The sequence below is a fragment of the Pedobacter sp. MC2016-24 genome (assembly GCF_015223055.1).
In the GTDB taxonomy this organism is placed as follows: Bacteria; Bacteroidota; Bacteroidia; order Sphingobacteriales; family Sphingobacteriaceae; genus Pedobacter.
The window spans coordinates 1-54,882 of record NZ_JADFBX010000024.1 but is presented as its reverse complement, the minus strand read 5'-3'; the positions used below and the strand labels follow the sequence as shown (position 1 = coordinate 54,882).

The 54,882-nt window shown below is 41.2% G+C and carries 46 protein-coding genes; 36 read left to right on the top strand and 10 right to left on the bottom strand.

Annotated elements, in window-relative coordinates:
* The 9 genes from IM797_RS27530 to IM797_RS27490 form a co-directional block, all read left to right on the top strand.
* The coding region (locus tag IM797_RS27530) for a YhcG family protein (RefSeq protein ID WP_194130440.1) at nucleotides 1-996 on the top strand (996 nt) is incomplete at its 5' end.
* Nucleotides 997-1,024: 28 nt separating this feature from the next.
* Nucleotides 1,025-1,579: a hypothetical protein gene (locus IM797_RS27525; RefSeq protein ID WP_194130439.1), complete on the top strand. Its 555-nt coding sequence runs from the start codon at nucleotides 1,025-1,027 to the stop codon at nucleotides 1,577-1,579.
* Nucleotides 1,569-2,207, top strand: a complete 639-nt coding sequence (locus tag IM797_RS27520; RefSeq protein WP_228099170.1) for an RNA polymerase sigma factor — start codon at nucleotides 1,569-1,571, stop codon at nucleotides 2,205-2,207. The genes IM797_RS27525 and IM797_RS27520 overlap by 11 nt, the downstream gene beginning before the upstream one ends.
* Nucleotides 2,208-2,342: 135 nt before the next feature.
* Nucleotides 2,343-3,470, top strand: a complete 1,128-nt coding sequence (locus tag IM797_RS27515) for a FecR family protein (RefSeq protein ID WP_228099169.1) — start codon at nucleotides 2,343-2,345, stop codon at nucleotides 3,468-3,470.
* A gap of 277 nt (nucleotides 3,471-3,747) precedes the next feature.
* Complete coding sequence (locus tag IM797_RS27510) at nucleotides 3,748-7,314, top strand: SusC/RagA family TonB-linked outer membrane protein (RefSeq protein ID WP_194130438.1); 3,567 nt, start codon at nucleotides 3,748-3,750, stop codon at nucleotides 7,312-7,314.
* Between the two features lie 11 nt (nucleotides 7,315-7,325).
* A complete protein-coding gene (locus tag IM797_RS27505) occupies nucleotides 7,326-8,762 on the top strand; it encodes a RagB/SusD family nutrient uptake outer membrane protein (RefSeq protein ID WP_194130437.1) in 1,437 nt (478 codons plus the stop codon).
* Between the two features lie 39 nt (nucleotides 8,763-8,801).
* Nucleotides 8,802-9,932 carry a TlpA disulfide reductase family protein gene (locus IM797_RS27500; RefSeq protein ID WP_194130436.1) on the top strand — a complete coding sequence of 377 codons (1,131 nt, stop codon included), beginning with the start codon at nucleotides 8,802-8,804 and terminating at the stop codon, nucleotides 9,930-9,932.
* 212 nt (nucleotides 9,933-10,144) lie between these two features.
* Entirely contained in the window at nucleotides 10,145-12,826 is a 2,682-nt protein-coding gene (locus tag IM797_RS27495; protein ID WP_194130435.1) for a sensor histidine kinase, read from the top strand.
* A gap of 17 nt (nucleotides 12,827-12,843) precedes the next feature.
* Nucleotides 12,844-13,602: a LytTR family DNA-binding domain-containing protein gene (locus tag IM797_RS27490; protein WP_194130434.1), complete on the top strand. Its 759-nt coding sequence runs from the start codon at nucleotides 12,844-12,846 to the stop codon at nucleotides 13,600-13,602.
* 111 nt (nucleotides 13,603-13,713) lie between these two features.
* Here the strand turns inward: IM797_RS27490 and IM797_RS27485 are convergent, their stop codons facing one another.
* Nucleotides 13,714-14,256, bottom strand: a complete 543-nt coding sequence (locus tag IM797_RS27485; RefSeq protein WP_194130433.1) for a hypothetical protein — start codon at nucleotides 14,254-14,256, stop codon at nucleotides 13,714-13,716.
* Nucleotides 14,257-14,394: 138 nt separating this feature from the next.
* On the opposite strand from IM797_RS27485, the gene IM797_RS27480 reads away from it, so the two are divergent.
* The 6 genes from IM797_RS27480 to IM797_RS27455 all read left to right on the top strand — a co-directional run bounded on the left by IM797_RS27480 (nucleotide 14,395) and on the right by IM797_RS27455 (nucleotide 21,278).
* Nucleotides 14,395-15,597: a winged helix-turn-helix domain-containing protein gene (locus tag IM797_RS27480; RefSeq protein WP_194130432.1), complete on the top strand. Its 1,203-nt coding sequence runs from the start codon at nucleotides 14,395-14,397 to the stop codon at nucleotides 15,595-15,597.
* A gap of 124 nt (nucleotides 15,598-15,721) precedes the next feature.
* Nucleotides 15,722-16,078 (top strand): VOC family protein, encoded by a 357-nt coding sequence (locus tag IM797_RS27475; protein ID WP_194130431.1) that lies wholly within the window; start codon nucleotides 15,722-15,724, stop codon nucleotides 16,076-16,078.
* A gap of 51 nt (nucleotides 16,079-16,129) precedes the next feature.
* Nucleotides 16,130-17,167, top strand: coding sequence for an aldo/keto reductase (locus IM797_RS27470; RefSeq protein WP_194130430.1), 1,038 nt, complete (start codon nucleotides 16,130-16,132; stop codon nucleotides 17,165-17,167).
* A 354-nt stretch (nucleotides 17,168-17,521) separates the two neighbouring features.
* Complete coding sequence (locus tag IM797_RS27465; RefSeq protein ID WP_194130429.1) at nucleotides 17,522-18,091, top strand: adenylate kinase; 570 nt, start codon at nucleotides 17,522-17,524, stop codon at nucleotides 18,089-18,091.
* A 113-nt stretch (nucleotides 18,092-18,204) separates the two neighbouring features.
* Nucleotides 18,205-19,212 carry a GTPase ObgE gene (obgE, locus tag IM797_RS27460; RefSeq protein ID WP_194130428.1) on the top strand — a complete coding sequence of 336 codons (1,008 nt, stop codon included), beginning with the start codon at nucleotides 18,205-18,207 and terminating at the stop codon, nucleotides 19,210-19,212.
* A 161-nt stretch (nucleotides 19,213-19,373) separates the two neighbouring features.
* The gene (locus IM797_RS27455; RefSeq protein WP_194130427.1) at nucleotides 19,374-21,278 is read left to right on the top strand and encodes an IGHMBP2 family helicase; all 1,905 of its coding nucleotides are present in this window, start codon (nucleotides 19,374-19,376) and stop codon (nucleotides 21,276-21,278) included.
* Here IM797_RS27455 and IM797_RS27450 read toward each other — a convergent pair.
* Complete coding sequence (locus tag IM797_RS27450; RefSeq protein ID WP_194130426.1) at nucleotides 21,265-21,480, bottom strand: hypothetical protein; 216 nt, start codon at nucleotides 21,478-21,480, stop codon at nucleotides 21,265-21,267. The genes IM797_RS27455 and IM797_RS27450 overlap by 14 nt on opposite strands.
* A 21-nt stretch (nucleotides 21,481-21,501) precedes the next feature.
* Nucleotides 21,502-21,630, bottom strand: coding sequence for a hypothetical protein (locus tag IM797_RS28570; RefSeq protein ID WP_255526999.1), 129 nt, complete (start codon nucleotides 21,628-21,630; stop codon nucleotides 21,502-21,504).
* Nucleotides 21,631-21,754: 124 nt separating this feature from the next.
* Here IM797_RS28570 and IM797_RS27445 point away from each other — a divergent pair, with 124 nt between their 5' ends.
* Nucleotides 21,755-23,338 carry a M1 family metallopeptidase gene (locus IM797_RS27445; protein WP_228099168.1) on the top strand — a complete coding sequence of 528 codons (1,584 nt, stop codon included), beginning with the start codon at nucleotides 21,755-21,757 and terminating at the stop codon, nucleotides 23,336-23,338.
* An 8-nt stretch (nucleotides 23,339-23,346) separates the two neighbouring features.
* On the opposite strand, the gene IM797_RS27440 is transcribed toward IM797_RS27445, so the two are convergent.
* From IM797_RS27440 to IM797_RS27410, 7 genes are all read right to left on the bottom strand, one after another.
* Nucleotides 23,347-23,784: a colanic acid biosynthesis acetyltransferase WcaF gene (locus tag IM797_RS27440; protein ID WP_228099167.1), complete on the bottom strand. Its 438-nt coding sequence runs from the start codon at nucleotides 23,782-23,784 to the stop codon at nucleotides 23,347-23,349.
* An 85-nt stretch (nucleotides 23,785-23,869) separates the two neighbouring features.
* Nucleotides 23,870-25,282 (bottom strand): exosortase Y, encoded by a 1,413-nt coding sequence (gene xrtY / locus IM797_RS27435; protein WP_194130424.1) that lies wholly within the window; start codon nucleotides 25,280-25,282, stop codon nucleotides 23,870-23,872.
* Nucleotides 25,279-26,427: an XrtY-associated glycosyltransferase XYAG1 gene (locus IM797_RS27430; protein WP_194130423.1), complete on the bottom strand. Its 1,149-nt coding sequence runs from the start codon at nucleotides 26,425-26,427 to the stop codon at nucleotides 25,279-25,281. The genes xrtY and IM797_RS27430 overlap by 4 nt, the downstream gene beginning before the upstream one ends.
* Entirely contained in the window at nucleotides 26,396-27,820 is a 1,425-nt protein-coding gene (locus IM797_RS27425) for an exosortase Y-associated Wzy-like protein (protein ID WP_194130422.1), read from the bottom strand. Before IM797_RS27425 ends, IM797_RS27430 begins: the two co-directional genes overlap by 32 nt.
* The gene (locus IM797_RS27420; protein WP_228099166.1) at nucleotides 27,813-28,949 is read right to left on the bottom strand and encodes a glycosyltransferase family 4 protein; all 1,137 of its coding nucleotides are present in this window, start codon (nucleotides 28,947-28,949) and stop codon (nucleotides 27,813-27,815) included. The genes IM797_RS27425 and IM797_RS27420 overlap by 8 nt, the downstream gene beginning before the upstream one ends.
* Nucleotides 28,946-30,064: a glycosyltransferase family 4 protein gene (locus IM797_RS27415; RefSeq protein ID WP_194130421.1), complete on the bottom strand. Its 1,119-nt coding sequence runs from the start codon at nucleotides 30,062-30,064 to the stop codon at nucleotides 28,946-28,948. Before IM797_RS27415 ends, IM797_RS27420 begins: the two co-directional genes overlap by 4 nt.
* Entirely contained in the window at nucleotides 30,061-32,394 is a 2,334-nt protein-coding gene (locus IM797_RS27410; RefSeq protein WP_194130420.1) for a polysaccharide biosynthesis tyrosine autokinase, read from the bottom strand. Before IM797_RS27410 ends, IM797_RS27415 begins: the two co-directional genes overlap by 4 nt.
* Before the next feature lie 117 nt (nucleotides 32,395-32,511).
* Here IM797_RS27410 and IM797_RS27405 point away from each other — a divergent pair, with 117 nt between their 5' ends.
* The 20 genes from IM797_RS27405 (at nucleotide 32,512) to IM797_RS27310 (ending at nucleotide 54,838) form a co-directional block, all read left to right on the top strand.
* Entirely contained in the window at nucleotides 32,512-33,255 is a 744-nt protein-coding gene (locus tag IM797_RS27405) for a glycosyltransferase family 2 protein (protein ID WP_194130419.1), read from the top strand.
* Nucleotides 33,252-34,280: a glycosyltransferase family 4 protein gene (locus IM797_RS27400; RefSeq protein ID WP_194130418.1), complete on the top strand. Its 1,029-nt coding sequence runs from the start codon at nucleotides 33,252-33,254 to the stop codon at nucleotides 34,278-34,280. Before IM797_RS27405 ends, IM797_RS27400 begins: the two co-directional genes overlap by 4 nt.
* A gap of 127 nt (nucleotides 34,281-34,407) precedes the next feature.
* The gene (gap, locus tag IM797_RS27395) at nucleotides 34,408-35,403 is read left to right on the top strand and encodes a type I glyceraldehyde-3-phosphate dehydrogenase (protein ID WP_194130441.1); all 996 of its coding nucleotides are present in this window, start codon (nucleotides 34,408-34,410) and stop codon (nucleotides 35,401-35,403) included.
* Nucleotides 35,396-35,827 (top strand): GNAT family N-acetyltransferase, encoded by a 432-nt coding sequence (locus tag IM797_RS27390; RefSeq protein WP_194130417.1) that lies wholly within the window; start codon nucleotides 35,396-35,398, stop codon nucleotides 35,825-35,827. Before gap ends, IM797_RS27390 begins: the two co-directional genes overlap by 8 nt.
* A 38-nt stretch (nucleotides 35,828-35,865) precedes the next feature.
* The gene (pgk, locus tag IM797_RS27385; protein WP_194130416.1) at nucleotides 35,866-37,059 is read left to right on the top strand and encodes a phosphoglycerate kinase; all 1,194 of its coding nucleotides are present in this window, start codon (nucleotides 35,866-35,868) and stop codon (nucleotides 37,057-37,059) included.
* A 201-nt stretch (nucleotides 37,060-37,260) separates the two neighbouring features.
* Complete coding sequence (gene mraZ / locus IM797_RS27380; RefSeq protein ID WP_194130415.1) at nucleotides 37,261-37,734, top strand: division/cell wall cluster transcriptional repressor MraZ; 474 nt, start codon at nucleotides 37,261-37,263, stop codon at nucleotides 37,732-37,734.
* Nucleotides 37,724-38,629 (top strand): 16S rRNA (cytosine(1402)-N(4))-methyltransferase RsmH, encoded by a 906-nt coding sequence (gene rsmH, locus IM797_RS27375; protein WP_194130414.1) that lies wholly within the window; start codon nucleotides 37,724-37,726, stop codon nucleotides 38,627-38,629. The genes mraZ and rsmH overlap by 11 nt, the downstream gene beginning before the upstream one ends.
* The gene (locus tag IM797_RS27370) at nucleotides 38,626-39,075 is read left to right on the top strand and encodes an FtsL-like putative cell division protein (RefSeq protein WP_194130413.1); all 450 of its coding nucleotides are present in this window, start codon (nucleotides 38,626-38,628) and stop codon (nucleotides 39,073-39,075) included. Before rsmH ends, IM797_RS27370 begins: the two co-directional genes overlap by 4 nt.
* Nucleotides 39,065-41,158 carry a penicillin-binding protein gene (locus IM797_RS27365; protein WP_194130412.1) on the top strand — a complete coding sequence of 698 codons (2,094 nt, stop codon included), beginning with the start codon at nucleotides 39,065-39,067 and terminating at the stop codon, nucleotides 41,156-41,158. Before IM797_RS27370 ends, IM797_RS27365 begins: the two co-directional genes overlap by 11 nt.
* Before the next feature lies 1 nt (nucleotide 41,159).
* Nucleotides 41,160-42,617, top strand: a complete 1,458-nt coding sequence (locus IM797_RS27360) for a UDP-N-acetylmuramoyl-L-alanyl-D-glutamate--2,6-diaminopimelate ligase (protein WP_194130411.1) — start codon at nucleotides 41,160-41,162, stop codon at nucleotides 42,615-42,617.
* Nucleotides 42,617-43,870 carry a phospho-N-acetylmuramoyl-pentapeptide-transferase gene (gene mraY / locus IM797_RS27355; RefSeq protein ID WP_194130410.1) on the top strand — a complete coding sequence of 418 codons (1,254 nt, stop codon included), beginning with the start codon at nucleotides 42,617-42,619 and terminating at the stop codon, nucleotides 43,868-43,870. Before IM797_RS27360 ends, mraY begins: the two co-directional genes overlap by 1 nt.
* The gene (murD, locus tag IM797_RS27350; RefSeq protein WP_194130409.1) at nucleotides 43,870-45,213 is read left to right on the top strand and encodes a UDP-N-acetylmuramoyl-L-alanine--D-glutamate ligase; all 1,344 of its coding nucleotides are present in this window, start codon (nucleotides 43,870-43,872) and stop codon (nucleotides 45,211-45,213) included. The genes mraY and murD overlap by 1 nt, the downstream gene beginning before the upstream one ends.
* Nucleotides 45,214-45,216: 3 nt before the next feature.
* Nucleotides 45,217-46,383, top strand: coding sequence for an FtsW/RodA/SpoVE family cell cycle protein (locus IM797_RS27345; protein ID WP_194130408.1), 1,167 nt, complete (start codon nucleotides 45,217-45,219; stop codon nucleotides 46,381-46,383).
* Nucleotides 46,384-46,406: 23 nt separating this feature from the next.
* Complete coding sequence (gene murG / locus IM797_RS27340; RefSeq protein ID WP_194130407.1) at nucleotides 46,407-47,522, top strand: undecaprenyldiphospho-muramoylpentapeptide beta-N-acetylglucosaminyltransferase; 1,116 nt, start codon at nucleotides 46,407-46,409, stop codon at nucleotides 47,520-47,522.
* Nucleotides 47,522-48,877: a UDP-N-acetylmuramate--L-alanine ligase gene (gene murC / locus IM797_RS27335; protein ID WP_194130406.1), complete on the top strand. Its 1,356-nt coding sequence runs from the start codon at nucleotides 47,522-47,524 to the stop codon at nucleotides 48,875-48,877. The genes murG and murC overlap by 1 nt, the downstream gene beginning before the upstream one ends.
* Nucleotides 48,870-49,781 (top strand): cell division protein FtsQ/DivIB, encoded by a 912-nt coding sequence (locus tag IM797_RS27330; protein ID WP_194130405.1) that lies wholly within the window; start codon nucleotides 48,870-48,872, stop codon nucleotides 49,779-49,781. The genes murC and IM797_RS27330 overlap by 8 nt, the downstream gene beginning before the upstream one ends.
* 73 nt (nucleotides 49,782-49,854) lie before the next feature.
* Nucleotides 49,855-51,216, top strand: a complete 1,362-nt coding sequence (ftsA, locus tag IM797_RS27325; protein ID WP_194130404.1) for a cell division protein FtsA — start codon at nucleotides 49,855-49,857, stop codon at nucleotides 51,214-51,216.
* Nucleotides 51,217-51,345: 129 nt separating this feature from the next.
* Complete coding sequence (gene ftsZ, locus IM797_RS27320; RefSeq protein WP_194130403.1) at nucleotides 51,346-52,980, top strand: cell division protein FtsZ; 1,635 nt, start codon at nucleotides 51,346-51,348, stop codon at nucleotides 52,978-52,980.
* 169 nt (nucleotides 52,981-53,149) lie between these two features.
* Complete coding sequence (locus IM797_RS27315) at nucleotides 53,150-54,391, top strand: aminotransferase class I/II-fold pyridoxal phosphate-dependent enzyme (RefSeq protein ID WP_194130402.1); 1,242 nt, start codon at nucleotides 53,150-53,152, stop codon at nucleotides 54,389-54,391.
* Nucleotides 54,392-54,661: 270 nt separating this feature from the next.
* Nucleotides 54,662-54,838 (top strand): histone H1, encoded by a 177-nt coding sequence (locus tag IM797_RS27310; RefSeq protein WP_194130401.1) that lies wholly within the window; start codon nucleotides 54,662-54,664, stop codon nucleotides 54,836-54,838.
* Nucleotides 54,839-54,882: the final 44 nt, after the last annotated feature.

Genomic DNA, 54,882 nt, shown 5'->3' with positions numbered 1-54,882 from the left:
CTTTCTGTAAATGCAGGAATGATTAATCTTTACTGGGATATCGGTAGAATTATTAGCGATCTACAAAATAAACAAGGTTGGGGAGCAACAGTTACGTCGCGTTTAGCTAATGATATTAGAAATGAATTGCCAGAGATTAAAGGTTTTTCTGAGAGAAACCTGAAGTTTATGGTTCAATTTTATAAAGCATACAGTTTAGAAGATCTAATTGGGAAACAGCCTGTTTCCCAATTAGACGAAAACATCACTGAAATATCTGAATTTAGGAAACAGGCTGTTTCCCAAATACCATGGGGACATAATATTTTGTTGTTGCAAAAACTTAAAGATAAGAATGTACGGCTTTGGTATGTGGAACAAACCTTATTAAATGGTTGGAGTAGAGATGTTCTTTCATTAATGATAAAGAGCGATCTTCATCTTCGACAAGGGGAGTCAATTAATAATTTTTCGAAAACATTGTCCGATCCTCAATCAGATTTAATGAGAGAAACATTGAAAGATCCATACATTTTTGACTTCATAACAATTGCTCAACCTTTTACTGAAAGAGAATTAGAAACAGAGCTCGTAAAGCACGTGGAGAAGTTTCTTTTAGAACTAGGTGCTGGGTTTGCATTTGTCGGACGACAATATAAGTTAGTAGTTAGTGATCAGGACTTTTACTTAGATTTACTATTCTATCATCTTAAAATGAGATGTTTTATTGTTATAGAATTGAAACGAGGTGACTTTAAGCCCGAATACGCTGGGAAAATGAATTTTTACTGTTCAGCAGTAGATGATTTAATCAAACATGCAGAAGATAAACCAACTATCGGCCTAATTCTATGTCAGACAAAGGATAAGGTGATGGCTGAATATGCTTTGAGGGACATGAACAAGCCTATTGGTATTTCAGAATTTGAATTGACACGCTCATTGCCGAAAAATCTTCGATCTAGCTTACCTACAATTGAAGAAATAGAAAATGAATTAAAGAAAAAAGAAGTTTGATTATATTATTTTAACTGATCAAGAATTTATGAAAATAACGCCTCAAGAACTAGAAGATTCGTCGGTAACTTTTAACTATTCATTTAGTTCCTGCTTAGGGCCTATGGAACATAGCCGTTATATAACTGAAGTTTTCCAGAAAATTACTTTAGAAGATGGATATGGTAAAGAGCTGCAGGTTATTGGCGGAATAAATTTTTTAATTATCCATATTGATCATGCGGCGGAATCCCCTTATGGGGTATTTGAGGTTCTTGATGCACATTCTGAATATGTTGCGAGACATGTATTTAATGTTATAGATGCTGAGAATTGTGATTTTACAGATGAGGTAATGGAAAAATATCAAGATTTTTTTAGTAGGAATTTATGTCTGATTAAGGAGATTACAATCAATCCTAACTTCCGGGGTTACGGCTTGGGACCAAAGGCTATCAAAGATCTTACTTTTCATTTTTCTTCTAGTTGTGGTTTGTTTTTGATTCAGCCGTTTCCCTTACAATTTGAAGCCGATTTTTGCTTTTTTAGAAACATTGAGCGCCTTGAACACATGTTAAAGGGAAATTTTTTATATGCCAAATAATTTTTACATTGCCCGCAAAACTGGTAAATTCATACCAGGGAGAACGGCAATGGAGGACTATAGTAAATACAGTGATCAGGAACTTGCCACCGCTATGCGTGAGGGCGATGATGCTGCGTTTAAAGAAATCTACGACCGCTACTACAACCTGCTTTATCTTTTTGTTTACAACAAGCTCCGCAATACTGAGGAAGCCAAAGACGTAGTACATGATGTGTTTGCATGGATGATTGATCACCGGAAAAGCTTTACGCTGAAAACTTCGCTTTCAAGTTATTTGTATAAATCAGTACTGAATAAAGTATTCAATATTTTTAGTCATCAGGCCATCGTTAAAAAATACATTGAGCAGGGTGATCATTTTATAGAGGTGGACAGCACCGAAACAGACTATCTGATCCGTGAGAAAGACATTGCCGATTTGATTCGTCAGGAAATTGAAGCCATGCCGCCGAAGATGCGGGAGGTCTATGAACTCAAATTCAACAAATATTTAAGTGCCAAGGTAATTGCTGCCAAACTGGATATTACCGAAAACACGGTCAACACACACCTCAAGCGTGCCATGAAACAGCTCAAGAACAATTTGGGAACCGTTGTTTTTGTGCTTTATGTCCTGAACAAGTAATTTGCGTTGAAAATTATTAATCTGATAATCAGGCCATTGGTGGTTTATTTTGTTTTTAGCAAATATTTTCTTCACCTAGAGTCACCAATGGGGCTGTTTGATTTGCCATACTGTAAATAAGCATCAACAAACCTTATGGAAAGAAAGGACATCAAGGATATTTTGGAACAGTTAACTGCTGGAAAGCCTGACGAGCAGGAGAGGCGTATGGCTAAACTCTGGCTTTTTCAGCTGAATAACAGGAACAAAGCTACGCTGCCCGAGTCTGAATTGGACAATTCAAAGGTAGAAGTATGGATGCGACTGGAAGAGCGGTTGGCTTCAGGGACTGTCGGTGTGAAATTATGGCCTCGTATCCTTGTGGTGGCTGCAGCAGTTGCTTCAATTGTGGTGGGTGTTTACTTCTTCAATTATGATAAACAAACGGTGCCGGAGAATATAGATTTAGTGGCACATGATGTTGCACCTGGAAAAGTAGGGGCAACTTTAACGCTGGCTAACGGAAAAAAAATAGAACTGACAAACACACCTGATGGAGAGCTCGCTAAGGAAGCGGGGGTAGTCATCACCAAATCTGCAAATGGTCAGTTGATCTATGAAATAAAAAACGCCAATACCGCAACAAATAAATTGAATACTTTAGCTACAGCCAGGGGAGAAACTTATCAGCTCCGTTTGCCTGATGGCTCCATGGTTTGGTTAAACGCGGCCTCGAGCTTAACTTATACGGCTAACCTTAAGCAAGGTGGGAAACGCAGGGTAAAACTTGAAGGCGAAGGGTATTTCGAAATAGCGAAAGACAAAATGCATCCTTTTGTTGTAGAAAGTAAAGGCCAGGAAGTAGAGGTACTGGGTACTCATTTTAATGTCAATGCCTATACAGATGAAAAGGTGGTGGCAACTACGTTGCTAGAGGGAGCAGTCAAGATAACTTCCAATCAAAACCAGCAGCTGCTTAAACCGGGAGAACAAGCCATCAACAACGGAACGGCAATTAAAGTCGCCAGGGTGGATGTCGAAAATCTAATCGATTGGAAAGCGGGGGATTTCTACTTTGAACATGCGGATTTCCGTTCGGTAATGAGAAAGATTGGCAGGTGGTATGATGTCGAGATCATTTATGATCGTTCTGTACCTGAAAGCATCACCTCAAATGGATTGATATCCCGTAATAACAAGCTCTCGGCAGTGCTTAAATCCATTGAAAAATCAGGACAGGTTCATTTTAAAATAGATGGAAAGAAACTATATGTTACCAAATAAAAATAACCAATCACTAAACAAAAGAAACATGGATCAACTTTTACGACAGCGAAATTAACAAGAGAAGCAAACCAGAAGTGCGGACACTCCTGGTTTGTGTTTGGCACAATTTATAAGAATACAAAGTGTTAACCGCAGCAAGTCTAAAGTTTTCGACGACGCAAGACAAACTGCTTACAACCAAACTAAACAAATGTACGATATTAACTCACGATATGGTAAGCCTGGACGGCTATGCCATAAAATTATGCTGATAATGCGCTTAACCACCGTTATATTGATAGCATCCCTTATGCAGGTTAGCGCTGCTACTTTCGGTCAGCGCATTACCCTGAACAAAAAAAATGTCACTTTATTCTCGGTGTTAAAAGACATCAGGGAACAAAGCGGATTTGATTTCTATTATGATGAAAAAACAATTCCTCAAAATCAGAAAATTAATGTGATCCTGTCAAATTCCACGATTGAAAAAGCATTGGAGATTTCCTTGAATGGACTTAATCTGGTTTACGAAATAGAGGGTAAAATTGTGACGATTAAGAAGAAAGAAAGTCATTCCTTGCTGGATAAGCTGGTTTCTGCTTTTGTGGCCGTCGATATCCGCGGTACCGTATTTGATGAAAAAGGGCAGCCATTAGCTGGGGCAACCATACGGGTAAAGCATACGCAAAAGGTGGTCACTACAAACACCAATGGCGAATTTCAATTGAACGACATCAATGAACAGGCCATACTGCAGGTTTCTTTTTTAGGCTATAAAACCCAGGAAATTCCTGTTGGGCAGTCCCGCAACCTGACCATAAAAATGGAAATTGGTACAGCAGATCTGGAAGAAGTAATGGTAGTCAATACAGGGTATCAGATCTTGTCCAAAGAAAGAAGTGCAGGCTCATTTGCCAAACCCGATATGGCGATCATCGAGAACCGCACAGGAAGTATGAATATCCTGCAACGCTTGGATGGTTTAATTGCTGGTTTAACGGTAAACAATGCACCTAATGCCACCCAGAATCCATTCCTTGTCCGCGGACTTTCAACGATTGGCATTAGTGACCCAAATACCCCGGGCGGCTATATGGGAACGAATAGAAACCCATTGTTTGTAGTAGATGGGATTCCTATTGACAATGTCTCCAGCATCAATCCTCAGGATGTAGCGGACATTACGGTGCTTAAAGATGCTACAGCAGCTTCAATATGGGGGGCAAGGGCGTCGAATGGCGTCATTGTAATCACTACAAAAAAAGGCGGAAAAGATGAGAAATTACGGATCGGTTACGATGCTTTCATTAACTTTCAGGGCAGACCCGATCTGGATTATTTAAAAACACTCAACAGCAGGCAATTCATCCAGGCTGCTAGCGAAACTTTTGATCCGGTCACGAATCCATGGGAAACTGTTTCCGATTTTTATTCAACAGGTAGTTCAGGTGTATCACCGCACGAAATGATCCAATACAATCTGTCGAGGGGCCTCATAACAGCTGCACAGGCTAAAACAAGCCTGGATAGTCTCTCAGGAATTGACAACCGGCAACAAATCAAAGACCTTTGGTACAGGAATGCTTCACTCATGAACCATACCTTATCTTTTTCTGCAGGAACAAGTAAGTATTCGCTATATGGATCTGGGGCTTACACCAATACGGTAAATAACCGTCCCGGTGATCAAAACAACACTTATAAAATTAACCTGAGACAGGATTTCACAATAGGTAAATTTATCCAGCTAAACCTCATCACCGACCTGACCAATAGCCTGTCCAGCGCCAAACGTAACATCCAAGTCAACAATAATTTTTATCCCTATCAGCTTTTCAGGGATAACTCGGGCAATAACATTTCCATTCCATACATGGGAGAGCTCAGCGAAGAAGTGCGTATGGATTTTCAAAACCGTAGCCGCGTGAACCTGGACTATAACCCATTGGATGAATTCAATTACGGCTATACCAAAGACAACAATTTCCTGAGCCGCAATGTGCTGGGCCTGAATATCCGTTTGCTGGATGGCTTAAAGTTCGAAGGTACCTATGGCTATGTTAAAGGAAACGGCAAGACCGAAGTTTATGACGATACCAAAAGCTATCTGGTCAGGAGTGAACTGGCACAGTTTACCGTGGCCCCTACCGCAGGTTCAACACCTGTTTATTACCTGCCGAATAATGGGGGGAGATATAGCCTGGACCATATGAACCAGCAAAACTGGACGATGAGAAACCAGTTAAGTTACAACAAAAGCTGGAGCAACGATCTGCACCAGCTGACTGCCTTACTTGGACAGGAAGCACAGGAACAGCTCGTCAATAATACCACAAGTACAGTGAGGGGATATAATGAACTGCTGCAAACTTCCGGTGCCGTTGATTATTTAACACTTGGATTAAACGGTGTGATGAATCCTGTGATGCCCAACAATTTTGGGCGGAGCATTTTAGCGAACGACCTGTTCTCCCAGTCGGAACAGCGCAGTCGCTTTACTTCTTACTATGCCAATATCGCTTATACCTATAACCATAAGTATGCCCTTAATGGAAGCTTTCGTATCGACAGGAGCAACCTCTTTGGTCTGGATAAATCAGCTCAAAACAGGCCGGTATGGAGCATAGGTGGAAAATGGATAGCCGGTTCAGAAGAATTTATGGCCAATGTATCCTGGTTAAACAATTTAGCGATCAGGGCTACTTACGGTCTTACCGGTAATTCTCCTGTTCCGGGAACAGCCTCATCCTATGATATCCTGTCGGCTGTTCAAAGTGGTAATTTCCCTGGCGGGATCGCATTAAATATTGCTACGCCATCCAATTCAAAACTGACCTGGGAGAGCACCAGGGCCATCAATATAGGTGTTGACTTTGGCCTGTTTAACAATCGCATAAGCGGTACCATAGATCTTTATCGAAAAAGAACAAGCGATCTGCTGGGCATTTTGCCAACCAATACATTTAGTGGTTATGCAAATATCACCGGAAACCTTGGCGATCTGGAAAATAAAGGAATCGAGCTTAGTTTAAATACCCGCAATGTCCAGAAAGGCAATTTTAAATGGAATACCATTTTTAATGTCGCCTATAACAAAAATAAGATTACTAAACTGAACCTGAGTTCGCCGGTAACCAGGTCTTTTTACCGGGTAAGGCAGGATTATGCTGAAGGTTATCCTGCATTTGCTTTGTTTGCCTATAAGTTTGCCGGGCTGGACCAGCTGGGAGATCCGCAGATTGAGCTGGCAGATGGATCCATAACCAAAACGCCAAATGCGGCTAAGGTAGAAGATGTCCGTTTCATGGGAACTTATCAACCGGTTTGGAGTGGTGGTCTGGCCAATGTATTTAACTATAAAAATTTTATGCTAAGCGCCAACGCCATATTTAACCTTGGCCATGTGATGAGAAAAGATGTAAACAGGGTCTATTCAAACCGGATTACCCATGCTAACATCCAGCATGACGGTTTCACGAGCGGAAATCTTCAGGCCGATTTTGCCAGTCGCTGGAAACAGCCTGGCGATGAACTGCTGACCAACATCCCATCTTATGTTGCCAATACTTCGTTAAGCGATACACGGAGGGATGTTGAGTATTATACTTACGCAGATATCAATGTATTGAGTGCATCCTATGTTAAACTCAGGGACATTACCCTGGCTTACAGTTTGCCAGCGGCACTGAGTAGAAAACTGAAGGCAGACCAGGTTGCATTTCGGGTACAGCTATCTAACCTGATGTTGTGGAAAGCCAATAAAGCAGATATCGATCCTGAATACCATCACGCAATTTATGGCAGCAGGAGCATGCCGTTCAATCAGGGCAGTGTGTCATTCGGGATAAACGTTAAATTTTAATTCAAACGGACATGAAAACGAACTATAAATCTACCGGATCAATTTTGCTGGCAATGCTCTGCATGGTATTGTTCTCTTGTAAAAAATCTTTTCTGGAGGTAACGCCAAAAGGAAAACTCATTGCGCAAAAGGTAGCAGATTATGATTTGCTGCTCAATAACCTGCTCATCATAAGTGCCAGCGCACAGGTGCCCATGGGCGATGAAGTGGCGGCTATAGAACCTTATTTCAGCGGGGCCAATATGAAAACACAACGGCTTTTTCGCTGGGATGAGGTGATTTATGAACCGGATGAGGATGCCGCGGAAACACTTGTGCCGCTTCAGCACATTTACCTGTTCAATAAGATCATCAACGAAGTGCCAGCTGCCACAGATGGTACAGCGCAACAAAAACTGTCTATACAAGCAGAGGCACTGGCAGGAAGGGCCTGGACCTATTTTTTACTGATCAATTATTTCGCCAAACCTTACGATGCCAATACTGCGGGCAGCGATCCCGGCTTCCCCATTCTGACAAAGGCGGATGTAACAGGCACCAGTTTTACCAGGGCAAGTGTAAAAGAGGTATACGATTTTATTGTTTCAGATCTCCTGAAAGCCATACCGAACCTGCCTGCAAAAACAACATACCGGGTAAGGATGTCAAAAGCCGGTGCAGAAGGGCTTCTTGGTAAAGTATACCTGTTTATGGGCAAATCCAATGAAGCCTTGCCATTATTGAATACAGCCATAACAGATATCAGCAGTGCCGCAATTCCTCTTGGCCTCTACGATTACAACGTAACTTTTGCAGCCGGCGGAGAATTCCTGCCAATCGGTCTTTTCGGTCCGGCCTATCCTTACGGCCCAAATATTAAAGAAAGTGTGTTCGGGAAGCAATCTTACAATACCTGGACGTTTAATACCAGTGAAATCGTCATCAGCAAGAAAACGGCCGATTTGTTTGACCCATCAGACCTTCGGTTGAAGTTTTACTCGCCGGCAGCTTATTTCGGACCTGCTTATCCGGCTGGCCTGCTTAGAAAAATGGGCCCCAGCAACCTTCAGTTTGGTGTAACAGTGCCGGACCTTTACCTGTTAAGGGCAGAGTGCAGGGCCAGAATGAATGATCTGGCCGGTGCAAAGGCCGATGTAGAAACATTGCGTGCAAAAAGGATACCTCCTGCCAGCTATGCTGTTCCTTCAGCAGTTGCCAGTCAGCAATTGCCGCTCCTTAAATTCATTATTGAAGAACGCATCCGGGAATTCGCGGTAGCCGGCTATCGATGGTTTGACATGAGAAGACTTTCCGTTGATCCGCTTTTTAGCGGGATTACCTTTACCCATACCTTATATGCAGCAAGCGGTAGTGTGGTTAACACATTTACATTGAAGCCACAAAGGTTTGTACTCCGTTTTCCGCAAAAAGTAATGGACGAAAACCCTGGTATGCAGAACAATCCATAAAAAAGGAATCACTCAATTTTTATAAATAAAACTAGCTATATGTTGAAGACACTGATTACAGCAGTAATTGGCCTGGCGGCCCTATCTGCAAATGCACAGAATGAATTTGTATTAAGTGGAAAACTCAAGGGTAACCATGAAGGTAAAAAAGTAATACTCAGTTATCCCAACCCTGAAAGTAAGTATGCCATTAAAGATTCAACGTTCGTTAAAAATGGCCAATTTTCATTTAAGGGTAAAGTTGCCGATGTGGTCAGAGCGGAACTGGTCATGAGTGCCCCGGGGAAAGAAATAGACCGGTCGGACTGGAGAAGATTTGAAGAAATGGACCTGCAGAGTTTTTTCCTGGAAAATAAAAAAATGAACCTTACCGGAGCGAACATCAAACACGCGTGGATAACGGGAGGTACAGTACAGCGCGATTATGAGCTATTAAAGACGCAGCTGAAACCTTTTGAAGACAAAGGAAGGCCCCTGACAAAAAAATATATTCAGTACGTGGATGAGAAAAACAAGACCGCAATGGATGCGCTGCAACCTCAGCTTCAGGCTATAGGCCGGGAGCAGATGAAAATGAAAGATGACTTTTTTCTTAAACATCCGGATTCTTATGTCAGCCTTTATATACTCAGTGATCAGGGGGGCATAGAAAGCCCGGCCTTCGAAACCCGGTTCAATACCCTGAGTTCCCGGATCAAAAATTCAGATATGGGCAAGCGGCTTAGGGCTGGTTTTAATGCACTAAAGAGTGTTGAAGTTGGTAAAGCTGCAAAGGACTTTGTTCAGAACGATACCGAAGGCAGGCCAGTCACTTTATCTGCTTTCAAAGGCAGGTACATCTTGCTGGATTTTTGGGCCAGCTGGTGCGGGCCCTGCCGTTCTGAGAATCCCAATGTGCTAAAAGCCTATCAGAAATTTAAGGGTGAAAACTTTGAGATCATTGCAATTTCCCTGGATGACAAAAAGGACCCCTGGTTAAAGGCCATCCAGACTGATGGCTTGCCATGGATTCAGCTGAGCGATTTAAAAGGCATCAAAAATCAGGTAGCAATGATGTATGGGGTAACCGGCATTCCACAGAACTTTTTAATTGACCCTAACGGAATGATCGTGGCCAGAGATCTCCGGGGTGACGCGCTGGAAAAGATGCTGCAAAAATTTATTAAGTAAATCTTTTCCATATTGGAAAATTTTCTTGAAGAAAGTATTTATGAAAGCCTTTAGATAAATCTCTAAAGGCTTTTTTGTTTCATAGCTGCTATTTTGCAGAATCAACAAAATGAATCGATATTATTGCAGAATAATAACCCAAACACGTCATATGCTCAATGCACCAGAACCAAGCCAGGTATTCTGCCTTTTTTTGTTTCAAATCTAAAATTATGAAACAGAAAAAACTTTTAAGCCTTGGCGTAATTATGCTGCTCACGCTTGCTCAGCTCTTCGCTCAAAAACAGCGTCCTCCCTTAACCTTTAAATCTGGAGATTGGCTGGAGACTGATATTCGGATTTGCAACTTTTACCGTAATTCTGACTACAACTTGAGGGTCAGATATGAGGTGTCCGATAAAATGTCGAACGGGAATGTGGTTTTTAAAGGAACAATTGAGCGACTGCGCCTAAAATATGCTGATGCCCAAAACAATTGGCTGAGCTATGATTCATACTATCCCAGGTATCTGGAAAACCGTAAAAAAATCCTGCCCAAACAAACCTATGAGATGACCGCTAATGGTCTTGGAAAAATCTCAAACTTAAAGGTGTTATCTACAGCTCCGAAATTCAATTTCTCTTTGATTAGCGTCAATACAACTGCTTCTACTCCAAAAACTAATTTCCCGTCCGAAAGTATTTTTCCAATTGTACAGGTCAGGGAAATTTCTGAGGCCATCATCAGCGCGCTCATTGCTGGCGAGGCAATGCCTAAAACGCTGCAGTTGTCAGCATCCAGGGACATAGCCAATGTAGTTTTCAAATCGGCATCCTTTACGTTGCCTACAAATGCTGTGATTAAAGGGCACATTACCAATCTGTCTGCTGTTGATACCATTTACGCAGTTGACGCCAAAATTTTCAGGTTCAGTAGAGATGGCTCATTTAACAGCAATGTTTTGGCAGGCTTGACGCTAAGGCAAAGATGGATTATGGGGCAGTTTGATGCGTATAAAACTTTTACCGTTTTTTTAGAACCATTCGATACGCTGATCGTTAAAGCAGACCGGTTAGATTTTGATAAAACCCTTTCCTTTTCAGGAAATGCAGCGGCTAAAGCCGGATTAAGCAAAGAGCTAACACCAATTTTTAACAGTCAATGGGTGAATGAAAGCATGTACCGCAATAAATCGTTAGCAGAATTTCTATCTTTTCAAAAAAAGGGACAAAAAGACTTTGATCACGTAATCAATAAATACGCTAACCGTGTTTCATCAGGTATCATAGACGAAAACAGAACTAATTTTAAGTTTACACAAGCCGGAACAAAACTTGAATTCTTTTCTTACAATTGTACGGGACCAAAGCCGAAAATGTCTTTGGGCGACTTTCCTGAAGATTATTTTGTAAGTATTGATACCTTACCTGTATCCATGAGTAATGCAGAAGGAGGGCTTCATTACATTTGGTACATGAAGTGGCTACTTTCCTATAAGCAGACGAAATTAGGTGTGAGGAATGCCGGCCAATACGGATTCTTAGCTAACTATGCTACCGCGATGGCCTCGTTTAATGGATATCCCTTATATTTTTCTATTTATAATTCTTTAAAGGATGAACTCTATAAAAGTGAGACCGAGAGTACAGAAAGGCTGAAAACTTATTATGAGGATTTCATAAATAATTGTGGGGATACCACTTTAACAAATCAGGTAAAAGAACAATGGGCAAAAGCCAGAAAATGGTTACCTGGAAATCCGGGACCGGTAAAGCAACTCTTTACAAACGATGGAAATACGCTTGAGCTTGCCAAGTTTAAAGGTAAGCCACTGGTCATCATCCTGAACTATAATAATCCCGATGTATTGAAAGGTTATATCGATCTGATCAAAAAGCAAAATGGTAATAAGGTTCATTTTCTTATAGCACAAAGGGTATCTGAGGAAAATACCATTGGCCAGACCTTAAAAGCGCTGCCCAATGTTACCTATGTTGAAATTGACATGGAAAAGCCGCTAAAGGATTTTAATCTGTATTATCAGCAGACTAAGGTATATACATTTGATTCAGACTATCGGGTTATATCCAGTTACTTGTTAGATGCGGCTCCAGATGACCAGTCGATAATAGCGGACCTGATCCAGCAAGCAATTGATTCTGGTGTAATGACCAGGGAGCAAAAGGCAGAATTGATTAAAACGATAGGATGGAGCACAGGCTCCATTCTGTTTGCAAGCCTTATTTTCTTTTGGATTTACAAAGCAAGGCTGGCAAACCTCAAAAGAAAAGAATCTCTAAAACGTCAAATTAAAGAGCTGGAAGTGAAAGCCATCCGTTCTCAGATGAATCCTCATTTTATATTTAACGCGCTAAACTCTATTCAATCGTTAATAAATAACCAGCAATATAAAGAAGCAAATTTCTATCTGGAAAAGTTTGCTTTGCTGATGAGAAGGGTATTGAATAACTCTGAAAAGACATTTATAAGCCTCGCTGACGAGCTACAGGCCGTAACTTTATATGTTGAATTGGAGCAACTTCGTTTTGATTTCGTGTTTGATATCCACCTGGCTAATGGCATCAATGCTAACCTGGTAGAAATACCAGGAATGATAACTCAGCCGCTTATTGAAAATGCCATCTTACATGGCATTGCCCAAAAAGGAACCGCAGGCAAGTTGAAGATAGACATCAGCAACAGTGGTAGCTACTTAAAAATAGTAATCAGCGATAATGGCTCTGGCTGGAATGGAGAAGTTAAAGACGGACATGATGGATTTGGATTGAAATTAGTACGCGAGCGGCTAAACTTGTTAAATACGCCTGCCACTAAAGGTAATCTGGAGATAAATGCTAATTTAGCCGGTCAGCCATCTGGCGTTACAGCAGTATTAACAATACCAATAGACTAGGACCCTCAAACCTGCACATGAAAATTAGAACACTAATTGTTGACGACGAGACCAAAAGCAGGAGCAATCTAAAGCAACTTCTTGCTGAATATTGTCCCGCAGTTGTAGTTATTGCAGAGGCAGATTCTCCCGGTACCGCGCTGCCCTTAATTGCACAACACAAACCCGATCTGTTGTTTCTTGATATAGAAATGGGTGAGCTTTCCGGATTTGATTTGTTAAAGCTCCTGAACGGTCAGCAAAACTTCGAACTTATATTTGTAACTGCATATGACAAGTATGGCATACAGGCGGTTAAAGCCTGCGCTTTAGATTACCTGCTTAAACCTATAAATATTCTGGAACTGAGCAGTGCTGTTGACAAGGTCATTAAACAGATCGGCCCGAAAAGAGCAGACGAAAGATTAATGGAGTTACTGGCCAATATAGACCGAAGGGATGATGAACAGAAAATAGCTATCCCTTTAGCGGACAAGATTGAATTTATCACCATCGCGAAAATCATCAGATTGGAGGCAGAAGGGAATTATACACACTTTTACCTGACCGACAATAAGCATCATTTGGTATGTAAAACTTTAAAGGACTATCAGGAATTACTTGATGGACATGATTTCATACGTACCCACCAATCGCATCTGATAAATTTTAAAAAGATCGCTGCCTATGTAAAAACAGACGGCGGTTACATCGCCATGGAAGATGGAAGTCAGGTACCCATCTCCAGGCAAAAAAGAGAAGAGGTTTTACTCAGAATCATGAAAGGGAAATGTTAAATCGCTACATTTGTAAATAAACCAATCGTTCTGTTTTTAGGATATGGTAGTAAACAGCCCAATGCCGATATAACTCACTCGATACCTACGATACCTAGCCGGTTTCAGTTACTAGCTCCTCCTCCTTTTGCTCAAGCGCAGTGCCCGCGCTATTCTTGGCCGGTTGTAGCGTTGCAGGAAAATGGGATAAACGTGTAATATGATATTTAACAGGAGTAGGCATAAGGACTTGAGCAAGCCAAATTTGAAGGCTACGAAAATATTAAACCCCAGGACTATAACCAGGATAATGAGGTGATCCAATTCCGATTTTTTTGTCCGATAAAGTAAATTAGCCAAAGCTTCGGTGTTTTTCTCTACGGGATTGGATTTTCTGATTATTTTTTCCCAGCCAATCCAAACCAATAATTTTCTAAAAAAATTAATACCAAGATATTCATATATTTTTCCGCCCTGTTCCCATTCCTTTTCCTGATAGTAAGCAGACGTAAACTGGCTTTTTAATGCTTCGGTAAAAAAAACAACAAAGAACATGAGCATGAAGTTTAGCACCCAGGCAAACGCAAAACTGTCCATTTTGATATAATGGACCAGGGCTATCATGGAGCCGACTGCAAGGATTGCAGTTGAAATTAAGATGAAGATCTTTTTCATACGTGAATAGGATGGGCTAAGCGTTTTTTACAAAGCTCAAATATAAGCTATAGATTTGGAGACTGAAAAGTAAAATAATCCTATTGTTTGTCCTGAAAAAACTAATATTGTGTTATGGGATTTTATGAACTAAATCAAATGGAACCCGTTGTTCTCACAAATTCACAAGTACGAAAAATTGTTCTAAATGCTGCCGGTCTTGCCCGGGATGCACAATTTGGGACGGGGATTGAGGCGGTGTATCGGGTGATTGATCACCTAGGATTTGTTCAACTGGATACCAATTATGTAGTAGAACGCGCACATCACCATGTGATGGCTGCACGCATACCAGGCTATCAAACGCAATGGCTGGCCAGCCTTTGCGAGGACGGTCGTATTTATGAGTATTTCATTTCTGATGCGGGGTATCTTCCTATGCGCGATTTCCGCTTTTCGCTGCCAGTAAAAAAAGCTTTTGAATTGCAGGGGAAGCCACTTAGCAGGCCTGAAGCTAATTTAATGAAAGAGATTATGGACCGGGCAGAACGTGAAGGTCCACTGATGGTTGGGGATTTTGATAATGATCGGGTAGAACCCAGCTCAGGCTGGTGGGATTGGAGACCAGCCAAGGTAGCGCTGGAAAGGCTTTATCTGGAAGGAAAACTGATGATCAATCGTACCAAATCCTTCCAGAAAGTATACGACCTGCCAATCAATTTGGTACCGGTGGAGATAGACTTATCCATGCCTGCTGCGGAAGAATACGCCCGTTTTGTGATACTCAGCACCCTGCGTGCACTGGGCGTTTCCTCCGTTAAAGAAATGGCCTGGCGCGCGCGCCGGGTAAAGGGCAACCTGATTAAAAAGGAACTGGAAGAAATGGTTCAGAACGGCTTGGTGAGCAAGGTCGCTGTTGAAGGACTGAAGGGGCCTTACTATATGCTTCCCGGGCAGGACATCAATATTGAAATAAGTCATACGGTGTTTATCCTCTCGCCCTTTGATATACTCAATGTTTTCCGGCACCGTTTAAAGGATTTTTTTCATTTTGACTACCAGATTGAATGTTTTGTGCCTGCTCCAAAACGACAATACGGTTATTTTTCGCTCCCTGTACTTGCAGGCAAAACCTTTATTGCAAGAATGGATGCCAAAGCTGATCGCAAAAAAAAGGTGTTGATTGTGCACAACATTCATTTTGAAGCCATCAACCTTGATCAGATCGTAATTGGAAAGTTTGTTCAGGCACTCAAAGCATTTGTGTTGTTTAACCAATGTCATGACATTCGCTTCGAGCGGTCTAATCATGAATTCTATCTTAAAACCATCAGCAATAGTTTTTTTGAATTAAGGGCGTAAATTTATGTGATTTGGTTAATCAGTCAGCTGGGCCTGCTATTGTAAAGATAGCATCATATAACTTTAGAAAGTATCCAGATCAATCCCAATTCTTGTACTTTGGATTATAAAACAATTTGTACACATGATTACATTCAAAAGACTGGACCACATTTTAATTACGGTGCCGGAAGGGAGGAGAGCCGAGGCGCAGGACTTTTATGGTGCTGTACTTGGATTAACAGAAATCCCAGGTCAGCATCCTAAAGCTGCGATTTGGTTTCGAATCGGAGATGTAGAATTACACATCACCGAAGAAGCTGGGAACGATCCATCTGACCGGCATCCCGCCTTCGAAATCGTTGACTTGAATGATGCAAAGCAGTTTTTAGCAGAAAAAAATATTGATGTACAATATGCTTCAGAAATTCCAGGGCGTCAGCGCTGCTTTTTTAGGGATCCCTTTGGCAATCGCTTTGAGCTCATTGAATTTAATGCCTGATTATGTTGCAAATCGTTTAAACATCCTATTTATTATTTAAATATTCAATATATGGAATACAGACAATTGGGTGCATCTGGTTTACAGGTGCCTGCGTTAAGTTTTGGTACCGCCACATTTGGTGGAGGAAATGATTTTTTTAAAGCCTGGGGCAGTACTCAGGCTAAAGAAGCAGGCAGACTAGTAGATATTTGTTTAGATGCCGGTGTAAACTTATTTGATACTGCTGATATTTACTCTGACGGCTTAGCTGAAGAGGTTTTAGGAAAGGCCATTGCAGGTAAACGAGATCAGTTACTCCTTTCTACTAAGGCTACCTTTACTTTTGGTAAAGGCCCGAATAATCAGGGCTCTTCCCGCTTTCATTTGTTAAAACAGATAGAGGGAAGCTTGAAACGTTTAAATACCGATTACATCGATATTTATCACATGCATGGTTTTGATGGAAATACACCTGTTGAGGAGACTTTACGTACCTTGGATGATCTGATCCAGAGTGGTAAAGTTCGTTACATTTCGGCCTCAAATTTCTCTGGATGGCATTTGATGAAATCATTGGGTATTTCTGATAAACAAGGTTGGAACCGTTATATCGCACACCAGGTTTATTATTCTCTTGCCAATCGGGAATACGAATGGGAGCTGATGCCATTGGGCATAGACCAAAAAGTGGGCGCGATTGTTTGGTCGCCCCTGGCTGCGGGACGTTTGGGCGGTAAATATGGCCGAAATAAACCTGTCCCTCAAACGGGGCGTGTAGCTGAAGGCGGTAGTCCGGTACCTGAAGCCGTAGTCAAAGAAGACGTATTTTACAATACGCTGGATGCGCTGGATGAAGTGGCGGCAGAAACGGATAAAACTGTAGCCCAGGTTGCGTTAAACTGGTTGTTGCAGCGACCAACAGTATCGAGCATCATCATTGGTGCGCGTGACGAAGTACAGCTGAAACAGAATTTAGGCGCCATAGGTTGGAATCTAACGGTTGAACAGGTGAAAAAACTAGATGCGGCGAGTGAAATCCCTACTATATATCCTTATTGGCACCAAAGACAAAATTTAACTTTGAACCCGCCGCCTGTCATTTATTAAAGTTAATGATTTTCGGAAGCTTTAATGCATTCAATCAGATTAATAAGTCGTATTTCTGAGCCTGGTATTTTGCAAAAAAAACCAGATACTGATTTTTTAATTATATATTTGCAACCTCAAAACTAACCTTCTGTTTTCTTGCTCAGGGATTAATGGCCTGAGAACTGAAGGTTACAATGAATGGATTGAATCGTATAAAAATAAATAATTTCAATGGTTAAAAGTCTATTTGTAGAAGCTGGTCTAATTAAATCTTCCATCAGCTGCATTGTGTTTTTAACTTTGAAATATAACTAAACAACAAAAGCCTTAAGCCTGCTGGCATAAGGCTTTTTAACTTTAAAGACAACCCAAATGCTGAATTTTGTTCTCTTTGGCCCTCCAGGTGCAGGCAAAGGCACCCAATCTGAAAAACTAATTGAAAAATATCAATTGGTTCACATTTCAACAGGAGATCTTTTCAGAGCTCACATCAAGAACCAATCGCCGCTTGGACAGCGTGTTAGTGCTTTAATTGCTGATGGACAATTGGTTCCTGATGAAATTACCATTGCGATGCTGGAAGAAGAAGTAGATAAAAATCCACAGGCTAAAGGATTTATATTTGACGGATTTCCACGTACGGTGCCTCAGGCCCAGGCGCTTGATGAGTTTTTAGTGAGTAAAGGCAGTGCTATAGCTGGTGTAATTGCATTAGATGTAGATCAGGTCGAATTGACAAAAAGAATCGCTCAGCGTCAGCTCGAAACCGGTCGCGTTGATGATCATGCTGATAAACTGCAAAAAAGAATTGAAGAGTACTTTAATAAAACCATTCATGTTTTGCCTTATTACGAGTCGCAAAACAAATTGAGCAAAGTAAATGGCATTGGTAAGATTGACGATATATTTGCCGATCTTTGTGCCGTTGTTGATCAATATTAATCATTAGTTCGTTTGGATTCTTACCGCTGCAATTGTTTTGCTACGGTAAGAATTTAATTATATCAAACAAAGTCCGAAACACATTCGGATTTTTCTATTTAAAAAATAAGTGTATGTCCCAGGGATCAAATTTCGTAGATTATGTTAAAATATGCTGTCGCTCAGGTAAGGGCGGACCAGGCTCGGCACATTTGCATCGGGACATACGTACCTCAATGGGTGGCCCTGATGGGGGCGACGGTGGACGCGGTGGTCATATCATTTTAAGAGGTAATGCCCAGTTTTGGACATTGTTACACCTGAAATACAGGAAACACATCATTGCACCAGACGGTTTGTCTGGCTCAAGTGGCACCTCAACAGGTAAATCTGGTAAGGATGAAATTTTAGAGGTACCGCTGGGGACCATTGCTAAAGACGCTGAAACCGGTGAGGTGCTTTTTGAAATTACCCAGGAGGGTGAAACTAAAATTCTGACTGCGGGTGGACGTGGTGGCTTAGGTAACTGGCATTTTAAAACCCCAACTTTACAAACCCCGCGTTTTGCACAGCCCGGCGAGCCAGGTAAGGAGGAATGGATTGTACTGGAACTGAAGGTACTTGCTGATGTTGGATTGGTAGGTTTCCCCAATGCCGGTAAATCGACATTACTTTCCGTTTTGTCTGCCGCAAAACCAGAAATTGCCGACTATCCCTTTACAACCTTAGTGCCTAACCTGGGTATTGTTTCTTATCGCGATAGCAAATCATTTGTGATGGCTGATATTCCAGGGATTATTGAAGGCGCTTCTAAAGGTAAGGGGCTTGGTTTTAGGTTTTTACGACATATAGAGCGAAACTCTGTATTGCTGTTTATGGTTCCTGCCGATACGAATCGGACCATTGCCGAAGAATACGAAATTTTAAAGTCGGAGCTTAAGGATTACAATTCTGAGCTGATGCAAAAACCACATATATTGGCGGTAACCAAATCAGATATGCTGGATGAAGAACTGACGGAAGAAATGCGGAAAGATCTTCCTAAAAATGTGCCTGCCATATTCATTTCTTCTGTTGCCCAAAAAGGATTGGTTGCCTTAAAGGATATGCTTTGGGAAGCAATCAATGCCCCCCAGGATTAGGTTTAAACTTTTAATCTATATATTTCAACCATTCATCGATAGAATTCCAAATTCCTGCATGAAAATCTGTTGATTTGTATATGTACCGTTTCAAAGCATTTCTGGAACAGGTAAAAGAATGGATAAAGCAGTAATTTTGTCGCTAAAACGTACCTTTGCACATGCAATATTTCGAAGATCAGCTCCGTTTGCTAAAAATTGAGCGGGATGAAGACCTTAAAATTTATCTCAAACAAACGCAGTCTGCTTCTGCTCAGGAGCGCCGCTCAGCTGGCCTGACCTGGTATCCGATAGCGATCAGAGGTTCGGAAATAAGTAGAGGTGATTATCTGTCTGTTGAAATAGAGCGTACCACACATTTAGATTTGCCGCACCAGTTGCGGTTTGGCATGCCAGCAGTGCTGTTTTCCAATCACAATCCAAAGGAAGATCGGGTAGAGGGTGTCATTAGTTACCAGGGTGGCAACCGTTTAAAAATCACTTTGCGTACAGATGAATTGCCCGACTGGTCGAGGGATGGAAAGCTTGGTATAGACTTGTTATTTGATAATCACAGTTATGATGAGATGCAGTCGGCTATTAAAACTGCCGCAACTACGGTAGCAAATGGTATAGATGATCAGTTGATTAAAGTATTGGTCGGTGCTTCAAGTCCGGGCTTTAATTCAAACATTCAACCTTATGTAAATGCGGATTTGAATGATAAACAGTTGCTTTCGGTGCAAAAGATTTTATCGGCCAGGGATTTGGCCATTGTACATGGCCCACCGGGAACTGGAAAAACAACTACTTTAGTGCAGGCGATTAAAGCACTGAAGCTCCAGGATCAGCAGCAGATTCTTGTTGTTGCCCCAAGTAATACGGCCGTAGATTTACTCACCGAAAAACTTGCAGGAGAAGGATTGAATGTGTTGCGGATAGGTAATCCGGCGCGGGTTTCTGAACAACTCATGTCGCTTACCCTGGATGGTAAATTGTCCGGACATCCGGAAATGAAGCAGATTAAAGCCCTGAAAAAACAAGCCAGCGAGTACAAAAATATGGCGCATAAATACAAACGTAATTTCGGCAAAGCAGAAAAAGAGCAACGAAAAGCGCTTTTTGATGAAGCGCATAAAATTATGAAAGAGGTAGGCAAGATCGAGGAGTACATGACCGAGGACTTGCTTGGTAAAGCGGATGTAATCACAGCGACGCTAGTCGGCGCAAACCACCATACCATCCGGAATAGGAAGTTTAGTATTGCTGTAATTGATGAATCGGGGCAGGCCCTGGAGCCAGCTTGCTGGATTCCGGTTTTAAAGGCCGGTAAAATTGTTTTAGCCGGTGATCATTGTCAACTTTCACCAACCATTAAATCCAATGAGGCTGCAAAAGGAGGCCTGAATAAAACCTTATTAGAGAAATGTGTGATACAACATCCTGAGGCTGTGGTGTTACTGGAAGAGCAATATCGCATGCATGAAAGTATTATGGGGTATTCTTCTAAAGTGTTTTATGAGGATAAACTTTTTGCCAATGCCAATGTGGCGGCTCATTTGTTATTTGAAGGGGATTTGCCGATAGAATTTATCGATACAGCTGGATGCGGTTTTGAAGAAAAGCTAGAGGGTACAAGTGCGACTAACCCGGAAGAGGCTGCTTTTTTATATCGGCATTTGAGTCAGTTGACGGAGACTTTAGTCCAACATCATGCAACTGATTTTCCAACGATTGGCATCATTTCTCCGTATAAGCAACAAATACAATTGCTGAAGGACATGATGCCCGATTATTCGGTATTAACAGATTATGTCAATTGCATTTCTGTGAATACGATTGACAGTTTTCAGGGTCAGGAGCGTGATGTCATTTATTTGTGCATGACCAGAAGTAATCCAGAGGGAACGATTGGTTTTTTAAGCGATATCCGCAGGATGAATGTAGCCATGACCAGGGCCAGAAAGAAACTGGTAATTATTGGAGACAGCGCTACCTTATCCCGTTTGCCTTTCTATGCCGATTTGATTGCTTATGCCGAGGTTCACAGCGGATACAAAAGCGCCTGGGAATTTATGGACGCTTAATTGGTGTTTCGTCAGACTGATCGCCGCTACCATGTTCATTAGAATAGGTTCTGGCTTGTTCATCGGCTTCGGTATTTCCAGTATCTTCTTGTTCCAGGTTTTCATCCAGACGGTTATTCCATTCGTCTAATCCGGATTGATAAGATCTTTCACTTTTTTCAGTTGATTCTGGGGTCTTTTGATTGTTTTCTTCGTGATTCATGTCCTTGTGGTTTGATCGTTATTATGATTTCTTTGTTGTTTTTACCTTTTTTGCATCTTTCGCCGAGGTATTATTTTCAGGTTCTGAGCCTTTGGGTTTTTTCTGATCAGCAACTTCTGCTTTTTGAGTTTTATTTTTTGGCGTTTTCATAACATTTGGGATTTGCTTTATTAACAATAGCGACCGACATTGGTTTTGATAAAAGATCCTATTGTAAAAATTATTATCTTTCGCGGCCTGCATATGGAAGCAGGATTTATAGAAAAACTACCTCATGATGAAGAAATGCTTAACCATCGCCCTGCTCTTTTTTAGCTCCTACGTTTTCGCGCAAGACGGTTACTGGCAGCAACATGTACGTTATGCCATAGATGTAACGCTCAATGATCAGGAAAAGTCGTTAAAGGGATTTGAAACAATAGTGTATAAAAACAATTCACCAACCACTCTGGACTTCATTTGGTTTCACATCTGGCCAAATGCTTATAAAAACGAAACAACAGCCTTATTTCAACAATTGAAAAATGATACCAGCAGATCTGCAAAACTGGAGAAGTACAGTTATGGAAGTATCGAGGGTTTGAATTTTAAAGTGAATGGAAAGGTTGCTGCTACAGAAGCTCATCCCAATCCACAATATATTGATGTGATTAAATTGAAACTGCCTGCTGCCTTAAAACCTGGCGACTCTGTATCAATTACCACTGATTTTAAAGTGAAACTGCCTTCGTATTTCTCCAGATCTGGCTTTGCTGACGGCGAATTTATGGTTTGTCAGTGGTATCCGAAACCTGCTGTTTTTGACAAGAATGGATGGCATGAATTTCCGTATCTGGATATGGGGGAGTATTACAGCGATTATGCTGCTTTCGATGTAAACATTACGGTGCCTAACGAATATATTGTAGGTGCAACCGGGGCTTTGCAAAATGCGGATGAACTGGCCGCCTATAAAAGTGTTGGTGCAAAAAATGTAGCCAACCGGACAGGTAAGCCGGTATTGTATGTGCCGAAAAATAAAAAAGGCCTGAAAAAGTTAAATTATAAAATGGACAATGTTCCTGATTTTGCCTGGTTTGCAGATAAGGATTTTGTGATTCAATATGATACACTGAAATTGGCCTCTGGTAAGGTTGTTGATGCCTTTACTTATTACCACAACAAAGAAAATACATTGTGGAATTATAGTGTGGATTACGCTAAAGATGCAGTGAAAAGCTATAGCAAATGGATTGGAGAGTATCAGTATCCTACAGTCCAGGTGGTTGAAGGCCCTAAAAATAATTCGAGTGGCGGTATGGAGTATCCAACCATTACTTTAATTACCAGTCCGGATGCAAAGAAAGAATCATTAGATGCGGTAATTGCGCACGAGGTGGGGCACAATTGGTTTATGAGCATGTTGGGAAGTAACGAACGTCAGCATGCCTGGCAGGATGAGGGCTTAAATACCTTTTTCCAATTCCGTTACGAAGCCGAGAAATACAAGTCGAACTCTATTTTTGGCGATGCAATTCCTGCTGAAGTGAAGGCTTTGCCAACTAAAGAATTTTTGAACTCCATTTATAACGCATTGGGTGGTATTCCAATGAAACCGGCGATTGAAACGCCTTCAGAAAAATTTGCTTCATCTGATGATTACAGTACAGCATCCTATTTAAAGACCGCCCTTTGGTTATATCTGCTGGAGAACGAAGTCGGCAGAGAAAAAATGGATAAAGCATTTCAGCTTTACTTTAAATTGTGGAATGGCAAGCACCCGCAGCCCGAGGATTTAAAAGCCGCTTTTGAGCAATCTTTAGGTGTTAACCTGGATAAATACTTCCAGCTTTTAAATAAAGAGGGCAAATTTGAATAAGCTAATCATTAAGGTTTGATGTTGCGTTTTTTAACGCATATAGCAGGATTACCTTGATAAATAGCATAAGCGCGCAGGTCTTTTTGTGCTACAGCACCGCTGCAAAGTACCGCGTGCGAAAATAAGGTGAGGCCGGGGCAAACAATTGCCCTGGCACATACCCATACACCATCTTTTAGGTTTATTGGGCCGGTTCTCAGGTCAAAGTCCCTGCTGTTGTAATCGTGATTTCCGGTTAACAGCATGGCCTGTTGCGAAATGCAGACATGGTCGCCCAGACTTACAAAATCGAGGTTGTCTATGTAACAATCTGCCAGCCAGCAATGGTTTCCCAACAACAATTTCCATGGATATCGGATAAAAATGCCCGGCTTTATCCGCACATCTTTTCCGATTTTTGCACCAAATAGCCTGAGTAAGCTAACAAGCACAATACTGAAAGGCATCAAGCCTGATCTAAAAAAACATATACTGATCAGGTACCAGCATCCGATTTTGAGGACGGATGCCCCCGCTTTAAAATCGCCTTTATTAAACGTTTTTTTTAAAATTACGGTCTGCATGTGTCGTATAATTGCTGAATGCATAAAGAACAAAGGCCAATAGGAGATAAATTATACCATTAAATAGTTGGTGGTGATCTATACCTAAAGGCAATGGGCTGTAATAAAGTGAGATCAGTATGAATCTGCAGGTATTCAACAGTTGAATCAATAGGAGTCCGCTGATTAGAAATCTTATTTTGATGCGTAAAGATTTAGGGTAAGCAAGGATAAAAGCGGTAAACAGGCTCATGATACCGTAGCCAAGACAGCTATAAACGATTCTAAAACCACCAAATCCTGGTACTTTTAATGTGGTGCTATTCGTCCAAACCCGATATCCGAATGTTTCCAAAATAAATCGGGTTGTATTGATGTTCCAGTTTCTCCATGCTTGAATGTAATTGAGGTGCTGGTCTAGAAAGTTGATGTAAATCCCTCCTGGGCTTGTAATTCCAATGTAGAAGATGTTGAAGCTGTACAACAAGGCAAACAAGATCAGAAATGTCAGAACAAATTTTAAAGCCGAAGACTTAACTGTTTTTTGCTGTTGCCGGAGTAATTCTTCAATTTTAAGGTCTATCACCAGCCTGAACCAGAAGCCCTGTAGAAAGTGATAGAGGATTCCCGTTTTTCCGTCGAGGAAACCAAGCTGAAAGACCAGTCGGTAAATGAAATATAAGCACGGTCGAAAGTATAGGGGGAGCTTGAACCATATGGCCTTAAGTAACGCGTTGTATTCATTTGGGGAAGCCCTGAATAACCGGGGTAACTCAATCCCGGATGCAGGATTTAAACATTGTGCGACATGTTGTCTGGCGAACAAATTGCTGTAGGTATTGTGTTTGCTGATCCAGAAATCCAGGTTGTGGTCTTTCAGGTTTTCCTCGATCAGGTAAGCTTTTTTCCAAATTATTGATTTACCCGGGACTTGAAAACGGTGATCTGACGACTCCTTAAGGTCAGAATAACCGAGATCGCTTCTGAACATTTTTAACAGGTATTTTGGAAAATAGCCGCCGTATCTGATCCATTGGCCTCTAAAAATATGTTTCCTGTTGAAATAGATCCCGTTGATGGTTGTGTAATTGACATCCTTAAATTCATGGAGTTTCACAAGCAGTTCATTGCTTATTGTTTGATCGGCATCCAGGGCAATGATCCAGGGTGTTTTGATGTCAAATAAATGAAGTGCTGCATCCCATTGCATGGGATGGTTGCTGAAAGACTGCTGTTTAACCTGAACCTGGTTGGTTTCGCAAATGGCTAAAGTCTCATCTGTACTGCCTGAATCTAAAACATATATTCTTGCGTTTAAGGTGGCTATGGAGTCCAGCAAAAGTTGTAGGTTCAATGCTTCGTTATAGGTCAAAATAATAAAAGAAAACTCCTGATTGATCATTGCTGCTGTATTTTGGTGTAGAGCTCCTGGTATTGCCTGGTAATTTTATGTGAATCAAAATCTGCACGAATCTGGTTTGGCGCTTTAATTTTGATTTGTTTTCTTTCTTCTTTAGCGCGAAAGGCCAGATTCAGTGTTTTGGCGATAGCCATCGAATTTGGTTTGAATACCCAACCCAGTTTGTTTTTAAGGACATAATCGGCAAGCCCGACTTCGCTGGATACGGCAACAGGCGTCCCAACTGAAAGGCATTCCAATACCACATTGCCGAAGTTTTCATTTTGCGAGGGCAGAACCAGTAAATCGTGATCTGCAAAAACGTGGTATTTCTCTACATCGTCAACGGCATTACCCCAGGTGATCCGCTGGTGAAGGGGGTGGTCGCGGACCAAAGCTTGCAATTGAAGGATGTACCGGATATTTCCACAGCCGACGATGTGAAGCGACCAGTTGATGCTGACCTGTTCCAATGCATGAAAAAGAAGTTCTAACCCTTTTTTTTGTTCTATGCGCGACAGAAACAAAATCCTGAAGGAACGGTTTTGTGCGGTTTGGTATTGTTTACTTACTTCAAAAGAGATCAAATTAGGAATGACTGTCATTTGTTTAGGTTGAAATATTGCGAGAATATCCCGAGCTTCCTTCCTGCTTGTTGCGTGAATATGGCAGTATTTAAGTAAGTAGTGTCCAATTGCATGGTGAATCGTTTTTTTCAACAGCTGATTTCGATTGTTGAAGGTGTATTTGCCGATCATGCCCCTGGGTGAGAGAATTACCGGGATTTTGAACAACCTTGCCATCAGGCAGGAAAAAAGTGCAACCGTGTTCCACCAGGAATGGATGTGAATAATTAGGGTGTCGGTTTTAATTTGTTGATTGTGCTTTCGGATTTGCTGGTATAGGAAATACAATAACGCAGGGGATAAGTGGGTGTGGTCTTTGGTGATTCTTTCAAAGTAAAATACATCTACACCATCGACTTCTTTTCTTTGGGCTGGTAACTCCTGTTCGCCATTTGCTGTGGTCGTTAACATTTGTATCTCCATATGATGAATTAATGCTTCGCATAGCAGGGACACTGACCTGATTGGGCCGCCATATACTGAAGCCGGTTTATAGGATGGACTGATGTGTAGTATTTTCATGAGATTTTACCGGAATTAAGATGTGATTTAACTTTAGAAATATGAAGATCAGGTACATGAGCAGATAGCCGTACAAGATGTTATTGAATAGGAATTCGAAAGTGTTGCCGCGCCATAGTTGTTGAAATATGCCATTGAAAATGACGATGCAACCAAGCTGGTACCCCCCAAATAATCGCTCTGCAGTCTGACAAAGCCACTGTGCAGTTAAGCCATACCACAACATCGCCACAAATACAACAATGGGGCCGCCAATGAGGTAGGCATCAACTATCGGTCTTGTTTTTGCAGATGCAGCAGATGCTTTTTGGATCACACCATACTCATATACCCTTTGCATCGCTACGTACTCGGTGCTCGGCTTATCTGGCCAAAGCGCTTTCGGAATCAGCGCCTGTAGGGCATTGTTTAGAATTTGCGGACTGTAAGGTCGTTGAGATGGTGTTTGTGCCACAAACTGGCTGAACATATCTATTTCACTGAACCTGTTGGTTAGGAACAACCAGTTGTTTTCGACAATGAAATCAGCCTTGTCCGTATCGAAAAAGGTTTCGATAGCTGCCATACTTGCCTCCTTTTCCGTTTTCTTACTGATCCAGGATTGCGCTCTGATAACCGAACTGAAAGTGGGTAGGATGTAGATACAGAGATATAAAATAGGGAGCAATAACAGCACAGTGATCTTTCTGTAGTGAGGAAAGAGGAGGAATAGCAATAAGATCAATTGCACGATAATCGCTTCCTTATAACCGCTCAGACTGGCTTGAACGAGATTAAGCAGGCATACCGAACTGCCAAATAGAAAACAGGGCAGGTTTTTTCTAACAATCCCAGCAACAAAAACCAGACTTCCACTGGATATAGAAATGTATGTTAAATTGTATTTGAACTGGATCAGTGCGGGAAATTCATTTAAAACCAAAGCAAGTCCGTAGCTGATTGTACATAATTTGATTAGAAATGCTGTGCCTGGTTTTGCAAGCTGGAATTTGATGAGGTACTGCTCTTTATTGCCTAAAATGAGTCCGTAAACAAGACCTATATGCGCTAAAAGAGCCAATCGCTGGCATTTAGCTATCAATGCTGTTTTGGAACTGGTGAGGAAAAATGAGTTTTCATTAAAACCGGTATAGCTATAGCCTAGATGGTCTACAAAGTAGAATATGGAGCTGCAACACATAAAGCCTGCAAAAACGAGTTGAATGAGTACCAAAGGACGCATGATTTGCTGGTGTAGCGGAAAATGCTGATCGCGTAAAGGAACTTGCAGACTCAGATGGAAAATTAAAAATGAGCCCAGCCAGGCAATAACATAAGACAGTAGCGGGTTATAGGCTACAAGTTCTGCCAATAGCCAGGGCATGGCTATGGGAACAAGGATCTTTTTATGCATTTGAACCATATGTTAATGCATTAATGATGTTTTTAACCTGAATCTCGAACGACCAGGAACTGATATGTTGCTGGGAAAAGTCGCCGAGTAATTTGAGCTGTTGCCGGCAACTGCATAGGCTGGATAGTTTCTGAGTAAAATTAGCTAAATCCCCGCTTTTAAACACCAGGCCGTTAAAAGGTGAGACCAAATCAGCAGCTGCTCCCGCCTGGTCTGAGATCAATAAGGCTTTTCCGGCGGCCATGGCTTCATTGACCGATAAACCCCAGGTGTCATTGGTAGAGGGAAGACAGAACAAGTCGCAGGATTGGTAAATCCAGGGCATTTTTTGCTGGTTTTGAAAGGGTAGAAAATGAATGTGCTTATTTCTGATGTGTGTTGTTTTTAATGCGCGCTCTAAAGGCCCAGCTCCAACAATCAACAGATGTGCCCCTGGTACTTGTGCCAGTAAAAAGCCCTCAATTAACAATTCAATGCCTTTCTGGGAAATTAATTTACCTGCATATAGGATGAGTACATCGGTTTGGTTAATGCCCAGTTCTTTTCGTATTGCCGTATGGTCTGTTGCTGCTGAAAAGCGTTTATTATCGGCAGCGTGTGGAGCAAAAATGAGTTGGGCCTGTGTTAATCCGAATTTCTGATAATACTTTTTATTGTTGCTGCCCACATACAAAGCCAGATCTACATGTCGGTAAACCCAGGAGAGAAAAAGATAGCGAATGTGTTTTTTTAACCAGGAAGTGTGTTGCTGTAAGGTGGAATCTCCACGAAATAATATGGGGACTTTTCCCTTAAAATGACGCATGATCTGCAAGTGGCTGTAGTGTGCCCAGCCATAGACCAGCAGGTAATCTGGCTGGTAGGCTGTAAGTGTTTCAATTGCTGTTGGGTTGTAAATGCCCATGAAATGAGCAGAGCCTGGTTTGAAAGCTTTATTCTCTAAAAAATGATAAGGGTAGTGATCCAAAAGCGGAATGTCCCATTCGACATAAGTGCCAAATCCAGAATCATACTGTTTTTCGGTGCCTAAGGTGTAAAAAACACAAAGCTCGGTTTCTCTGGCCAGTAGTTCAAAGACCGGGGTATAATATGGAATGGGGTGACTGATGACGATGGCTAATTTTTTCAAAGCAGTAATTGATTGACGTTTTGACAATATTTTTGAAAACTAAAATGCGCCAGGCAGCAAGCTTGTAAGACCTCAGCCTGCGTATTGTTTTTGGGAGTATTGAGGTGTCTGGAGATGGCCAGGGTCAGATCCCGTTGGTTATCGGGATTTATTAAGGTACCGAGCATCCCATTTAACAATGCATCTGAACTTCCATCCGCATGACCTGCAATGATGGGACAACCACAGGCAGCGGCTTCAATAAAGACTAGCCCAAAACCTTCTTTTTTGCTTGGAAGTGCAAAAACATCTGCAAGAAGGTAGTATTGGGTGAGGTCTTCTTCCCGGATAAAACCAAGGAGCTTGATGTTGTTTTGTAAGCGGAGTTTGTAAATGAGTCTCAATAGCCTTTGTTTTTCCGAAATACTCATGTTTCCAGCCATGAGGTATTGTAAATCCTGATGCGCTTTTACCAATTCAGGCATGCATCGTATGATGAGGTCGTAGCCTTTGGTGACGTCTGCTGTTGTCATCCTGCAGACACTCAGAATGATGGGAGTCGTGTTTTTGATCTGGTGTTTTTTCAAAAGCTGAGCAGATTTTTCAAATTCATCTGGAACGTTAAAAAATGGATCGATGCAATTGTTGAGGATGTTGATGTTATGCAGGGAGATCTGATGCCTGCTTTGAAGAACATGTGCGGTGTGTGTGCTGACCGCCCAAATTGAAATGCTTCGGTTGATGAATTTGATTTTCCAGGAACTCAGTTTCCTATCCACTTCAGTGCCATGGGCAAGCAGGATCAGGTTTACTTTTCTGTTGATTAGTTTGATGATGATGGCAAATAAGATCAGGTTGATGTGACTGATGATGACCGTATCTGCATACCATCCATATCGGATACACGCCATACTGAAAGGGATTTGTTGTCCGGAATGGCCCTTGAACAATTTGGCTGGAATGTAACGGGTATCGGGCTCCCGATCGTAAAGGGAAAGCATCTGCAGGTTTCCGGCCCGATCAGGTTTTTGCTGGATTAACGTGAATAAGGCATGAACCAGCGTTTTGCATACGCTTTGGATGCCTCCGGTTTCACTAAATGACGTTAGGGTTAGAAGCAGCAGTTTTCTATTCATTTCTTTTTACTGTTGAAATAAGATTGAAGTTCTTGTTGCGTATGATCATGCGTTTTGGCCATGTCTCGCCTGGTGTAATCGCTGTAAAGCCGCTCATTCTTAAAAGCATTTAAGACGATGGCGATATTAGAGATGTTGAATTCACGCTTGAGCCGTTCGGGTGACAATGCGGCTTCCTGGTGTGAAACTCCGGCCCTGATGATAAATAAGGTCAGATCCGTGATTTGGACCAGCGGTATAGCATCCGTAACCAATCCTATGGGGGCAGTATCCACAATGACGTAGTCATATCTGGTTTTAACATCCCTGAGTAATGATTTCATATGCTCGGTATGCAGTAATTCTGAAGGATTTGGTGGAATGGGACCGGATGGAATGAAGTCAATGTTTTGATAGGCTGTTTTGGCTATGATCTCATTTGTTTTTGCTTGTCCGCATAGATAGTGGCTTAGCCCTTTTACATGATCTGGATTAAAAATCAGGTTTAAACGAGGTTTTCTGAGGTCTGCCGCAATCAACAGCACACTTTTACCAAGTAGGCTAAGGGATCCAGCCAGGTTGGCAGATATGAAGGATTTTCCTTCCCCTGAAGAATCGGAGGTAATGCAGATACTTTTGTTCGGATCAGGGGTGGGCAGGAAATTTAAATTGCTGCGTACCACGCGTATCGATTCTGCAAATATAGAGCCTGGTTGGTCTAACATTGGAATCGTTTTGGGACTTTTTGAAGCGCAGAACTCAACCTTTCCGATAATGCCGATAATTGGTATTTGAGATAACATCCGAACGGTTTCGCAGTGGTAGATGTAGGGATTTAGCCTCCTGGCCAGGTAGATTAAAGCTATTCCGGCACTTGCTCCAGCTAATATAAATAAGGTATATACATTCTTTTTTAAAGGGTACACTGGATTTACTGGGTAATCTGCCGAATCGATAATTATAGCTCCTGGTACGACCGCAGCATTGGAGATTTGTGCTTCCAGTTTTTTCTCGGCCAGATAACTGTATATTTTCTGATTGACATTAAATTGGGTTTGCAGGTTGGTCAGGATTCTTTCTGCACCCGGGCTCTTGTCGAAATTGCTTTTAATGCGGGCAATGATTGCTGCTAAATTTTGAATGGCCATTTTATTTTCTCTTTTCTGCGCTTCAATATTTCGTTTTAGTGTAGAAAATAAAGTGCTGATCTGCCCTTCTATTCTCAGCAGGGTCGGGGCATTTGCGGTGTAGAAATTCAAAGCGTCCTGTTTTTTTAATAAGAGTTCATTGATGCTGCTGATTGATTTATGGATTGCATTGTCCTTAAAATGATTACTGGGGAGTTGCAGCAATTGCCGGGTCTTTTTACAATGCGCTATATCTGTTTGAAAAACGGACAACCTATTGTTTTCAAATTCAAGATTGTATTTTTCCAATTCATACCCGGATAATTGCTCGACCGCATTTTCCGAAACATTCAAAAACTGATGTTCGGTCTTAAAAGCTGCAACTTCCTGTCCGGAGGACTTTAATTTTTGGGCCATCTCCCGCAGGAGTGTATCAATAAAGTTTTTGGTCTGAGAGATGGAGACCAATCGTTTGGATTTGTCAAATTGTAAATAAGCCTTCAAATTGGCATTGAGTAAATCAGTAGCCAATACCGGATTCTGATCAACAAGGTGCAAGCTTAATAGATTTGAATTTGGAAGCTCATCAATTTTTAAAGCATTTTCGAGCCGCCGCACCAGTTCCCCAGTTGTATTGAACTTAAATGCAATGCGCGCTTTTGTTTTACTGCTGTTGATTCTGAACATTATACCGTTAAGCTGGATGACCTGGCCGAAAAAGAACGCGCTTTTATGGTACCTGCCATCCAGATGATAACCCAATAGATACTTTTTCTTGTTTAACATGGAAAATTCGAAATAAGGGCCTTCAGTTAAGGCTTGCTGGTTTTGAAGAATTGTGATGTCTATTGGTTTCCGTGGATAAAGTTCTTTCCATCTGAATCTTTCCTTTTGATAAAACGAAACAGCGTATGCCAGGGATACTACTGCATTCTTTAATACTGCTTTAGATTGAATGATCAACCTTTCCGAGGCCGTTTTACTCGTTCGGTCATATAGGTTTCTGATGTTGATCAGCTCGGATATTTCCGTTCTTTTTTCTTCAAATTTCAATAAGGCATGAACTGCATAACGCTCAGGTGTAAGCAAAAGGAAGAGCTGGGCCATACCTATAGCAGTGATTGTTAATCCAAATATCCAGTACCAGCGACTCAAAAGGATTTTCGAAATTTTTATAAAACTTATATTTTTTTGCACATGAACTTTGAATTTTTGTTCTTCCATACTGAAATCTGTGATTTACCCCATTTTATATTATTATTATACAAATATTTATTAAAAGTATAATTGATGTTTTATTGTTGTAATTAATATGTTTATTTGTAAATATATTAATTTATAATGAAAATCAGTATAGTGACCATAGTTTATAATGGAGCCCGGTACCTGGAGGATTGTATTACTTCTGTTTTGGCACAGGATTATCCTGATGTCGAATATATTTTGATTGATGGGGCTTCTTCAGATGAAACCCTGAACATTGCCAATAGGTACCTCAATAAGTTTGCTTACTTTAAATCAGAGCCGGATCTTGGTATTTACGATGCATTTAATAAGGGCATTTCCAAATGCACCGGTGATGTGATTGGTATGCTCAACGCTGATGACCGCTATGCGGGTATTGGTGTAATCAGTGCAATAGCATCCTGTTTCATAGCAACGAAATGTGATGCCGTTTATGGAAATCTGCGTTTGGTAAATTCTGGCGATCGGCTTGTTCGTTACTGGAAGTCAGAAACCTTTAACCCCGGTCAATTCCGGTTTGGTTGGATGCCGGCTCATCCTACTCTGTATCTGAAAAGGACTTTATTTGAGTTGTATGGGACTTATGCTTTAAAATATGACAGCTGTTCAGATTATGAGTTCATATTGAGATTGTTCTATAAAAACCAGGTTCGGGCAGAATTTATGGATATGGATTTTGTGATGATGCGCAGTGGCGGATGTAGTAATGGTTCCGCTCGGAAGATTTTTATGGGTTTAATTAACGATTATAAGATTCTACGTTTTCATCGTTTGCCGTATCCGCTAATTGTTTTGCTCTGTAAAAGGTTAAGAAAAGTGCCGCAATTCTTTTGCTCATGACCTGGGTGTGTTTTCTGGGATTTACCTGTTCTTTTACCCTGGTTTTATTTCAAATTCCATTTATTATCAGGTTTTCTAATCGGTTTGTTCTGCATGATGATCGGGATATATACCGTAAAGATCATAAAAAAGGCATTTCCAGGCTAGGAGGGTTGGCTTTATTTCCTGGTTTCATGTGTGGCGTGTTGTTCTGTTTCGGTAGGGAAGACTCCGCTATTTTCCTACTGACCGGCGGATATCTGGTTATGTTTGTCTTTGGGTTAATAGATGATCTGTTTGGGGTCGAGGCAATGGTTAAAGCTTCAGGACAAATTGTTTCTGCATTGTTGATCCTTGGGCTAGTAAAATTTGAGGCCGGGAATTTACATGACTTTTTGCAAATCAGTCAGGGGTATGCGTACCTGGCTCATTCAATTGTCATCTTACTGATTCTACTAATCAGCAATTCTTTCAACATGATTGACGGTATTGACGGCTTAGCGGGGCTAATCGGTTTGTTTGTTCACCTGGTGCTGGGAATATTGCTGTGGCTGGGCGGACTTAAAAACTATAGTCTTTTATCCGTGATTATGGCCGGTGCAATTGCTGGGTTTCTATATCACAACATCAATCCGGCAAAGATTTTTATGGGAGACAGTGGCGCTATGCTGATTGGCTTAAGCGTAGCGATACTCAGTGTTATTTATCTGAATCAGGGGGCTAAAAACCCATTATCACTCCACAAGCCGGCAATGCTCAGTGCACTACTTATTGTTCCTGTTTTTGATTTGCTGCGCGTTTTTATCATTCGTTTATGGAGCGGGAAGTCGCCATTCAAAGGAGACCGGAATCATCTGCATCACCAGCTGAAGTATCTGGGTTTGTCTGATAATGAAACGGTATTGCTGCTGCTCGCATTTAACATCATGGTGTTTTTATTCACTGTGCTGCTGAATCAATTTGGGAACCTCTTCCTGATGTTGTGGCAGTGTGCCTTATGTCTCGCGCTTCATGTATTGCTTGGCTTTCTTAAATCTTTTAAATGAAGACACGTCTCTTTCTGGCAATAAACGGATTGTCCTGGCGACACAAAATGCAAATATTATGACCAATAAAGCTAACGCTGATCTGAAGAATATAGGTACTTTTGCAAAACAAAACAAGACGAGTAGAATGAATATAGCAATTAATGGTTTTGGTAGAATTGGTCGTATATTTTTACGTACGGCAATCGAGAAAAACCTCCATGTGGTGGCAATCAATGATTTGGGAGATCCTGCTACACTGGCACATCTTTTTAAGTACGATACTGTTCATCGCGGATTTAAGGGGAGTGTGGATTTTGACAAAGACAGTCTGATCATCAATGGAAAAAAAATAGCTGTTTTTGCCAGGTCCAATCCAGAGGAATTGCCATGGGCACAATTAAATATTGACCTTGTTATTGAGTCGACCGGCAAATTTACAAGCCGGACTGGTGCAGAGCGTCACTTAAAAGCCGGCGCAAAACAGGTGCTGATTTCTGCTCCTTCAGGAGATAAAGATATTCCGATGGTTGTATTGGGTGTTAACGATAGTGATATTGATTTAAAATCGACTATACTCTCTAACGCATCATGTACCACCAATAATGTGGCACCTATGGTTAAAATTTTAGATGACAACTGGGGAATTCTGGATGGTTACATTACCACTGTCCATTCCATGACAGGTGATCAAAACCTGCATGATGCGCCTCATAAAGATTTACGTAGGGCAAGAGCAGCATCTGCTTCGATTATTCCGACAAGTACCGGGGCGGCAAAAGCCATTACTCATATATTTCCACACCTGGAGGGTAAATTAGGTGGAGCAGGTATTCGTGTACCGGTATTGAATGGTTCATTGACTGACTTTACCTGTATTTTGAAGTCGCCGACTACGATTGAAGCGATTAATGCGGCTTTTAAAAAGGCATCGGAAAATGAACTGAGTGCTATACTGGAATATACTGAGGATCCGATTGTTTCTGTAGATATCCTGGATAATCCACATTCCTGCATATTTGATGCGCAATTGACTTCTATTGTAGGCGACCTGGTTAAAGTTGTGGGCTGGTATGATAACGAATCTGGTTATTCTGCAAGGCTTGTTGATTTGGTGCAAAAAATAGCTATGGCGAATGGTTAAATACATATCTGCCGAGGATACTTTGCCCTTAAGGAGTCGGGTTTTGAGATCAGGTAAACCTGAAAAGGAGTGTATATTTCCTACGGATCATATCGAAGGTGCTTTTCATTTGGGTGGTTTAACGGCGGGACAGTTGGTGGTGGTTGCTAGCTTTTTCCCGGATAATCATCCCGATTTCGGTGAAGGAGGCTTTAAATTGCGTGGGATGGCTACAGATCCTGACTTTTCCGGGCGTGGATATGGGGCAGAATTGATAAAATTTGCAGTTAAGGAGCTCAGATCCGCCAAGGGTTCTTATATTTGGTGTAACGCACGCAGTTCAGCGGTGGTATTTTATCAGAAGTTGGGATTTGAATTGATCTCTGCAGAATTTGAAATACCAGGTGTTGGTCCGCATTTTAACATGATTAAGCAATTACAGTAAAATATTAGAACCAAATCTTACAAAACAACAATTAAAAGATGAAGACAGTAGATCAATGCAATTTCAATGATAAAAAGGCTTTAGTACGGGTTGATTTTAACGTACCCCTGGATAGTGATTTTAACATTACCGATGATAAAAGAATGCGTGCAGCTTTACCAACCATTAATAAAATCTTGAATGATGGTGGTGGTGTAATCTTGATGTCGCATTTGGGCAGACCAAAAGGAGGACCTGAAGATAAGTTTTCTTTGAAACATATTTTAGGTGATCTATCGCGGATGCTTGACCTTGAAGTGCAGTTTGCTGACGATTGCATCGGCACAGAAGCAGTAGAAAAAGCTAGAAATTTGATGCCTGGGCAGGTTTTGTTGTTGGAAAATCTACGCTTTTATAAAGAAGAAGAGAAAGGTGACCGTGCCTTTGCAGAAAAATTAAGTCGGCTGGGTGATGTGTACGTGAATGATGCCTTTGGTACAGCACACCGTGCGCATGCTTCGACAGCAATTGTTGCTGAATTTTTTCCTGATGCGAAATACTTTGGCTACCTGATGGCTGAAGAATTGAAAAATGCAGAAAAAGTAAATCACGGGGCTGCCAAACCTTTTACAGCCATCATGGGTGGTGCAAAGGTTTCGGATAAGATTTTGTTGATTGAAAGTTTATTAGATAAAGTTGATAATCTGATTATTGGTGGTGGAATGGCTTATACTTTTGCCAAGGCACAAGGTGGAGAAATCGGTACTTCCTTACTAGAAGAAGATCGGATGGCGCTTTGCCTGGAATTGCTGGAAAAAGCGAAAGCAAAAGGCGTAAATTTATATTTACCACTGGACACTGTCATTGCAGATAAGTTTGATAACGAAGCTAGCAGAGATATGGTAGATACAGGTAAGATCCCTGCGGATTGGATGGGTCTTGACATCGGTACAAAAACTATTAAATTGTTTTCAGATGTGATTAAGCAGTCGAAAACTTTGTTGTGGAACGGACCAATGGGTGTATTTGAAATGGCCAATTTTGAAAAAGGTACACGCGCGATCGCGGATGCGGTTGTGGCTGCTACTCAGGATAATGGCGCTTTCTCGCTGATTGGTGGTGGAGATTCTGCTGCGGCTATAGCAAAATTCAATTTAGAAGATCAGGTAAGTTATGTTTCAACTGGCGGTGGTGCACTGCTTGAATACATGGAAGGTAAAGAGTTGCCTGGTGTTAAGGCAATTAATGATTAATTTTCCAGTACAGTTTTAAGGACAGGCGTTTCGTTTTTGCGAAACGCCTGTTTTGTTTACCACCTAGATTTCCGTGTTTTTACCTGTTTAAAGGCCGAAAATTCTTGGTATGAAATATGTTAATAATTTTTTGTGGTAGAATGTGGTAAAAAGTGGTAGAAATATCTATTTTTACACTACATAAAAAGTGCACATATAAAAATGGTACAACTGTTAGGAGAATTTGATTGTAAATTGGATGCGAAAGGCCGCTTGATGGTCCCTTCGAGTCTGAAAAAACAATTGCCTAACGTTGAGCAAGAGGGACTTGTAATAAATCGCGGCTTTGAAAAGCATTTGGTGATTTACCCGAAAAATGTGTGGGAGGGGATCGTGGAAGAGCTTAGTAAATTGAATCAATTTGAACCAAAAACGAGAGAGTTCATCCGCTACTTTACCCGTGGCGCGACGCTTTTGACCTTGGATGCAACCGGAAGAGTCAATTTGCCGAAGTCTTTACTGGAATCTGCAGGTATAGAAATTAATGATGAACTGGTGCTGGCTTGTCAGTTTGACAAAGTAGAGGTTTGGTCGAAAAAAGCGTATGAAGCTTTATTTGATAAAGAGCCGGAAAACTTTGCATTCCTTGCACAAGAGGTAATGGGAAATAAGAACAGGGGGGAAGATGGAAAATAATTACCACGTACCAGTATTGTTAAAGGAATGCATCGATGGTTTGAATATTAAGCCAGATGGTGTGTATGTAGATGTAACTTTTGGTGGCGGAGGCCATTCGAGAGAAATCTTAAAACATTTGGGTAAGGATGGGGTATTGATCGCTTTCGATCAGGATCCTGATGCACAGCGCAATAAGATCGATGATCCGAGATTTCATTTTGTTGATCAGAATTTTGCCTTTTTGAAAAATAACCTGCGCTTACTGGGCTTTAAAACAGTAGATGGTGTACTGGCGGATCTGGGCGTTTCTTCGCATCAGTTTAACGAAGCTGATCGTGGTTTTTCTACGCGTTTTGAATCTAATCTGGATATGCGAATGGACCAGCAAGGGAAACTAACTGCTGCTGAAGTTTTGAATACCTATGCTGAGGATGCTTTGCACCGGATTTTTGGAATGTATGGCGAGGTGAAAAACGCAAAGTCTTTAGCCAGAGCGATTGTTACGGGGCGTGTCGATCGTCCGGTTTTGACATTGGCTGATTTTAAAGCGGTAGCTGCGGCGCACATCCCGAAAGGAAAAGAGAATAAATATATGGCGCAGGTTTTTCAGGCTTTGCGTATTGAAGTAAATAAAGAAATAGAAGTTTTAGAGCATTTTTTATCGCAGACAGCGGATGTGATTAAGCCAGGTGGACGCCTGGTGGTGATGTCTTATCATTCTTTGGAGGACAGGCCCGTAAAAAGTTTTATAGCGAAAGGTAAATTTAGGGGTGAGGTTGAAAAGGATTTTTTTGGCAACGAAATTAAGCCATTTAAAATCATCACCCGTAAAGCGATTGTGGCAGATGCTGAAGAGTTGGCTAGAAATAGCAGGTCCAGGAGTGCGAAATTGAGGATTGGAGAGCGGATATGAACAACAGATTCAGAGCGCATATAGAGGATGAACCTGAATTAGAAGAAGAAATTGAGGTTAAGCCAAAATATAAGGCTAAAGCGAAGCTGAAGTCTGAGGAATTGGAAGATACGGAGGCCGGAAGCAGCAGGGCTTTTTTTAAAAAGCTGTTAACTGAAGGCGTGGTAACCAAAGAAGCTGCAACGGAGATGTTGCCTTTTTTGTTGTTTTTGTGTGTTTTATGTATGCTCTATATTGCCAACAGCCATATGGCTGTTAAAAATATAAGAAATATAGATAAACTGAATAAAGAGGTTAAAGAATTGAGTTGGGAATACAAATCGCTGAAAGCGGATTTGATGTTTAAAAGTAAGTTGACAGAAGTTGCAAAAAAAGTGGATACGTTGGGGATTAAAGAGCTGACCGAGCCACCTAAAAAAATTATTATAAACAGTAATGAATATTAGAGATAACATATTATTGCGTGTTTATCTGGCTTTCGGCCTGATTGTACTGCTTGCCGTGGCAGTATTTGTCAGGCTATGCGATGTACAATTTGTAGAGGGACATAAATGGCGTGCCATGGCCGATAGTCTCTCTACAAAGTATATCAACATTGAAGCTGCGCGCGGCAATATTTATTCAAATGATGGTAGTTTACTGGCGACCTCTATTCCTGAGTACGAGTTGAGAATGGATTTGTATGCAGGTGGCATTGATGATGACAAGGTTTTTTATGGTAAGGTAGATTCTTTGGCCTTGCGGCTTTCCCAGTTTTTTAAAGATAAATCAGCGAAGGAATATTCGCGTTATTTGCGCACGGCCAGAAAAGACAGTGTACGTTATTTGCTGATCAAACGTAAAATAGGCTATCAGGAATTGAAAACCATCCGTACTTTTCCTTTATATAATATAGGTAAGTATAGTGGGGGGTTAATTGCAGTACAGCAAAATAAAAGGATTCGTCCCTTTCAGTTTTTGGCTGCCAGGACAATCGGGTATAAAAACGACCATGTTGGTGTGGGTTTAGAAGGTGCTTTTGGCAATTACATTGATGGAGAATCTGGAAAAAGATTGGTTCAGCGTATTGCTGGTGGGGTTTGGATGCCTGTTAATGACGAAGCAGAAGTGGCACCTAAAGAAGGGGCTGATATCATTTCTACCATTGATATCAATATGCAGGATTTGGTGCAGAACGCGCTGGAGAAACAGTTGAAACTGAGTGATGCCGATCATGGTACGGTGATCTTAATGGAGGTAAATACCGGAGAGGTGCGTGCGGTTGCAAATTATAGTCGTGTGAAACAAGGCGTTTACGAAGAAAAATTCAATTACGCAATTGGCGGAAGTCAGGATCCCGGTTCCACTTTTAAGCTGGCTTCTTATATGGCCTTGCTGGAGGATAAAAAAGTAGATACCAATACGATGGTAGCTACCGGGGATGGTACTTACCGGATTCCGGGCCACACCATTAAAGATTCGCATGGGGGGATCGGTACAGTTACGGTGATGAAAGCATTTGAGCAATCGGCTAATACGGCGGTTGCTAAACTGGTTAATATGCATTACCAGGATAATCCTGCTCAATTTACAGATCACCTGTATGATATTCATATGAATGAACGTTTGGGCTTACAGATTCCTGGTGAAACTAAACCTGTGATCAAAAATCCGAAAAGCAAGACCTGGAATAAAATGACTTTGCCGCAAATGGCTTATGGCTATGAGATGCAGATTACACCCTTGCAAATGCTGGCATTTTATAATGCGGTTGCCAATGATGGGAAATACATCGCGCCAATTTTTGTAAAAGAGATCAGAAGATTGGGTAATCCAATAGAACAGTTTCAAGCCCGGGTAATTTCTAAGCAGATCTGTTCTGAAAAGACGGTTAAGAAATTACAAGCCATGCTGGAGTCTGTGGTAACCAAAGGGACCGGTAAGCTGATGGGTTCTCCATTGTATCGGGTAGCCGGTAAAACTGGAACTGCCCAGGTGGCTGATGCGAACAGAGGTTATAAAGGCAAACGTAGCTATCAGGCTTCTTTTTGTGGTTACTTCCCTGCGGATAAGCCAAAATATTCCATTATGGTGTCTATTAACGGACCTAAAAACGGGTATTACGGTGCTACTGTAGCTGGCCCGGTATTTAAAGAAATAGCTGATCGCATTTATGCCAGTGATATGCAGATGTACAACAATGTTTCAGAGCACCTGGTTGGTAATACCCAAAATCCGGAAGCGAAAGCGGGACAAAGTAAAGCTGTTAAACAAGTATATAATTCATTGGGTGTAAAAGCGCTTTATGCAGCTAAATCTGCTTATTTCAATAGTGTAGATACAAACAATGGAGTTGCTTATCAGGATTATAACCTGGTAAAAGGGCAGATGCCGGATGTAAGCGGAATGGGATTGAAAGATGCCTTGTATCTTTTGGGGAATGCCGGTTTAAAAACAAGGGTAAGCGGAAGCGGAAAGGTTGTAAATCAATCCATCCCTTCTGGTAGCAGAATAGGTAAAGGGTTATTGGTACAATTAGAATTGAGATAAGATGCAGTTGCAAGAGGTGTTATATGGAATTAAAATAACCACGGTGTTGGGAACAACCAACAGGGCGGTTAGTGCTTTGGTGTTTGACTCGCGTCAGGCTGAAAAGGAGACCATGTTTTTTGCAATTAAAGGCACTTTGTCTGATGGACATCAATACATTCAATCTACCATTGATGCAGGCGCAACGGCAATTGTTTGTGAAGTACTTCCTGAATTGATCCATCCGGATGTGACTTATATCCAGGTAGAAAACTCTGCTGTGGCTTTAGGTAAGATGGCCGCTAATTTTTACGAGCACCCGTCTGATCAATTGCAATTGGTTGGCATTACAGGTACCAATGGTAAAACAACCATTGCTACGCTACTCTTTAAATTATTTAGGGAACTGGGTTATAAAGTTGGATTGATCTCTACCGTAGACAATCACATCAATGATTTGGTAGTTCCGGCAACCCATACTACACCAAACCCGATTGCTTTAAACCTGCTATTGCAGGATATGGTAAATGCAGGGTGTGATTATTGTTTTATGGAAGTAAGTTCTCATGCCGTTGTCCAGCACCGTATTGAGGGACTGAGTTTTAAAGGTGGGGTGTTCTCTAACATCACACATGATCATTTGGACTTTCATAAGACTTTTGACAATTACATTAAGGCTAAAAAGGCATTTTTTGACGGACTACCGGCAGGTACTTTTGCTTTGACCAATACTGATGATAAAAATGGTATGGTCATGCTTCAAAATACCAAGGCAACAAAGAAGACTTATGCTTTGAAACAACTGGCTGATTTTAAGGCTAAGATTGTGGAAAATAGTTTCAATGGTTTACATCTGGATATCAACAATGCTGACGTATTTTTTAAACTGGTAGGTTCATTCAACGCCTATAATTTACTGGCAGTATACGGAACTGCTGTATTGTTAGGGCAGGACGAATTTACTGTATTAACCACGCTAAGCAATTTGACTGGTGCTGAAGGTCGTTTTGACTACATCACTTCCAGTCAGAACATTATTGGCATAGTAGATTATGCACATACACCGGATGCGGTACAAAATGTATTGAGTACGATCCACGACATTAGAAAAGGAACAGAACAGGTCATCACCATTATTGGATGTGGTGGGGATCGGGATAAAACCAAACGACCGATCATGGCACAGGTGGCATGCGATTGGAGTGACAAGGTAATCCTGACGTCTGATAATCCAAGAACGGAAAACCCGCAAACGATAGTAGAGGAAATGGAACAAGGGGTTTCGCCGACAAATAAACGTAAAACTTTGAGTATAGTAGATAGAAGAGAAGCAATCAAAACCGCTTGTCACCTGGCCAAACCGGGCGACATTATTTTGCTTGCAGGAAAGGGACATGAGAAATATCAGGAGATTAATGGGGTTAGGTATCATTTTGATGATAAGGAAATTTTAAGTGAACAATTAAACTTAATCAGCTAATGTTATATTATCTATTTGAATATCTAAATCAGCATTATGATTTCCCCGGACTGCGGTTGTTTCAGTACATCACGTTCCGTACCTCATTGGCTATCATTATTTCTTTGATTATCACTACGGTTTATGGGAGACGGATCATCGACTATCTGCAAAAAATGCAGGTTGGAGAAACGGTGAGGAACCTGGGACTGGAAGGTCAGATGCAGAAACAAGGTACCCCTACGATGGGTGGGATTATGATTTTGCTGGGGATTTTGGTGCCCACTTTATTGCTGGCCAATTTAACGAATGTATATGTGATCCTGATGATCATTACTACGGTTTGGATGGGCGCAGTAGGATTTTTAGACGATTATATTAAGGTTTTTAAAAAGAATAAAGAAGGACTTGCCGGTCGTTTTAAAATTGTTGGTCAGGTTGGTCTGGGTTTAATTATTGGCTATACCATGTATTTTAACCCCAATATTGTGGTTAGGCAAACTGTGGATGAGGTTGGAGTTACTGAGGCCACTGCCAAAGCGCCCATGGTATTGCGACAAAAGGGAGAAAGTTTTTACTATACCCAGGATGTGAAGTCGACCTTAACCAATGTTCCTTTTTATAAAAATAATGAGTTTGATTATGCCAAGGTGCTTAAGTTTTTAGGCGAAGGTTATGAAAAATATGCGGCTTTAGTTTTTATCCTCATTACGGTGATTATCATTACTGCGGTGTCTAACGGAGCAAACATCACAGATGGTATCGACGGCCTGGCAACAGGGACCTCGGCGATTATTGGGATTACGCTCGGCCTACTGGCTTATGTGTCTGGTAATACCGTGATAGCTGATTACCTCAACATCATGTATATTCCCAATTCGGGCGAGCTTATGATTTTTGCGGGTGCCTTTGTTGGGGCTTGTGTTGGCTTTTTATGGTACAATTCCTACCCGGCACAGGTGTTTATGGGAGATACTGGTAGTTTGGCTATCGGTGGAATCATTGCAGCATTTGCGATCATGATCCGTAAAGAATTGTTAATCCCGATTTTATGTGGGGTTTTCCTGATCGAGATCTTATCGGTAATGATCCAGGTTTCTTATTTTAAATATACCAAGAAACGATTCGGTGAAGGTAGAAGGGTGTTTTTAATGTCCCCTTTACATCACCATTATCAGAAAAAAGGCTATCACGAAGCTAAAATTGTAACCCGGTTCTGGATCATCAGTATTTTGCTGGCGATCATTACCATCATCACTCTAAAACTACGGTAATGGAAAAGCAACGTATTGTAATTCTGGGAGCAGGAGAAAGTGGTGTCGGTGCAGCGATGCTGGCGCAAAAAAATGGCTTTGAGGTCTTCGTGTCTGACTTTGGTGCGATTCCGCAGCGGTATAAGGAAAAACTTCAGGAACTGAACATCAGATTTGAAGAGGGACAGCATACTGCTGAGGAGATTATGAAAGCGGTAGAAGTGATTAAAAGTCCGGGAATTCCAGAAACTGCAGGGATTGTGAAAGACCTGAAACGCAAAAAGATTCCGGTGATCTCTGAGATTGAATTTGCCAAGCGTTATACCAGCGCCAGAACAATTTGCATCACGGGGTCTAACGGTAAAACGACGACTACATTGCTTACCTATCATATTTTGAAGCGTGCAGGCTTAAATGTCGGTCTGGCAGGCAACATCGGAAACAGTTTTGCGGCACAGGTGGCTACAGCTGATTTTGACTGGTACGTGCTGGAGATCTCCAGTTTTATGCTGGATGATATGTATGATTTTAAAGCTGATGTATCAGTTTTATTAAACATTACGCCGGATCATCTGGACCGCTATGATTATAAGCTGGGTAATTATGCCGCTTCAAAAATGCGTATTACAAGGAATCAGGGGCCTGAAGATGTTTTCATCTACTGTGCCGATGATGAAGAGACCTTAAAAATACTGAAGAGTACAAAGGTTCATGCAAAAACCTATCCTTTTTCTATCCGAAAGAAGATTGAAGCAGGAGCTTACTTAGAGACGAACAACATACACATCAATATAAACCTAAACGATCCATTAACCATGTCTATTACAGAATTAGCCTTACAAGGAAAGCACAACATTTATAACTCTATGGCATCTGGCATAGTGGCGAAGGTACTGGACATCCGGAATTCAACCATCCGAGAAAGTATGGGCGATTTTAAGAATGTGGAACATCGTTTAGAACATGTGGCTAAAATTTCGGGTGTTGATTACATCAACGATTCAAAAGCAACCAATGTGAACTCTACCTGGTATGCATTAGAAAGCGTGAGCGCTGATGTAATCCTGATAATGGGGGGTGTTGACAAAGGCAATGACTATGAAATGCTGAAGGATATGGTTAAGCAGAAAGTTAGGGCTATTGTATGTTTAGGTAAAGATAATAAGCGTATTCACGAAGCTTTTGAAGATGATGTAGAGATCATCGTCAATACCTTCTCAGCGCATGAGGCTGTACAGGTGGCTTACCATTTGGCCAAAAAAGGCAATACAGTGTTGCTGTCGCCAGCCTGTGCAAGTTTTGACTTGTTCAACAATTATGAAGACCGCGGTAACCAATTTAAGGCTGCTGTTAAAGAATTATAAGATATGATTTCGATAAAAGGGATTTTAGATAAAACAAAGGGAGATCGCTGGATATGGCTGATCATTATCCTTTTGTCTTTAATTTCTATCTTGACAGTTTACAGTGCAACAGGTACTTATGCCTATAAAACTGGAAAAACTGTAGAGAAGATTTTATTGACCAAACACCTGATCTTTGTGGTGATGGGGATTGGTATGATCTATGTCGCCCATTTATTGGATTATAAATATTATGCTGGGATTTCGAAGATTCTGATGATCATCACCATTCCCTTGTTATTTTATACCTTGATTTTTGGTACGAACCTGAATGACGCGTCCAGATGGGTAAAAATTCCGCTGATTGGTCTGACTTTTCAAACTTCAGATTTGGCTAAGCTTGCACTGATTACCTTCCTGGCGCGAATGCTCACCAGGAAGCAGGAAAATATCAAGGATGTTAAGAAAGCTTTTATTCCAATTATGGCTTCGGTTTGTGCGGTCTTTGTGTTGATTGCACTAGCCAACCTGTCTACCGCACTGATGTTATTTGGTGTGAGTATATTGCTGTTGATCATTGGCAGGATTAGCATTAAACAAATCTCCATAGTTTGTGCCGGGGGCTTCGTGTTGTTGTTACTGGTTGCTTTTTTAGGGCCCAGACGGGATACTTATAAGTCCAGGATCAATGCATTTTTACACCCCGAATTACAACACTCCGATAAAACCTATCAGGCAGACCAAAGTAAAATTGCTTTGGCAACAGGAGGTGTTTTTGGTAAAGGGCCAGGGAATAGTACACAAAGGAACTTTCTGCCCCACCCATACTCTGATTTTATCTTTGCCATTATTGTAGAAGAGTATGGTATGCTGGGTGCAGCAATAGTCATTGTGCTCTATCTGGTATTGCTGTATCGATGTGTACGGATTGTCACACAAAGCCCGAAGGCCTTTGGGGCCTTGTTGGCTGCCGGATTGAGCTTTAGTTTGACCATACAGGCTTTTGCGAATATGGCCGTGGCAGTAGGCTTAGGCCCGGTAACCGGGGTTCCGCTTCCCTTAGTTAGCATGGGGGGGACTTCGATGATTTTTACCAGTATTGCATTTGGGATTATATTGAGTGTAAGCCGGGATGTAGAAGAACAAGGTAGTAAGAAAGTAGTTGTAGGTGAAATACCTGCGATGGGATAAGAAACAGGTATAAAAATATAAAGATGAAACCAACAAGAGTAATCATTTCAGGAGGCGGTACTGGCGGACATATATTTCCGGCCATATCCATCGCCAATGCGCTAAAACGCATGGAGCCTGGCTGTGAAATTTTATTTGTTGGTGCGGCTGGCAGAATGGAAATGGAAAAGGTTCCTGCTGCCGGTTATAAAATTGTGGGTTTAAATATCAGTGGAATCCAGCGTGGCGCGATACTGAAGAATTTGAATCTGCCGTTTAAATTGTTTGGAAGTGTCCGCAAAGCATTACAACTGATCGCTGATTTTAAACCGGATGTTGTCGTTGGGGTAGGTGGTTATGCCTCTGGTCCGATTCTTTTCGCTGCTTCTTTAAAAAAGATTCCTTACCTGATTCAGGAACAGAACTCGTATGCAGGTATCACCAATAAATGGTTGGGTAAAAGTGCCTCTAAAGTTTGTGTGGCATTTGATGGGATGGATCAATTTTTTCCAGCGGATAAGCTGATTAAAACAGGGAATCCGGTTAGAAAAGATGTGGTGGATGTTATTGGAAAGCACCATGCGGGGGCTGAACTATTGAGACTGGATCCTTTGAAAAAAACGATTTTAGTTACTGGCGGCAGTTTAGGTGCCGGTACACTGAATAAAAGTATAGAAAAGCATTTACCCGAAATCCTGGAACAGGATGTACAGGTGATCTGGCAGACCGGTAAATTTTATTACAAGGGGATTGTGGAGCGTCTTGGACCTGACTTTCATCCGAATGTGAGGATCCTGGAGTTTTTGAATAAAATGGACATGGCTTACGCTGCGGCCGACCTGATCATCTCCAGGGCAGGTGCAGGAACAATTGCAGAATTGTGCTTGATAAAGAAACCGGTTATTCTGGTTCCTTCACCAAATGTGGCGGAAGATCACCAGACTAAAAATGCAATGGCTTTGGCCCAGCATAATGCTGCTTTGCTGGTTACGGACCGCTCTGCTGAGGATACTTTGGTGACCGAAGCATTGAGCCTGTTGAACGATAAGGAGCGAAGTAAAACTTTTGCGGATGAGATTGGGCGGATGGCATTGCCTGAAGCAGATGTGCTGATCGCAAACGAGGTATTTAAACTTGCAGGAAAGGGGAGAGCGAGCTGATGGAACTGAATACGATACAACGCGTTTATTTTGTTGGTGTTGGCGGCATTGGCATGAGTGCAATAGCCCGGTATTTTGTGAAACGGGGATGTCTGGTTTGTGGTTATGATAAAACGCGAACTGATTTATGTAGTGTCCTTGAAGACGAAGGAATTCAGATCACTTATGCAGATGAGGTATCCGGTATTCCAGCGGAATTTAAGCAAAAGGATGTAAACACTTTAATTGTTTATACGCCGGCTATTCCCGGTGACTCAAAGATCATCCACTATTTTAAAGCAGAGGGTTTTGAGATCAGGAAACGTTCGGAGGTATTGGGTATCATCAGTAAGGGGCAATTTTGCATAGCAGTTGCCGGTACCCATGGTAAAACGACAACTTCATCAATCATTGCTCATGTTTTAGTACATAGTGGCTTTGGCTGCACTGCTTTTTTAGGTGGAATTGCTACGAATTATAACAGTAATTTTCTATTTAATGATAACCATGTGGTTGTGGTAGAGGCAGACGAATATGACCGTTCTTTTCTGACATTACATCCCGATATTTCGGTGGTGACTTCTATGGATGCCGACCATTTGGATATTTATGGGGATGCTGCGCATTTGCAGGAGTCTTTCCGTTTGTTTGCTGCTCAGTTGAAACCGAATGGGGCTTTGTATATCAAAGAAGGTTTGCCCTTGGAGCATGGTATTGGCTATAGCGTTAACGGGACATCGGAAATCCGTGCAGAACAGATTCGTGTTGTGGATTCAAAGTTTGTATTTGATTATGTGGATGGACAACAGGTGTTGAATGACATCCATTTGATGTTGCCCGGGAAACATAATGTAGAAAATGCGGTGGCGGCGATAGCAGTAGCGTTGAAACTGGGTATTGATCCTGAAAAAATAAAAGCAGGTATTGCAAGTTTTAAAGGTGTTAAAAGAAGATTTGAATACCATGTAAATGCACCTGGAAAAATATATGTGGATGATTATGCACATCATCCGGAAGAATTGAGGGCATGTTTTGATGCGGTAAGACAATTGTATCCGGACAAGAAACTGACTGTTGTTTTTCAACCGCATTTGTTTACCAGAACAAGAGATTTTGCAGATGATTTTGCGAAGGTTTTGAGTACTGTTGACGATTTGATCTTGTTGGATATTTACCCGGCACGGGAATTGCCATTGGAGGGAGTGACCTCCCGGATGTTATTGGACCGGGTTACGCTAAACCAAAAAGAAATCTCAACCAAAGCACTGTTGCCTGAAAAAATTAAAGATAAAAATCCGGAACTGTTGTTGACAGTTGGGGCTGGAGATATAGATACCTTGATACAACCACTTAAAGCCATTATGAGCCATGCTTAAAAGGATCAACTGGAAGCGCATATTCAAACTTTTCTCCTGGGTAACTTGCCTGGTGGGCCTGGTTGTGCTCATGAGTTTTGTGGGTGCTAAGCGTGATACAGTGGTTTGTACAAATGTTAAGATATTGATACCCGGTGCTGACAATTTTATCGAAAGAGAAGAGATTGATGCGATTTTAAGACACAGTCAGGGCAAGTTAATCGGGCAAAAACTGACCAATATTAATTTGCATAAGATAGAGAAAAGCATCACTGATAATCCTTACATCGCCTATGCAAAAGTGTATGCCGATATGGATGGTGTGATCGAAATTGAAGTGCGTCAGCGTCAGCCTATTTTAAGGGTGATCAATGCCGCCGGACAAGACTTTTATGTAGACCGAAATGGATTGAAGATGCCGGTGTCTCCAAATTTTACAGCCAATGTACTGGCTGCAAATGGTAAGATCATGGAGCATTTTACAGGCAGAGTAGATACACTGGTAACCAAACTGGCGATAGATTTATATAAAACGGCTGCATTTATTAAGAAGGATACCCTGTGGGATGCCCAGATCGAGCAGCTTTATGTAAATGATAAGAATGATATTGAGTTGATTCCGAGAGTAGGTAATCAGCGTATTGTACTGGGCTCTGCGGATTCATTGGAGGTGAAAATGAGAAACCTTTTGGCCTTTTATAAAAAGGCCATGCCTAAGGTGGGTTGGGAAACTTATAAAACGATTAACATCAAGTATACAAACCAGGTTGTTTGCGAGAAGAATAAAATAGACTCGCTTACAGGAAAGCCTGTTAAAGAAAAAGATAGCGTGAAGGCGACAAAAGAAGAATTTGAAGAGAAGGTACGAAAGCAGATGGAGGAGGACCGGCGAAATGGAGTAAATGCTGAAACTGCCGGGCCTTAAGAAAGAATAAAAGAATTAGAATAAAATACAGATACCAGAAAAACAATAATAAACTCAACAAATCAATATAGTTATGGGCAAAGAAAAATCTACCGTTCAGTCTCCAATAGTTGTTGGATTGGACATCGGTACGACTAAGATCTGTGTGATCGTTGGTCGGAGGACGCAGCATGCAAAAATAGAAGTATTAGGGATTGGAAAAGCGGAATCAGCTGGAGTTACCCGTGGGGTTGTTTCTAACATTCAGAAGACAGTACAGGGAATTTCTCAGGCTGTTGAATTGGCTAGTGGGCAATCTAATGTGGAAATTCGCGTTGTTAACGTAGGTATTGCCGGACAACACATTAAAAGTTTACAGCATCGGGGGATTTTAACCCGACGTGAATTGAACAGCGAAATCAGTAAGAAGGATATAGACAAATTAATTGATGATATGTTTAAACTGGTTATGCCCCCAGGAGAAGAAATCATCCATGTTTTGCCTCAGGAATTCACGATAGACAATGAGCCGGGCGTAAAAGACCCAATTGGCATGGCCGGCGTACGTCTGGAAGCGAATTTCCATATCATTTCCGGACAGGTTACTGCGGTGAAAAATATCATGAGGTGTGTAACCAATGCCGGGTTGCAAACTCAGGAATTAATATTAGAGCCTTTGGCTTCTTCAGAATCGGTGTTGAGCGACGAAGAAAAAGAAGCAGGGATTGCATTGGTTGATATCGGTGGTGGTACTACCGATATTGCAATTTTTCATGAAGGAATCATTCGCCATACTGCTGTAATCCCTTTTGGCGGTAACAGTGTAACAGAAGATATCAGGGAAGGCTGTTCTGTCATGAGAAATCAGGCGGAATTGTTGAAAACCAGATTCGGATCGGCGCTCGCTGAAGAAAATAAAGAAAATGAAATCATTTGTGTACCAGGATTAAGAGGCCGGGAGCCGAAAGAGATCTCGGTGAAGAACCTGGCTTATGTCATTCAGGCAAGGATGGAAGAAATCATAGAACATGTTTACTATGAAATCAAGTCTTCAGGATACGAGAAAAAATTGATTGGTGGTGTGGTAATTACTGGTGGTGGTGCTTTATTAAAACATCTGTCTCAATTGGTGGAGTATGTGACGGGTTTAGATTGCCGCGTAGGATATCCGAACGAGCATTTGTCTAAATATGAAGACATGCCTAAAACCATTTACGATGATTTGAAGAGCCCAATGTATGCAACGAGTGTTGGTTTGTTGATCAAAGGTATACAGAAAGCTGAAGAATTATTGGAGGAGTTGAAACAACCTGGTGTATATGTGGAAAGACCCGCTACAACTAAGGAAAAAGCCAAACGTACAGGTGGTGGATTATTTGATAAATTGCTCGCTAAAACCAAAGATTTCATCAAAGACGACATGAATGTTAGTGATGAAGATTATATAAAACCGTAATAGTTTTCCACAAAAGTCGATTTTTCCACATTCTTAACAATTGTGGAAAACGACTGTTGAAAAAGTGTTAATATTACGTAGCGAGATGAACAGGAAAAACGAATTTTTAAACAACTGATTCATAAAGATATGCAGTTTGAAATGTTAAAAGATAAGTCATCAATCATCAAGGTAATTGGTGTTGGTGGCGGTGGTGGTAATGCGGTAAACCATATGTACCGTCAAGGAATTACTGGTGTAGACTTTATTATTTGTAATACAGATGCCCAGGCTTTGGAGTTCAGTCCAATTCCCAATAAGGTACAACTTGGTGCAAGTTTGACCGAGGGAATGGGTGCGGGCTCGATTCCTGAAGTAGGTAAAAATTCGGCTATTGAAAATATAGACGACATCAAGCAAATGTTAGGCAGCACGACTAAGATGCTGTTCATTACAGCAGGTATGGGTGGTGGAACAGGAACTGGTGCCAGTCCGATCATCGCTAAAGCAGCTAAAGAATTAGATATTTTAACCGTGGCTATTGTAACTACGCCTTTTGCTTTTGAAGGTAAAAGACGTAAAATGCAGGCCAATGACGGTTTGGATGAACTGAGGAAATACGTTGACTCTTACCTAGTGATTTCTAACGACAGGCTTCGTGAGATTTTCGGTAACCTGACACTGGGTTCTGCTTTCTCTCAGGCCGACGATATTTTGACTACCGCAGCTAAAGGCATTGCCGAGATCATTACTGTTCCAGGTTATATCAACGTGGATTTTAAGGATGTGCGTACGGTAATGAAGGACAGTGGCGTATCGATCATGGGTAGTTTCGCTTGTGATGGTGAAAACAGGGCCTTGAATGCAGTAGAAGGTGCATTGGCTTCTCCGCTGTTGAAAGACAGTGAGATTGAAGGTGCAAGATATATCCTTTTAAATATCAGTTCCGGATTACGTGAAGTAACCATGGATGAGGTGACCATCATTACCGATTATATTCAGGATAAAGCAGGTCTTTCTGCTGATTTAATCTGGGGTAACTGTATTGATGAGAATCTGGAAGACAAGCTGTCTGTGACCATTATTGCAACTGGTTTCCAGACTAAGGAACAACGTGATGAGGAGAAAAAGAACGTTAGAAAAGTTTCTTTACTGACTCCTGAGGAGGCCCCATTGGTAAAGCCCATTGAGCCTGTGAACTCATTCATTGAACCAAAAGTACAACACTTTTCAAATGAACCAGTTTTAAGAGCGAAAGAAGAATTGAAACAGTCAGATCTTTTTGGCGATTTGTTTAACGGAAAGCGTATACTAAAAACAGAGGAACCAGAAAATGTTGTAGTCAGACATTCTTTAGTTGAGGAAGAAGCCCCGATTGCTGAAAACCCAAAAGAGTCTGGTTTCGAATTTGAAATCAAAGTAGCAGAAACTGATTTTGTTTTCGAAACGCCGGCAACAGTTTTCAACAATGATGTGGTGCCTCAAAGGGAAGAAATTGCTTTGCCAGGTTTGGATGACGATAAGAATGATGACTCTATAGAAGATCAGCTGAGAAAATCAAAAGAAAGGATTTTGAGACTGAAAGATTTGAGTATGAAACTTCGCACCAGTAATGGTTTACAGGAACTGGAAAATGAGCCTGCTTACAAACGTAAACAAATGCAGTTGCAACAAGTACAACATTCTTCTGAATCACAGGTATCCAGATTTACATTAAGTAGCGATGAAGATGGCTCTACTGAAATCAGACCTAATAATTCGTTTTTACACGATAATGTTGATTAAAATAAATTGCATATAAAATATAAAGCCTTAACAATAATACTGTTAAGGCTTTTTTGGCATCATAATGGCAGGTAGCACCCTGGATCGGCAATGCGTACAGTATATTGTATGTCAGGCAGATTAACCTTAACTTTACACAAAAAAATAATAACTATTAATACATATAACATTGGATATTTTTGAAAAGATAGCAAAACATATGGGCCCGATCGGGCAGCATCATAAATGGTCTCATGGATATTTTTCATTTCCTAAACTTGAAGGTGACATCGCACCACATATGAATTTTCGTGGCAAAGAGCATTTGGTTTGGAGCTTAAACAACTATCTAGGCCTGGCCAATCATCCGGAAGTAAGAAAAGCAGATGAGCAAGGTGCCGCTGATTTTGGTATGGCTTATCCTATGGGCGCCCGTATGATGTCAGGGAATTCTAAATACCACGAGCAACTGGAGCAGGAGCTTGCTGCATTTGTAGGTAAGCCAGACGCATTTCTATTGAATTACGGGTATCAGGGTATGGTTTCCATCATTGATAGCCTGGTTGACCGCAATGATGTTGTGGTTTACGATGCAGAGTCGCATGCTTGTATCATTGATGGTTTACGTCTGCACATGGGTAAGCGTTTTGTTTATAAACACAATGATATTGAAAGTGCAAGAAAACAACTGGAAAGAGCAACCAAACTTGTAGAACAAAGTGGTGGAGGTATCCTGGTAATTACTGAAGGTGTTTTCGGTATGTCAGGTGCCCAGGGTAAATTAAAAGAACTTGTTGATCTGAAAAAAGACTTCAATTTCCGTTTGTTAATAGACGATGCGCACGGCTTTGGTACAATGGGGCCGACTGGGGCAGGTACACACGAAGCACAGGATTGTATAGATGGCGTGGATGTATACTTTGGTACTTTTGCCAAATCAATGGCCGGCATTGGAGCATTTGTAGCATCCAGTGAAGAAATTACCAATTTTTTCAGGTATAACATGCGTTCTCAGACTTTCGCAAAGGCGCTGCCTATGCCAATGGTTATTGGTTTATTGAAGCGTTTAGAGTTGCTTAAAAATAACCCTGAGCTGAGAACAAGTTTATGGAATATTGCCACTACATTACAGAACGGACTAAAAGCACGTGGATTTGATATCGGTGTGACCAATACCATGGTAACACCAGTATTTTTGAAAGGAGAATTGCTGGAAGCAACAGCTTTGACTATGGACCTTCGTGAGAATTATAGTATTTTCTGTTCCATTGTAGTTTATCCGGTAATCCCTAAGGGCCTAATCGAGCTACGTTTAATACCTACGGCAGTTCATACTTTAGAAGATGTACAGCGCACATTAGATGCCTTCAGTGAGGTGTCTGAGAAACTAAAAAGTGGTTACTATAAAGAAAACCAGTTTTCAATGGCTTAGTGCCAAAATAGAATCAAAAGCCTTAAAAAACCGCCCTTTAATACGTTTAAAGGGCGGTTTTATTTTATCCTTGTTTTTAAATACTTGATTTGAAGTGTGTTGGCTGTTTTATTCGTCTTGTTTTTTGTTCATAACGTGCTGTAATGTGGAAAAAAACAGGTTTTTTTAATATTTTTTTGTTATTCCAAAAATTCATTATTTGAAATAAACAACTTACTTTAGTAATAGAGTATTAATCAAAAACTAAAAACTAAAGGAGTAAAACTAACAATGAAAAAATTTAACGAGGTAAAAGAACTGGTTGCATCTTTAGAGGCTGATGCAGATAAATTCTACAACAAAGCCAACAGCGCCGCTGGAACCCGCGTGCGTAAAGGAATGCAAGATCTTAAAAACTTAGCTCAGGCTATTCGTTTGGAAGTTCAAGACACAAAAAATAAAGCTTAAAAGCTTTACTTTATGAAAAAGCGTCCCGAAGAAATTCGAGACGC

Coding starts and splice junctions, on each gene's coding strand:
- IM797_RS27525 (WP_194130439.1), top strand. CDS start 1,025: ATGAAAATAACGCCTCAAGAACTAGAAGATTCGTCGGTAACTTTTAAC.
- IM797_RS27520 (WP_228099170.1), top strand. CDS start 1,569: ATGCCAAATAATTTTTACATTGCCCGCAAAACTGGTAAATTCATACCA.
- IM797_RS27515 (WP_228099169.1), top strand. CDS start 2,343: ATGGAAAGAAAGGACATCAAGGATATTTTGGAACAGTTAACTGCTGGA.
- IM797_RS27505 (WP_194130437.1), top strand. CDS start 7,326: ATGAAAACGAACTATAAATCTACCGGATCAATTTTGCTGGCAATGCTC.
- IM797_RS27500 (WP_194130436.1), top strand. CDS start 8,802: ATGTTGAAGACACTGATTACAGCAGTAATTGGCCTGGCGGCCCTATCT.
- IM797_RS27495 (WP_194130435.1), top strand. CDS start 10,145: ATGAAACAGAAAAAACTTTTAAGCCTTGGCGTAATTATGCTGCTCACG.
- IM797_RS27490 (WP_194130434.1), top strand. CDS start 12,844: ATGAAAATTAGAACACTAATTGTTGACGACGAGACCAAAAGCAGGAGC.
- IM797_RS27485 (WP_194130433.1), bottom strand. CDS start 14,256: ATGAAAAAGATCTTCATCTTAATTTCAACTGCAATCCTTGCAGTCGGC.
- IM797_RS27480 (WP_194130432.1), top strand. CDS start 14,395: ATGGAACCCGTTGTTCTCACAAATTCACAAGTACGAAAAATTGTTCTA.
- IM797_RS27475 (WP_194130431.1), top strand. CDS start 15,722: ATGATTACATTCAAAAGACTGGACCACATTTTAATTACGGTGCCGGAA.
- IM797_RS27470 (WP_194130430.1), top strand. CDS start 16,130: ATGGAATACAGACAATTGGGTGCATCTGGTTTACAGGTGCCTGCGTTA.
- IM797_RS27465 (WP_194130429.1), top strand. CDS start 17,522: ATGCTGAATTTTGTTCTCTTTGGCCCTCCAGGTGCAGGCAAAGGCACC.
- obgE (WP_194130428.1), top strand. CDS start 18,205: ATGTCCCAGGGATCAAATTTCGTAGATTATGTTAAAATATGCTGTCGC.
- IM797_RS27455 (WP_194130427.1), top strand. CDS start 19,374: ATGCAATATTTCGAAGATCAGCTCCGTTTGCTAAAAATTGAGCGGGAT.
- IM797_RS27450 (WP_194130426.1), bottom strand. CDS start 21,480: ATGAATCACGAAGAAAACAATCAAAAGACCCCAGAATCAACTGAAAAA.
- IM797_RS28570 (WP_255526999.1), bottom strand. CDS start 21,630: ATGAAAACGCCAAAAAATAAAACTCAAAAAGCAGAAGTTGCTGATCAG.
- IM797_RS27445 (WP_228099168.1), top strand. CDS start 21,755: ATGATGAAGAAATGCTTAACCATCGCCCTGCTCTTTTTTAGCTCCTAC.
- IM797_RS27440 (WP_228099167.1), bottom strand. CDS start 23,784: ATGCCTTTCAGTATTGTGCTTGTTAGCTTACTCAGGCTATTTGGTGCA.
- xrtY (WP_194130424.1), bottom strand. CDS start 25,282: ATGATCAATCAGGAGTTTTCTTTTATTATTTTGACCTATAACGAAGCA.
- IM797_RS27430 (WP_194130423.1), bottom strand. CDS start 26,427: ATGAAAATACTACACATCAGTCCATCCTATAAACCGGCTTCAGTATAT.
- IM797_RS27425 (WP_194130422.1), bottom strand. CDS start 27,820: ATGCATAAAAAGATCCTTGTTCCCATAGCCATGCCCTGGCTATTGGCA.
- IM797_RS27415 (WP_194130421.1), bottom strand. CDS start 30,064: ATGAATAGAAAACTGCTGCTTCTAACCCTAACGTCATTTAGTGAAACC.
- IM797_RS27410 (WP_194130420.1), bottom strand. CDS start 32,394: ATGGAAGAACAAAAATTCAAAGTTCATGTGCAAAAAAATATAAGTTTT.
- IM797_RS27405 (WP_194130419.1), top strand. CDS start 32,512: ATGAAAATCAGTATAGTGACCATAGTTTATAATGGAGCCCGGTACCTG.
- IM797_RS27400 (WP_194130418.1), top strand. CDS start 33,252: ATGACCTGGGTGTGTTTTCTGGGATTTACCTGTTCTTTTACCCTGGTT.
- gap (WP_194130441.1), top strand. CDS start 34,408: ATGAATATAGCAATTAATGGTTTTGGTAGAATTGGTCGTATATTTTTA.
- IM797_RS27390 (WP_194130417.1), top strand. CDS start 35,396: ATGGTTAAATACATATCTGCCGAGGATACTTTGCCCTTAAGGAGTCGG.
- pgk (WP_194130416.1), top strand. CDS start 35,866: ATGAAGACAGTAGATCAATGCAATTTCAATGATAAAAAGGCTTTAGTA.
- mraZ (WP_194130415.1), top strand. CDS start 37,261: ATGGTACAACTGTTAGGAGAATTTGATTGTAAATTGGATGCGAAAGGC.
- rsmH (WP_194130414.1), top strand. CDS start 37,724: ATGGAAAATAATTACCACGTACCAGTATTGTTAAAGGAATGCATCGAT.
- IM797_RS27370 (WP_194130413.1), top strand. CDS start 38,626: ATGAACAACAGATTCAGAGCGCATATAGAGGATGAACCTGAATTAGAA.
- IM797_RS27365 (WP_194130412.1), top strand. CDS start 39,065: ATGAATATTAGAGATAACATATTATTGCGTGTTTATCTGGCTTTCGGC.
- IM797_RS27360 (WP_194130411.1), top strand. CDS start 41,160: ATGCAGTTGCAAGAGGTGTTATATGGAATTAAAATAACCACGGTGTTG.
- mraY (WP_194130410.1), top strand. CDS start 42,617: ATGTTATATTATCTATTTGAATATCTAAATCAGCATTATGATTTCCCC.
- murD (WP_194130409.1), top strand. CDS start 43,870: ATGGAAAAGCAACGTATTGTAATTCTGGGAGCAGGAGAAAGTGGTGTC.
- IM797_RS27345 (WP_194130408.1), top strand. CDS start 45,217: ATGATTTCGATAAAAGGGATTTTAGATAAAACAAAGGGAGATCGCTGG.
- murG (WP_194130407.1), top strand. CDS start 46,407: ATGAAACCAACAAGAGTAATCATTTCAGGAGGCGGTACTGGCGGACAT.
- murC (WP_194130406.1), top strand. CDS start 47,522: ATGGAACTGAATACGATACAACGCGTTTATTTTGTTGGTGTTGGCGGC.
- IM797_RS27330 (WP_194130405.1), top strand. CDS start 48,870: ATGCTTAAAAGGATCAACTGGAAGCGCATATTCAAACTTTTCTCCTGG.
- ftsA (WP_194130404.1), top strand. CDS start 49,855: ATGGGCAAAGAAAAATCTACCGTTCAGTCTCCAATAGTTGTTGGATTG.
- ftsZ (WP_194130403.1), top strand. CDS start 51,346: ATGCAGTTTGAAATGTTAAAAGATAAGTCATCAATCATCAAGGTAATT.
- IM797_RS27310 (WP_194130401.1), top strand. CDS start 54,662: ATGAAAAAATTTAACGAGGTAAAAGAACTGGTTGCATCTTTAGAGGCT.